We start from the raw sequence: 55,595 nt of genomic DNA, 5'->3' as shown, positions 1-55,595 counted from the left end.
TGAACGCCCAGCGTACGCGGCCACAACTTCATATTGCCTCTCGGCTCACTGCACTTCCGGGTCCATCGCGAAGATGTATCCGCCGCCCCACACTGTCTTAATGTAGCGCGGGTTCTTCGGGTCCGGCTCGATTTTCTTGCGCAGCCGGCTGACATGGTTGTCGATCGAGCGGTCGAACAGGTCGGCGTCGCGGCCCTTGGTGAGGTCCAGGAGCTGGTTGCGGGTGAGCGCGATCTTCGGCCGCTCCAGCAGCGCGGTCAGCAGGCGGAATTCGCCCGAGGACAACGGCAGGGCGACCCCATCGACGCCGATCAGCTCGCGCTGACCGGTGTCGAGCGTCCAGTCGCCGAAACGGATATGCTCCGCGGTCGGCGGCTTTTGCCGCGGGGGCAGCGCCTGCGTGCGCCGCAGCACCGCCGCGACCCGGGCGATCAGCTCGCGCGGCGAGAACGGCTTGGGGATATAGTCGTCGGCGCCCATCTCCAGCCCGATGATGCGGTCGACCTCCTCGCCGCGCGCCGTCAGCAGGATCACCGGAATCTGCGAGGTCTCGCGGATGGAGCGGCAGAGCGACAATCCGTCCTCGCCGGGCATCATGATGTCGAGCACGACGAGGTCGATGGCGGAGCCCTTCATCACCTTGCGCGCCGCGACCGCGTCGGCCGCGGTCGTCGCCCGATAGCCTTGGTCGCGCAGATAGCGGGCCAGCGGCTCGCGGATGTCGCGCGCGTCCTCGACCAGCAGGATGTGCGGCTTGGTTTCTTCTTTGATCATCGTGCGCACCATTAGGACCTCCGCGGGGGCGCCTGCAAATCGGCCTTTGCCAAAGTTTCAGGTGTCAGCATCGTAGTACACTTTGATACGATCACGTTTTGTTCCGGCACAGTTCCGCGATCCTCATCCTGTCTGATGTCGATATCCATTTGGAGAACGCCATATGACCAGAAACACCAAGGTCGCGCTGCTCTTGGGAGCGGCCATCGTGATCGGCTGCACCGGGCTCGCCGTGGCCCATATGGACGGGCCGCCGCCGCCCGACGGTCCGATGCAGGGTCTCGTCCACAAGGGTCGGCTCGCCGACCGTTTGCTAGGTGAGTTCGACGGGGACGGCAACGGCAAGATCACCAAGGCCGAGTTCAACAATGTGCTGGGAACGCGGTTCGCTGCGGCGACGCATGGCGCCAAGACGATGAGCGAGGCGCAATTCGAGGCGATCCATCGCGGCGACTTTGAAAAGCACATGGCGGAGATGTTCCACCGCATCGATTGGAACGGCGACGGCAAGCTCTCGCTGGACGAGTTCGAGGCGCCACAGCGCGCGCATTTCCAGATGATGGATCGGGACGGCAGCGGTACCGTATCCTGCAGTCCCGTGATGCATGCGGGCTTCCATCGCGGCCCGCCGCCGCCCGACGCGCCGCCAGCGGACGGCGCGCCGCCGCATGGCGATCACGGCGGCTGGGGCCATGGCCCGGGCGGCTTTGCCGGACGCCGCTTTGGCGGCCATGGCTTCGCCGGGCACGGTTTCGGCGGCCATGGCGGCTTCGGCCGCGCGAAATTCTGTGGCGACGGCGACATCAGCCGCGATGGCAAGGTCACGCGCGCGGAATTCGATACGATCATGGCCGGCCAGTTCCAGGCGGCGTCTGGCGGCGCCACCTTCATAACGCTGGCGCAGTTCACGGCCACACAAGCCGTGCGCTATCACGAGATGAACGAGAAGATGTTCAAACGCCTCGACAAGGACGGCGACGGCAGGCTGACGATGGCGGAATTCGCCGCGCCGCCGCTCAAGATGTTCGAGCACATGGACCGCAACAATGACGGCGTCATCGACGCCGACGAGATGCGGCCGCATGGCCATGGCGGTTGGGGTCACGGCGACCGGGGCCATGCGCACGGTCATGGCGGCGACGACGGCCGTCCGCCGCCGGACCACGACAATTGAGGTGAGGACCTTCCCCCTACGGGAAGGTCACTTCGCCTTGGCGCCCCGCAGGACGAGCGTCATCTCGGCGAGGATCGAGATGGCGATCTCCGCCGGGTTGCGGGCGCCGATGTCGAGGCCGACCGGACCGTGGATCCGCGCCAGCGCGGTGTCGTCGAAGCCGGCGATGCGCAACCGCGCCTGCCGCGCCGCCTGCGTCTTCTTCGAGCCCAGCGCGCCGATATAGAAACAGCTTGAATTCAGCGCCGCCATGAGGCCCGGATCGTCGATCTTGGGGTCGTGGCTGAGAAAGACGATGGCGCTGCGGGCGCCCAGCGGTGCTTTCGCGAGCGCCTCGTCCGGCCAGTCATGCGAGATCGCCACATCCGGGAAACGCGCCGGCGTCGCGAACGCGGTGCGCGGATCGACGACCCGCACGCCATAGCCGGCCTCGCGCGCCATGCGGACGAGCGGCTGGGCGATGTGCGCCGCGCCCACGATGACGAGATCCAGCGGCGGGTTGAACACGCCGAGGAACCAACTGCGGCCTTCGATCTGCGCCGGCCCGGACGTATCGGCGCGCGCCGCGCCCGCCGCGGCAAGGCCGAGCGCCGAACCGTCCGACGCCGGATCGATCAGGACCTCCTCGCCACTTGCGAGGTCGGTGGCGCGCACGATGGTACGGCCGGCCTTGCGGGCCTCGTTGATGCGGTGAAGGGTTTCGGCACGCATTCCAAGAATCCCATCGTCGTGTCCGCGGCGCAGGCGGCTACGCGCCGACCGGCTCGAGAAAGATTTCGATCCGGCCGCCGCAGGCGAGGCCGACCGACCAGGCGGTCTCGTCGCTCACGCCGAATTCGAGATTGCGCACCTTGCCGTCCCGCATCGCCGCGAGCGCCTCTTCGATTACCACACCCTCGATGCAGCCGCCCGAGACCGAGCCCGCGAAGGCGCCGTCGTCGCGCACCGCGATCTGGCTGCCGGCTTGGCGCGGCGCCGATCCCCAGGTCTTCACCACAGTGCCGAGCGCGACTTTGCGCCCGGATTCAAGCCATTGCTGCGCGGCGTCCAGGGGCTCGGACGGGAAGGCGGCGGGCGTTGTCATGTGCGAAGCCTGGGTTGCGCGCAAGCGCAGCATGGCGTCCCGCAGCTGCGAAAAGCAACGACGGCGAACGGTCGCTGTTCCAAGTAAAAGCAAGTGAAGTCCTCATCAGTATTCGGCGATTTCACGAACCGACAAAGTATCTGTGATATATCTTCGAGTCGTCGCAAATGAGGGGGACCGTCATGCAAGCATCCTGGAAGTCCTTTGTTCGCCCTGTTGCGTGGACGGGCGGGGCTTTGGCGCTGGTTCTTGCCGTTGGCATCGCCGTGACGCAGATGGCGGAGTCCGCCCAGCCGGTGAAGCGCAATATTCCGCCGGGCAAGGCCGTGCAGCGGGAGGCGTCGGCGCCGACGCCGGCTCCGGCGCCCTGCAATGGCAATTTCAGCGACGGCAGCAAGATCAACGTCGCCAATCCGGTCTATCTGCAGGATGTCCCGGGGGACCAATTGTTCTGCGATTTTCATACCTTCGCCTGGAACCAGTTCATCTACCTGGTCCAGCCGACGCCCGATCCCCAGACCCCGGGACAGAGCGCACCGCGCTTCCTGCAGATGGCGCCGTGGTACAATCTGCTCAAGCCGAACAACCCAAAGAACCCGCCCAGCGCCTATCCCGGCGGGAGCACCGCGCTCGAGGGCGCGCATCTGGATCAGGGCCAGGCGGGCGACGACGATCACCTGCTCGATGTGAAGGGCGCGCTCGTCCAGTACGACATCCGCTTCAATGCGCAGATGTACAACGCGATCCTGCAGGCCAACACCTACACGCAGGCGGGTTACAACGCGGCGTGCAAGCCGGGTCCCCAGCCGAACCAGACCTGCGCCAATCCGATCTGGCTGCCGCCGACGGCGGCCAATCCCGGCGGCCAGCCTCCGGCCCCGGGAGCGATGGAGATCAAGACCGCCTGGCGCGATTTCGGCTCGCCCGCGAATTGCCCGGCGGCGCAATTCTACTGCGACGGCCGCTTCGGTCTGGTCGGCATGCACATCGTGCAGAAGACGCAAACCCACGGCGAATGGATCTGGGCCTCGTTCGAGCATGTCGCGAACGATCCCGATTGCCTGCCGCAGGGCGATACGCCGATCGCGGCCCAATCGCCGCTCGGCACATCCTGGTCGTTCTTCAATCCGGCGACGGCCGGGCAGGGCGTGATGACGTCGCAGATCTGCGAGGTCTCGGGTACCAGTCCGCAATGCAACGCCAACCCGAAATACTATCTCACGCAGAAATTGTTCATCTACAAGCCGGTGAACATCTGCCGCACGGACTATCTGCCGCCCGGCGGCGCCAGCACCGTGAACTGCACGACCATCCCCGACGGCCCGCCGGAGAGCGCCTCGAACAGCGGCGGCAACGTCGCCTGCCTCAACGCGACCTTCATGCCGCAGATGACCGGGGTGTGGCAGAACTACAAGATGATCGGTTCCCTCTGGGTGCGCGGCACGCTGGCGCCGACCCAGGATTTCCGGGTGCAGATTTTCCAGACGCAGCAGCCGGGCCTGCCCTATGGCGAGCCGGTGGGCTTCCCGCACCTCGCCAACACGATGATGGAGACGTGGATGCAGTCGGGCTCGACGGGCTACGACCCGTTCGGCGACAACGCGACCCAGGCCGGCTGCTTCAACTGCCACAACCTGCCGTCATCGTCCTTCGGCGCCGATCTCAGCCATTTCCCCGACAAGCTGCCGCAAAGCGTGCTCGCGAAGCGGATCAAGGAATTGCTGCCGGCGGATTCGACGACGGTCGTGACCGAGCATCCCATGGCCGTCACGGCTCTGCAGCCGGCGAACCCGCATCGGCCGGCCAAGAAGAAGTAGGCGGACGCGGCGAGCGATGCGCCTATGCCGCTTCTTGTGTCGACCGCGGTCGCGATCATGCCGGGCGTGCAGAAGCCGCATCGCAGTCCGGGATATTTGCGGAACGCCTCCCGCACAGGAGGCAGCTTGCCGCCTTGGGCGAGGCCTTCGATGGTCGTGACCTGCGCACCATCCGTGGCCATGGCGATATCCTTTTGGGGCGAAATGGCGTAGCCGGAGTCACGGGCGGCGCGGCAGCGGCGTCGAGCGCTGCTATGCTCCTGCCCGACAGGGAGTGTCACATGCCTTTCGTAACCGTCCATATCGCCGTCGGCAGGCCGCTGGAGAAACGCCGCCGCTTGGCCGTCGCGATCACCGATGCGGTCACTGAAATCCTCGAACTCGAGCGCGGCGCGACGCAGGTGCTGATCCAGGAACATGATCGCGACAACTGGGCCACCGGCGGCGAGCTGCTCAGCGAGCGCAAGGCGCCGCAGAACGACGACTTGCTCGATCTCGACGCATTGTTCAGGAAGCCGGCGACGAAGCCCGAGAAAAAGACGCCCGTCGCTAATGTGTCGACAAAAAAACCAGCAGCAAAACCGCGATCGCCGCGATAAGGCCGCCGACCCATATCTTCGGCGAGAGGCCGCGGCGGACGGGCTCGGCGACCATCGGCGCCGGCGCCGTGGCGACCGCGAGGGCTGCCGCGGTTTCGACCTCGGGATCGGGCATGAGCGCAATCGGTGTTTCGAGCTGGGCGGCGAAGCGCTTGAAGAAATCGTCGGCGATCTGCTTCGCGGCGCCGTCGATCAGGCGCTGCCCGATCTGCGCCAGCTTGCCGCCGACCGACGCCTTGGCCGTGTAGGTGAGGAGAGTGCCGTCACCCTCCGGTGTCAGCGTCACCAGGGCGCCGCCGCGGGCAAAGCCGGCCACGCCGCCTTGGCCCTCGCCAGCCAGGACAAGCCGGCGCGGCGGATCCAGATCCGAAAGCATGACTTTTCCCTTGAAAGTTGCGCTGACCGGGCCGATCTTGACTTTGGCGGCGGCCGCGAATTCCGTCGGGCTGAGCTTGTCGAGCTGCTCACAGCCCGGGATGCAGGCTTTGAGCACGGCGGGGTCGTTAATCCCCTCCCAAACGCGCTCGGGCGGTGCGGTCATGACGTAGCGCCCGGTGAAATCCATGCAATCCGCTCCCGCCTGCCGGTTGCAACATGGGAGTTCCTACCCCCCTGTTTGAGGGATACCCCGATGCCGCCTCGCCGTGACAGATTCCGGACGGGCGCGAGACCTCTCTAGCCCAATTCATCGTTTCTGGCATGGGGCGCAGCATGACATTGGGAGCAGGCACTGGAGGCATTGAGGGCGGGGCCCTTGAGGTCATGGGACTGGTGAAGTGGTTCGACCTCAACAAGGGCTATGGTTTCATCCGGCCGAGCAGCGGGATCGAGGGCGACATCCTGCTGCATCAGACCTGCGTGCGGCAATCCGGCTTCAAGGCCGCCTATGAAGGGGCGCGCGTGGTGTGCGAGGCGGTGCAGGGTCCACGCGGGTTGCAGGCCCGGCGGCTGATCTCGCTCGACAATTCCACGGCCCAGGCGGTCCCGGCAGTCAATCCGCGGCCCAGCCGCTACACTGCCGAACCTTCCGGCGAGGCTTTCGAAGCGACGGTGAAGTGGTTCAACCGCGGCAAGGGCTATGGTTTCGTGTCGCGAGGCGCCGGCACCGCGGATGTCTTCGTCCACATGGAGACGCTCCGCCGCTCCGGCATCCGTGAGTTGCGCCAGGGCCAGCGGGTCCAGGTCCGGACCGGCGCGGGTCCGAAGGGCGAGCTTGCGGCCGAGGTCACTCTCATCGATCCTTGACCGGATCGAAGTTCCAACCCCGGTGGTCCCATGTCCGACGTCGCGGCGCGTTTCCGCGCGTTCCAGTCTGAAATTCCACATTGGATGACGCTGCTGGCGCAGGTGCCGGCGCGCAATGTCCAGCGCCACGATACCATCCACCCCGCTTTCCACGGCTGCATCGACTGGCATTCCGCCTGCCATGCGATCTGGGCCTTGCTGGCCTGCCGCGCGGCCACAGGCGACGGCCGATATGACGGCATCATCGACGGCGTCTTGATGCCGGCCAAGCTGGCGCTCGAGGCCGCAGACCTGGCGGCCCGGCCGCAATTCGAAATGCCCTATGGCCGTGCCTGGTTCCTGCGTCTGGCGCTGGAGGATCGGCGGGTGACCGGGTCGACACGGCTGACTTTCATGGCGCGCGACGTTGCGGCCTCGTTGGTGGCGCAATACCGGGGGAGGACGACCGATCCTTTCGCGCGCGAATATGCCAATCCGTGCTGGGCGCTGCTCAACCTGCTCGATTATGCCGAGGTCGAAGGACGCCCCGATTTGACGGCCGTCGTGCGCGAAGCGGCCGGCGCGCTCGCGCTCCATCTCGACCGGCTGCCGGCGGAGTCCGAGGAAGAGGACTGGCCGGACTTCATGGCGGTGACGCCGATGTTCTGTGAATTGCTGGTCCGGGCAGGCGGTGCGGACATCGCCGCCGTGATGGCGCGGGCTGGCGGCCGGCTGAGGGCGCTCGAGCCCATCACCGCACCGCGCAAAGCGCATCACTACGCGCTCAATTTCAGCCGTGGCTGGGCCCTGCTGGCGCTGGCGGAGGCGGCGCATGACGATGCCCTGCTGGGCAGCGCCCTGGACCATATCGAGACCAATCTGCACCGCCCGAGCTGGTGGCGCGGCGACTATCGCGCCGTCGCCCATTGGGTGCCGCAATTCGGAATCTTTGCGCTTCAGCGCGCGATGCGGCAGACTTTGGCAAAATAAAAGCTCGGGGGAGCTCAAAATGCGCTTGGCGGTCCTTGGACTGATCGCGTCTCTGTCTCTTGGCGGTTGCGCCTCCATCATGGGGCTGCGGCCCGGCCTGCCTGTCGAAACGATCCGGATCGAGACGGCCAGCGGCGCCAAAGCGCTTACGGTCGAGGTCGCGGCCGACGCAGCCTCGCAAGAGCGCGGCCTGATGTTCCGCAGGGATCTGCCGGCCAATGCGGGCATGTTGTTCGATTTCCACCAGGCGGCCCGGGTGTCGTTCTGGATGAAGAACACGCCGCTGCCGCTCGACATGGTGTTCATCCGCGCCGACGGCACGGTCTCGTCGGTCGAGCCGAATGCGGTGCCGTTCTCGACCGAGACGATTCCGTCCGCCGAGCCGGTTCGCGCCGTGCTGGAGATCAATGGCGGCCGTGCCCGGGATTTGGGCATCAAGCCCGGCGACCGTGTCCACGCCGACATATTCCACGATGTGGACTGAGCGCCGGGGCGTGCTTGCCGCGAGCGGGAGCATCCGGTATCTCACCAGCGTCCGGATCGGGGCGTAGCTCAGCCTGGTAGAGCATTAGCTTTGGGAGCTAAGGGTCGCGAGTTCGAATCCCGCCGCCCCGACCAGCCTCCGCTGCGGCTGGCATGCCTGCCAGGTCGCGGTGGAAATATGGAGTGGTGACGTCATGCGTGCGCGCATCTATCAGCCGGCAAGGAATGCCATGCAGTCGGGCAAGGCCCGCACCAAGCAGTGGCTGCTGGAATACGAGCCGGAGACCGCAAAGGCGCCCGATCCGCTGATGGGCTGGACCAGTTCGCGCGACATGCGCCAGCAGGTGCAGCTCGACTTCGACACGGTGGAAGAGGCCGTGGCTTACGCGGATAAGAACGCGATTCCCTATCAGGTGTTCGAGCCGCACAGACCCTTGGCCAAGGCGAAAGCCTATTCCGACAATTTCCGCGTCGACCGCAAGGAGCCTTGGACGCATTAGCGTCCGGTCCGCGCCGCCCCATCCTGAATCATGTTAGATTCGGTCGCCAGGGACCCGTAGCTCAACTGGATAGAGCAGCCGCCTTCTAAGCGGCAGGTTGCGTGTTCGAGCCACGCCGGGTTCACCAGCGCAGCGGATCCCGATCGATGATCGCCGGCATCATGGCGCCGCGGCTTTCATGGCGGACGAAGCGAAGCGCTGCCTCGCGCTCGCGGAACGTGCCGCCGACGAGCCCATCTGCGCGGCGCGCGCACCAATGGCCGAAGGCGTCGCGATAGATGGTGAAGCCGGGACGCTCAGTCATGGGAAGAGCCCTTGCGCCGCGCCACGAGCAGCAGATGGGTCGCGTGGTCGATGAATCCCGGATCGCGGCAATAGAGCGATTCCATCCGCTCCAGCTCCGAGCAGAAGCCCGGGGTCGCCTGCATCGTCTCGGGATTCCAGCGCGGATCGCTGGCGAAGCGGCCATGGAAAAGATCGAGCCCGCGCAGGTCTTCGACGTCGAAATGCGCCGACACCAACTCTTCCAGTTCGGCGGCGCCGAAGAGGTGGACATTGAAGACGGCATGCCGCCCGCCCTCGAGATCCGCTTCGAACCGGTCGGTCCGGTTGTCCTGCCGGAAGCGGCGTGCCGAGGCGACGGGGCCGATGAAGATGGTGGGCGTGCTGCCGGCGGCGCGCACCGTCGTGATGACGTCGCCCCGGGTCACGCGCGCGACCTCGGCGATCACCCCCGGAAGGTCGGCCCGCGGCACGTGATTGAGCACGGCGTAGAGGCAGAGGCAGAGATCGACGCCCGCATCGGCTTCCTCGAAGCGCCGGCGGATGTCGCACACCTGGAAGCGCAGCGCGACGCCGGGCTCGGCGCAAAGCGTGCGCGCCAGGCCGGCCGCGCGGCGCACCTGCGCATCGGCGACGTCGATCCCGCGCGCGCGAATCTCCGAAAAGCCGAGGCCCAGCGCATGGGTGACGACGCGGCGGAGCCAGGTTCCCGGCCCGCAGCCGAGGTCGAGCACGCTCAAGGCTGTCCGGCCCGCGGCACGCAAAGCTCGCAATTTGCCGTCCAGCAGCTTCCAGGTCTCGCGATCGCCATAGGCATATTGGCCGCCGAAGACGAAAAGCTTCTAGGGATTGCCGTCGGCATATTCGACGTATTTCCCGCCGGCTTGGTTGTAGGCGCCGGCGACGTCGCGCTCGCCGGCATCGGGCGCAGGCGGCATCCGGAAGGCGATGCTCATGGGATTCTCCTCTTGGGGGACGTTCGGCGCGGGGCCAGGCCCGGCATTCTCTCCAGGACGCGGAGACAGAAGCTGCGCCGCGGCTCGGGCGAATCGATATCCGCCGTCCGGACCGAAGAGAGCAACAGCACGGGTGCGATGAATATGCCCGGCAAACTCACTGCCACATACCGCAAGGAAAGGCCTCGCCTTGGTGTGTCTCCGAGGTAGAAGCTGCCGCATAGGAAATCGAGACGGCTTTGCACGGCGGGAAATAAAAACGCCGGGGGCGCGGCGGGCCGGAATGCAGGCTTTTATGGAAGTCCGCCGCGATCGCCATCGAATTGCTACGCCCCATCGTCCTATCCCAGCGGCAGCACTAAGGAGGCTGCGTGACATGGGCCGGGGTCTGCACAACGCCGATTGGCGTATCTTCACCGCGCTGGACATCCGAGATCGCAATGGGGCGTCCGAACTGCCGGAGCCGACCGACGCGATGGAAGAATCGGCGGATGTCGGGCATTTTGCGGAAGAGAATTCGCCGGGCCGTATCTTCGCCGAGGTTGGGCTTTTGCTGGCAGCTGCTCTTCTGTTCGATCTTTTGATCGCCTTGTTCGTACCCGCCCCTTGAAAACCGCAGAATATTTTCCGTCGCACGGAAACAAGCCGCCGCTCCCGCCGTTCTCATGGAACGAACGGCAATGGAGTTCATCGTGGCATACGGCATCTCGCGACTGGGAAGGGGACTGATGATTTCAGGCGCCGTTGCGATTCTGGCGCCGCTGGGCGCTGCAGGCCTTCTGGCGGGCGCCAATGCCGCCGGCCAGGATGACGTGGTCATCACCCAGGACGTGGCCCAGCCGGCGCCGCCTGCCGCCCACAAGACGCAAGCGCTGGCAACGCTGGGACGTGCCAACGCCGTTGCCTGGATCAGCGCCGGCCACATCTCCCCGACGCCCTAGCAGCCTCACCGGCCCTCGAATTTCGCGGCACGCTTGGCAAAGAAAGCCGCGATGCCTTCGCGCACATCCTGGCTCGGATTGGCGATCATCACCGACAGCGCCGCGTCGTCGAGCGAAGTCTCCAAGGACGAATCGAGACCCTTTCGCATCATGTTCTTCGCCAGCCGGACGGCCAGGGGCGCGCGGCCGGCGATGGCGCGCGCAAGCGTCAGGGTACGGTCCTTGAGTTCCGCAGCCGGCACCACATCGGTGACAAGGCCAAGTTTCAGCGCCTCCGCCGCGTCATAGACTTCGCTGAGCAGGGACATTTTGAGCGCGCGATCGAGGCCCATCATCCGGGGAAAGAACCACGCGCCACCCTCGTCGGGCAGAAGCGCAAACTTGCCGGAGGTATCGCCGAGCTTGGCGGTGTCGGCCGCGATGCGGACGTCACAGGCACAGGCCAGCGTCAGGCCGCCGGCAACGGCCGCGCCGTTGATCATCGCGACCACGGGCTTGTCCATGCGATGCAACGCAGCAATCACACGGTGCATCCCTGCGCGCATCTCCTGTGCCGGGCCCATCTGCTTGCTGCGATACGATGTGCGCTTCTCTTCGCCTTCGGCCGGCGCGCCGGCGACATCGCCGCCCGAGCAGAAACCGCGCCCCGCGCCCGTCAGGACCAGGCAACGCAGGCCGTCATCCTCCATATAGGCGTGCAGCGCCTCGGCGATCTCCGCGCACATCGCATTGGTGTAGGCGTTCATCCGCTCCGGTCGGTTCAGGGTGAGCAGGGCGATGGCGGGTTCGACGGTCTCGAACAGGATGGTGCGGTACGTCATGGCGGCGTTTCCCTGAGGCGTTTTCGCCATCCGACCATGGCGCTTGTGGGCGCTCAAGGGACCGGCGAAACTTGCGGCAGAAGGAGCGGCACATGATCTCCAAGACGGCAATGCTGGTATCGGTCAAAGCGTTTGACGCCACAGCCGTCGACAACGGCCTTAAGGAAAATCCCGCACTTCTGGCGTTTCGCGACCGGCGCGGACGCAATTGGCTGCACCTCTGCTGCGGCCGAAGACCGGCGAAGGGCCGGGAGAAGGATAGTCTCAGGACAGCCGAGGGGCTGCTGCGGCATGGCTTCGACATCGATGCGGCGGCCTTCACCGAAGGCGACTGGCAGGCAACGCCGGTGTGGTACGCGATCGCCCACGGCCGGAACCTTGCGCTGGCGGAATTCCTCCTGGAGCGCGGCGCATCGCCGAACCATTCCTTATGGGCCGCCTCGTTCAACAAGGATCTTCCGGCGATCCGCCTTCTGGTGAAATACGGTGCCGATCTCGAGCAGATAGCCGAGGAAACGACCCCCTTCCTCGGGGCCGTGAAATGGAGCCAGTTCGGACCCGCGGAGGAACTGCTCAAGGCCGGCGCCGATCCGAACTGGCGCGACAAACACGGCATGACGGCGCTGCACTACATGCTCAAGAAGAACAGCGACGCGGGGCATATCGCGATGGTCGTACGCTACGGGGCGCGGGGCGATATCCCGGACGGGACCGGCAAGACGGCGATAGACATCCTGCGCCGCAAGAAGGCCGCCGCGCTGCGCGAACTGGCCGAGCAACTGGCCGCCCGCGCTTGACGGTCGATGCAGAGAACAGTTTCACGTGGCGGATTTTCCGCATCGTGCTTTGATGCGGGCCAGAACAAGAATGGGAGGAACATATGGCCAGCTACCCGGACATTCTCTACGCCGTGCAGGATCGCGTCGCGACCGTCACGCTCAACCGTCCAGACCGGCTCAATGCCTATAACGACCAGCTCGCGACGAGCCTCAAACATGCCTTTGCTGACGCAGCGGAAGATTCCGAGATCCGCGTGATTGTGCTGACCGGGGCAGGGCGGGGCTTCTGTGCCGGCGCCGACATGGTCCTGCTCCAGGATATCCAATCTTCCGGCGCGCAGGAGGCGCTGCCGCCGGCCGACGCGCAGCTCGCGCCACGCTTCAAGTCGCCCTACGGCCCGAGCCTCGACGAGGACTTCGCCGACATGAAGCGCTTTGCCTATTTCCTGCGGACGAAGAAGCCCGTCATCGCCGCGATCAATGGGCCTTGCGCGGGCATCGGGCTGATCATGACGCTTTATGCCGATCTACGCTTCGTGAGCGACAAAGCGGTGCTGACGACCTCCTTCGCACAACGCGGCCTGATCGCCGAGCATGGGATCTCCTGGCTGCTGCCGCGCCTGATCGGCCCGGCCAACGCGCTCGACATCCTGCTCTCCGCGCGCAAATTCTCGCCGCAGGAAGCCAAGGAGATGGGCCTCGTCAACAAGGTCTTCGCCGCCGAGACCTTCATGGACAATGTGATGGCCTATGCCCGCCTGCTGGCGGACACCGTCTCGCCGCGCTCCATGGCAGTGATGAAGGCGCAGGTTTGGAAATCCTATTTCCAGAAATTCGGCGAGGCCCTGGAGACCGCCGATGCCGAGATGCCGCCCAGCTTCGAATGGCCGGATTTCAAGGAGGGTGTCGACCACTTCCTGCAGAAGCGAGCCCCGAAGTTCGCGGATATCTGAGGCCGTCCGGCTTTCCTGGAGGGACGGGGCGAAGAGGCGCAAAGCGCCTTCGGCGGCAAAAGCAAGATTGACGGCGGCGTCATGTGGCGTAAAACGCCCGCCGGCAAACGCGGTGCGTCTTCATGAAAATCGTCGGCGGTAAGTGGTCCAATTGGTCGGGCGGCGTGGTCTGCAAGCCGCAGGCCGTCGTCGCGCCCAAGAACGAGCTCGAACTGGCGGCCGCCATACGCACCGGCGCCGCGCCGGTGCGTGTCCCCGGCGCCGGGCATTCCTTTACCCCCCTGAACGAGACCTCCGGCACCATCATCGACCTTGCCGCTTTCACGGGGCTGCAGGGTTTCGATCCGGACAGGCAGATCGCCACGCTCGGCGCCGCGACACATCTGTGGGAGATCGGGCCGCTCATCCATCCGCTGGGCTGTGCCCTCAAGAACATGGGCGACATCGACCGCCAGACCATCGGCGGCGTCGTGGGCACCGGCACGCACGGCACCGGCCCGACCATGGGCAGCTTTTCTTCGGAGGTCGCGGGCTTCCGCCTGCTGCTGGCGAGCGGCGAGATCATCCATTGCGCCCCGGACGAGAATCCCGAGATCTTCGCCGCGGGCCGTTGCTCGCTGGGCGCGCTGGGCGTGATGGTCGAGATCGCGATGAATGTCCGCCCCGTCTACAAGCTGGCGGAGAAGAACTTCCTGCTGCCGATCGACGAATTGTGGGACAAGCTCGAAAGCCTCATCGCCGGCAACCGCCATTTCGAATTCTTCTGGTTTCCCTATTCGGATGTCGCCGTGTGCAAAGCCCTCAACGAGAGCGACGCCGCCGCACCGGAGCCGCGGCCGGCCGAATACATGCGCGCCCGCGGCGAGAAGCGGGCCGCCGATGCGAACATGTTCGAATGGATCAACGAGGTCCTGCCCTACGCGCCGTTCCTGCTGCGTCCGGCACATCGGCTGTTCTCCAGCGGAATGAGCGCCGGGGACCGGGTGCGCTGGAGCCACGAGATCCTGCCCAGCCCGCGCACGACGCGCTTCAACGAGATGGAATATGCCGTGCCGTACGAGAAGGGGCCGGAGACGATCCGCAAGATCGTCGCGGAGATCCGCAAACGCCGCATCAACACGGGCTTCCCCATCGAATTCCGCACCGTGGCGGCGGACGATGTCTGGATCAGCCCGTTCTACCAGCGCAAAAGCGCCACAATCGCCGTCCACCAATATCACCGGGTGAACACGTCGCGGCTGTTCGACATGTGCGAAAGCGTCTTCCGGACTGTCGAAGGCCGCCCGCACTGGGGCAAGCGCCATACAAGGACACGCGACGAGTTCGCGGAACTCTATCCGAAATTCGAGGATTTCCGTGCTTTGCGGCAAAAACTCGATCCGCAGAACCGCTTCTTGAATGCGCATTTGCGGAGCATATTTGAGGGCTAGGCTTCGAGGAGCCGGACATGCGCAAGCGGACGATTTTCACGATCAGCGGCTTGTTGGGAGGCGGCCTCGTCCTGTCCGCCGCCGAGTCGGATTGGCTGCTCGCCGCGGTGATCGGCGTCGCGCTTGGCTTGTCGACCGCCCTGTTCGTCCATGTCTATCCGCACGACATCGCGCCGCCGGCCGATCGCCGCCACGAGGCGAGCCAGCGCCGCAAGGCTTCGCTCAAGGCTTGAGCCGTCAATCCAGGTATTGTTCTGTCACGGCGCCATCGAGATGCCGGATGCGCGCCTTGGCCAGAATTTGCGGCGGCATGAGCCGCACGTTGACGCCCATGCGGCCCAACGCGGGATCGGCCGCGCTCCAATGCGAAACGCAGCCGCAGACCGGGCAGCGATGGAACATGAGGGACTTGTCGCCCCACATGTAGGTCTCGGTGTCCGCGCCGCCCGACCGGACGCGGACCTGCTTCGGTGCATAATAGGCCCAGAGCGCGCCATAGCGGCGGCAGATCGAGCAGTTGCAGTCCGTGACGACCGACGGCGCCGCCTCGATCTCCAGCGTAATCAGGCCGCAATGGCAAGATGCCTGGATCATCTCAGGGCTTCGGCTCGAATTTTGCCTGGCGATAGAAACAGCTCGGCGCGCCGGTGTGGCAGGCGGGACCGATCTGGTCGACCTTCATCAGCAGCACGTCGCCGTCGCAATCGATCCAGGCCTCGACCAGGCGCTGCGTATGACCGGACTCTTCGCCCTTGATCCAGACCTTGCGGCGCGAGCGCGACCAATAGGTGACCTCGCCGGTCCGCAGCGTCCGCTCCAGCGTCTCGCGGTTCATCCAGGCGAACATCAAGACCTCTCCGGTCAGCGCGCGCTGTGCGATGACGGGCACGAGCCCGTCGTCGTTGAACGCCACCTGGGAGACGAAGTCGGTCGGGGAGAGAAGGTCTATCATGTTGCCGCCTTCAGCCGGCCGAAGCCAGCCGTCAAATCCGCGATCAGGTCCGCCGGATCCTCCAATCCCGCGTGGATGCGGATCAAGGGCCCGGGGGCGGCGAATTTGGTCGCGCTGCGGTGGATTTCGGACGGCACCAGCAGGCTTTCATACCCACCCCAGGAGAAGCCGAGCCCGAAATGCTGGAGGCCGTCGATCATGGCATCCACAGCTTTCTTCGGCGCGGGTTTCAGCACGACGCCGAACAGGCCGCTGGCGCCGCGAAAATCGCGCCGCCAGATCGCGTTTCCCGGGTCGTCCGCCAATGCGGGATAGAGCACGCGGCTGACCTCCGGCCGCTCCGCGAGCCAATGCGCGAGGGCGGTTGCGGTCTCCTGATGGCGTTTGAGGCGCACCGCCAGCGTGCGCAATCCGCGCAGGGCGAGGAAGGCGTCGTCGCCGCTGACGTAGAATCCCATCGTGTTGTGGAAGTCGACAAGGCGAGATGCGTAGCGCTCGCTTGTCGCGACGTAGCCCATCATCACATCGGCATGGCCGCCGATATATTTCGTCACCGCCTGGATCGACAGATCGGCGCCGCGCGCCAGTGCCGGATAGAGCAGCGGCGTGGCCCAGGTGTTGTCCAGCAGCACCGCCGCGCCGCGCGCATGCGCCGCGTCGGCGATCGCCGGCACATCCTGGACTTCGAAGGTCAGCGAACCCGGGCTTTCGCAGAACACGGCCCGGGTGTTCGGCCGAAACAAGGACGCGATCCCGTCGCCGATCAGCGGATCGTAATAGGTGGTCTCGATTCCATAGCGCTTCAGCATCTTGTCGCAGAAGGCGCGCGTCGGACCATAGCAGCTGTCCACCATCAGCAGGTGGTCGCCCGCGCTGCACACCGTCATGATCGCGGTTGCCGCGGCCTGCAGGCCGGAGCCGACGAACACCGTCTTTGCCGCGCCCTCGAGCATGCTCACGGCCTCTTCGAGGCTGCGCAGAGTCGGATTGCCTTTCCGGCCGTAGGAAAACGGCAGGGCGTGCGCGTCCAATGCCGCCATATCGGGATACAGAATGGTCGAGGCGCGGTAGACCGGCGTGTTCACCACGCCGAAATGCGCGGCGCTCTCGCGCCCGGCGCTGGTAAGCCGGGTCTCTTTGCTGTCGGTATGCTCGGCCACGTGAAGAACGCTCCCAAATCCGCGAATTGCCTGTTAGGCTTCGATTCAAGTAGCGCGCTCCGGTCTGCGCCGCAATGTGGCGAACCGGCTTGTCATTGGGGGACATCGTTGAAATTGCGTCTGTTTTTCCTCGGCCTCGTGGCGGCCCTGGCGCTCGCCTCGACCGCCCAGGCCGGCACGCTCGACAACGTTCGCAAGAACGGCTTTCTGCGCTGCGGCGTGAGCGAAGGACAGCCCGGTTTCTCCAACCCCGACCAGCGCGGCAACTGGACCGGCATCGACGTGGATTATTGCCGCGCCGTGGCGGTGGCGATCTTCAACGATCCGAACAAGGTCCGCTTCGTGCCGGTGTCCTTCGCCGAACGCTTCACGGCGTTGCAGGCGGGGCAGTTCGACATCCTGTCCCACAACACGACATGGACGATGGACCGCGACGTCGCCCAAGGTCTCGAATTCATCGGCGTCGATTTCTATGACGGCCAGGGCTTCATGGTGCGCAAGTCGCTGGGGGTGAACAGCGCACTGAAGCTCGACGGCGCCACGCTGTGCACCCAGACCGGCACGACCAGCGAGCTGAACGCGGCGGACTTCTTCCGCGCCCACAAGCTCAAATACAAGATCCTCGTCTACCAGAAGGCCTCGGAATATATCGCGGCTTACGACGCGGGCCGCTGCGACGCGGCCACCACCGATCGCTCGGGGCTCGCCGGCGACCGGCTGAAGCTGAAGAACCCCGCCGATCACATCCTGCTGCCCGAGACGATCTCCAAGGAGCCGCTCGGACCTGCGGTGCGCCATGGCGACCAGCAATGGGGCGATTTGTGCCGCTGGACGCTGTTCGCACTGGTCAATGCCGAAGAGCTCGGCGTGAATTCGAGGAATGTCGACGCCCAGTTGAACTCCACCTCGCCGGAGATTCGCCGCCTGCTCGGCAAGGAAGGCGCCTTCGGCCAGGAGCTTGGCCTGGCCAATGACTGGGCCTATCGCATCGTCAAGCGGCTGGGCAATTACGGCGAGATCTACGAGCGCGGCGTCGGGCTGAACACGCCGCTCAAGCTGCCGCGCGGGCTCAACAATCTGTGGAACAAGGGCGGGATCATGTACGCGCCGCCGATCCGCTAAGCATGGCTCGTCCACGTGCACGCCACGCCTGGTGGCGCGACACCAGATGGCAGGGCATCGCGCTCCAGGCGCTCGCGCTGGTCGCGATCGCCGCGGTCGGCCTCTGGCTGGCGCACAACGCGATCGGTGCGCTGAGCCGCCGGCACGTCGCCTCGGGCTTCGCATTCCTCGGGCATACGGCCGGCTTCGGCATCTCGCAGGTATTAATTCCGTATACGGAGGAATCGAGCTACGGCCAGGCGATGTGGGTCGGGCTGGTCAACACGCTGGTCGTCTCGGCGGTCTCGATCGTCCTGTCGACGCTGATCGGCTTCGTTGTCGGCATCGGGCGGCTCTCGGGCAACTGGCTCGTCGCCAAGCTGTGCACCGTCTATGTCGAGACCCTGCGGAATATTCCGCTGCTGCTGCAGGTGGTATTCTGGTATTTCGGCGTCCTGCAGACCCTGCCTGGACCGCGCGACAGCCTCGCGCTGGGGTCGTGGATCGTCCTCAACAACCGCGGCGTCTATGTCCCCGAAGTGATCTTCGCGCCCGGCTCGTGGCTGGTCGTCCTGGCGCTGGCTGTGGGCCTTGCGGTGTTCTTCGCGCTGTACGGCTGGGCACAGCGTCTCCAACGCAAGACGGGGCGGCGTCCCACGATATGGTGGGCGGCGCCCCTGCTGGTGATCGGACTGCCGGCGCTGGCGCTGTTCGTCGAGCGCGTGCCTTTCGCGCTGAGCTGGCCGCAGCTTGCCGGTTTCTCCTATGAGGGCGGCCTGCAGATCAACTCGGAACTTGCAGGCCTCACCATCGCCCTGTCGATCTATACGGCCGCCTATATCGCCGAGATCGTGCGCGCCGGGCTGGTGTCGGTGGCGCGCGGCCAGCGGGAGGCCGCGGAAGCCTTGGGCCTGCGCCGCGGGCTGGCGCTGCGCCTGGTGCTGATCCCACAGGCGATGCGGGTCATCATCCCGCCGCTGGCGAGCGAATATCTGAGCCTGACCAAGAACTCCTCGCTCGCCATCGCCATCGGCTATCCCGACCTCGTCGCGGTGTTCGCGGGCACGGTGCTGAACCAGACGGGGCAGGCGATCGAGATCCTCAGCCTCACCATGGCGATCTATCTGGCGCTCAGCCTCGTCACCTCGGCGCTGATGAATCTCTACAACCGCGCCCATGCGCTGGAGGGGCTGGGATGATCGCCTTCCGCGCCCCGCCCATTCTCCATGTCGGGCCCGTCGGCTGGCTGCGCGCCAACCTGTTCTCTAGCGTGTTCAATTCGGTCCTGACGCTGCTCATTCTCGCGCTGCTGGCCTGGACGATTCCGCCGCTGCTGAACTGGGCGTTCTTTTCCGCGACCTGGGCGGGCACCACGCGCGAGGCCTGCGCCAACGCGACCGGTGCGTGCTGGCCCTACATCACCCAGCGTATGGGCCAGATCCTTTACGGCTTCTACGACTTCGACCAGCGCTGGCGCCCCGACGTCGTCTACACGCTAGGGGCGGCCGGACTTGCCTGGCTGATGATCCCGCGAATCCCCCATAAGGGATGGGCGGGCGCGGCGATGCTCACGGTCTATCCGCTGGCGTCCTATGTGCTGCTCACCGGCGGCTGGTTCGGTCTTCCCGTGGTCTCGACGGAGCGCTGGGGCGGGCTGCTGCTCACGCTGGTCGTCGCCGCGGTCGGCATCGTCGCGTCGCTGCCGCTGGGCGTGATCCTCGCGCTGGGGCGGCGCTCGACCCTGCCGGTGGTGCGCATCTTCTGCGTCGTGTTCATCGAGGTCTGGCGCGGCGTGCCGATGATCACCGTGCTGTTCATCGCCAGCTCCATGCTGCCGCTCTTCCTGCCCGAGGGCCTGGAGTTCGACAAGCTCGCCCGCGCCCTGATCGCCATCGCGCTGTTCAACGCCGCCTATATGGCGGAGGTCGTGCGCGCCGGCCTGCAGGCGCTGCCGCGCGGGCAATATGAAGGCGCCGGTGCGCTGGGCCTCGGCTATTGGCGCGCCACGACCTTCGTGATCCTGCCCCAGGCGTTCAAGATCGTGCTGCCGGGCATCGTCAACAACATGATCTCGATGTTCAAGGACACATCGCTGGTGTCGATCATCGGCTTCTTCGACCTGCTGGGCGTGATCCAGACCGGCTCGAGCGATCTGGACTGGGCCGGGCCGAACACCGCGGTGACGGGCTATCTTTTCGCGGCGGCGATCTACTGGGCATTCTGTTTCTCGATGTCGCGCTATTCGGCGCATCTGGAGACGCAACTCGCGGAAGGGGACCGGCGATGAGTGACGGCGACATCATCACGCTCGACGGCGTGAGCAAATGGTTCGGCCAGTTCGCCGTCCTCAAGGACATCACGCTGCGCGTGAAGCCCGGCGAGCGGATCGTGGTGTGCGGCCCATCGGGCTCGGGCAAGTCGACGCTGGTGCGATGCATCAATCGGCTGGAGACCCACGACGAGGGCCGCATCGTCGTTGCCGGCACGGAGCTGACGCGCGACGTCCGCAACATCGACACCGTCCGGCGCGAGGTCGGCATGGTGTTCCAGCAGTTCAACCTCTTCCCGCATCTGTCGATCCTGAACAACTGCACCCTGGCGCCGATCTGGGTGCGCAAGATGCCGAAGAAGCGGGCGGAGGAGGTCGCGATGCACCATCTGGAGCGGATGCGCATCGCCGACCAGGCGCACAAGCATCCGCTGCAGCTCTCGGGCGGTCAGCAGCAGCGTGCCGCAATCGCGCGCGCGCTCTGCATGAGCCCGAAGATCATGCTGTTCGACGAGCCGACCTCGGCGCTCGATCCCGAGATGATCGGCGAGGTGCTCGAAGTGATGGTCGACCTTGCGAAGGAGGGCATGACGATGGTGTGCGTGACCCACGAGATGGGCTTCGCGCGCGAAGTCGCCGACCGCGTCGTCTTCATGGACGCCGGCGAGATCATCGAGGAGGCCGATCCCGAGACCTTCTTCACCGCTCCCAGGCACGAACGCTGCAAGCTCTTCCTGAGCCAGATCCTCGGGCATTGAACCCGAGTTCTGCTGCTGGTTCCGCCGCCCTTGCCGCAGTGCGCTAAGCTGGCGGTGCCTGATACGGCGCCTCGGGTGTCACCAAATCGTTCTCATGCTGGCTCGTGACGATCCGGCGAATCGGAATGTTGAACAGCCAGATGATGGGCACCGTAGCGCCGATGATCGCGGCGATCATCAAGAAGAAGCGCACCTTGTCCATGCCGTCCCAATAGCTGCCGAGATAGCCGGCCAGCAGATTTCCGGGGAAGCTCGTCGCCAGAAATACTGCCATCATCAAGGACCCAAGCTGCTTGGGGGCTGCCTTGGCGTATAGCGACAGACCGACGGGCGAGAAATAGAGTTCGCCCACCGTGAGCACACCGAAATAGACGATGGCCCAGATCCAATTGACCTTGCCGGTCGGTCCCGCGAGATACTGCACCCCTGCGAGCAGCAGGTAGGACAGGGCGATCAGTGCGCAGCCGATCGCCATCTTGCTGATGATCGACGGCTCCTTGCCGCGCCGCTCCTGCCACGACCACAGCGCCACCACGCCTGCGGTGAAGGTGAAGATCATCACGGGGTTCACCGACTGCAGCGTGGTGACGCTGATCGTGAAGAGACCGCCGACGGAACGATCGACCAGGTCGCGCGTCCACAACTCGATGGTATTGCCCGATTGCTCGTAGGTCGCCCAGAACATCGTGCAGGGAATGAAGAACAGGCACAAAAGTACAACGGCCCACCAATCCTTGCGGCTGAGCGGCGTGCGCGGCGCGGCGGCGGCCACCACATGTTTACGGCTCGGCCGGTCGTTCGGTAGCTGGCGCATGGCGAACAGATAGGTGATCGTGCCGATCAGCATGGCCACACCCGCGGAGCCGAAGCCGTAGCGCCAGGCAAGCCCCTCGCCGATGTTGCCAGCGAATTCCTGGCCCAGGAAGGCTCCCAGGTTGATGCCGACATAAAAGATCGAATAGGCGCGGTCGATGCGCTGATCGCCGGGCTTGTAGAGACCGCCGACCTGACTGGAGATATTCGGCTTGAAGCCGCCATTGCCCAGGATCAGGAACAGGAGCGCGAAGAAGAAGTAGTTCTCGAACGCCATCATGAAGTGGCCGATGGCCATCAGAATGCCGCCTATCACCACCGTATAGCGGCGGCCGAAGAAACGGTCCGCTAGAAAGCCGCCGATCAGCGGTGTGAAATAGACGAAGCCCGTGTAGAGCGAATAGATCATCGACTCGAGAGGCTGCACCCCCAATGGCCCGCGAATGCTTTCCAGGAAGTGCTTCATCGTGAAGTAGCCGATGACGTGTTCGGCATGGCCGGGCAGCAGCAGGTAGCCGGTGAGGTAGATCGGCAGCAGCACACGCATGCCGTAGTAGGAAAAGCGCTCCCACATCTCCGTGGTGAACAGCCAGGTCAGGCCGATCGGATGCCCGAACAAGGTCTTCTCCACGCCGGCATCCGGCGCGGTGTCGATGATCGCCATCTGGCGCTTCCCCCATTTTGCGCGAGGGAGACTGCCCAACCCGGGGCTTTATGGCAATTCGATGTAGCGGTCCTCGCGCGAATAGGCCGTGAAGCCCAGCCGCTGGTAGAGGGGCAGGGCACGCGGATGGTCGAGCGTGCAGGTATTGACCAGCAGTTTGGAGATCGGCCGCGCCCAGGCGTTCACCACCGCATGGTAGAGGAAGAAATATCCGAGTCGTTTCCCCACCGCTTCCGGCATCAATCCGAAATAGGCCAACTGGCCGGTCGCCGCGTCGCGCATGTCCAGCTCCGCCATGCCGGCCGGATTGCCGTCGAGATAGAGCACATACAACTCGACGTCCGGGTCCTGCACGATCTTGGCCAGCGCCGCGTCGTTCAGCTTGCGGCGGTCCACCCAGAAATAGGCGTCGCCGATCGTATCGTAGAGATAGCGGTAGAAATGCACTGGCGGATGTGCGGCGCGCATCATTGCCACCTTGCCACGCGGCGCGGGCGGGGGCAGGGCTGCGGGCTTGGCCGTCATCTCCAGAAAGGTGACGACCATCGGGATGCGCCGGCCGGTTTCGCGTCCCGGGCTCATCCGGTCTCCACCGGCGCGTCGCTGGCGCCCCATTCCGCCCAGGAGCCGTCATACAGCGCCACGTCGCCGGCACCCGCGACCGCCATGGCGAGCATGACGATTGCGGCCGTGATGCCCGAGCCGCAGGTCGTGATGCTGGGCTTGGCCAGATCGACGCGATGCGCCGCGAACACGGCGCGCAGCTCCTCCGGCGTCTTCAAGGTGCCGTCCTCGGCGGTCAACTCCGTATACGGAACATTCAAGCTGCCCGGGATGTGGCCGCCGCGCACGCCGGGCCTGGGCTCGGGCTCGATGGCCTTGAAGCGGGGAATGCCGCGCGCATCGATCACCTGCGCCGCTTTGGCCTGCAGATTGGCGTTCATCTGGCGGAAGTCGCGCACCAGCGCGTTGTTCGGCCGCGCCGTGAAGTGCCGGGCGAAGGGCTGCGCGCTCATGTCTTCCAGCGGCCGTCCCTCGCGCCGCCATTTCGGCAGCCCGCCGTCCAGCACCACGACGTCGTTGTGTCCCATGGCGCGCAGCATCCACCAGGCGCGCGGGCTCGAATAGACGCCGGCGGAATCGTAGACCACGATCATGTTGCCGTCGCCCAGCCCGAGCTTGCGCATGCGGCTGGCGAATTTCGGCGCCGGCGCCAGCATATGCGGCAGTTCGCTCTTGTCGTCCGACAGGTCGTCGATGTCGAAAAACAACGCGCGCGGGATGTGCGCCGCGGCGTATTCGGCGCGCGGATCGCGGTCCAGGTGCGGCAGGTACCAGGAGGCGTCGATGACGCGCACGTCCGGCGCGTTGATCCGGCTGGCGAGCCAGTCCGTCGAGACGAGAGGCGAAGCGGGCGTCGTCATGCGTAAGGCACCTTGATCGCTTCGCGCGGCCGCGCGAGCCAAGCCGGCACCGGCAGGCCCTTGCTGCGCAGGAATTGCGGATTGAACAGCTTGCTCTGATAGCGCGTGCCATAGTCGCACAAGACGGTCACGATGGTGTGGCCCTTGCCCATCTCCTTTGCCATCCGCACGGCCCCCGCGACATTGATGCCGGTCGAGCCGCCCATGCACAGCCCCTCATGCTCCAGCAGGTCGAAGATGATCGGCAGCGCCTCTTCGTCGGAGATCTCATAGGCGTCGTCGATCGGCGCACCCTCCAGGTTCGCGGTGACGCGGCCCTGGCCGATGCCCTCGGTGATCGACGTCCCATGCGCGGTGAGCTCGCCGGTCTTGATCCAGGAATAGATCGACGCACCGAGCGGATCGGCGGCGGCGATCTTGAGCTTGGGGTTCTTCTCCTTCAGCGCGATGGCGACGCCGGCAAGCGTGCCGCCGGTGCCCACCGCACAGGTGAAACCGTCGAGCCGGCCATTCGTCTGGTGCCAGATCTCGGGACCGGTACCTTCGATATGCGCCTGCCGGTTGGCGATGTTGTCGAACTGGTTGGCCCACACCGCCCCATCCGTTGTGTGCGCAAGCTGCTCCGCGATGCGGCCCGACACTTTCACGTAATTGTTGGGATTGGCGTAGGGCACGGCCGGGACTTCGATCAATTCGGCACCGAGAAGACGCAACGCGTCCTTCTTCTCCTGGGATTGTGTATCGGGAATGACGATCACCGTGCGGAAGCCGAGCGCATTGCCCACCACCGCGAGTCCGATGCCGGTGTTCCCCGCCGTGCCTTCCACGATCACGCCGCCGGGCTTGAGTGTACCGCGGCGCACCGCGTCCTCGACGATGAACAGCGCCGCGCGATCCTTGACCGACTGGCCCGGATTCATGAATTCGGCCTTGCCGAGGATCTCGCATCCGGTGAGTTCGCTGACGCGATTGAGGCGGATCAGCGGTGTGCGGCCGATGGCGTCTACTACGTCTTTTCTTATGTCCATCCGAGCGCGGTCGAGGGAATCGCAGCGAACCTAATGGGACGGGCAGGGGCCTTCAAGGCGAAGAAAGCGAACGGAACGCCGCGAGCGCCCGGAGCCGCCCGGTCGCGAGGTCAAGTATCGGTTGAGGATAGTCTTTCGCCGCGCGGCGGATATCGGAAGGCGCCGCCCAAGGCTTGTGGATATATTTATCCGGCATCCTATTCAGTTCCGGGATCCAGCGCCGGACATAGGCGCCATCGGGATCGAACTTTTCGCCCTGCAGCACCGGATTGAAGATGCGGAAAAACGGCGCGGCATCCGCGCCGCAGCCCGCGACCCACTGCCAGTTCGCGGCGTTGTTCGCGAGATCGGCGTCGACCAGCGTGTCCCAGAACCAGGCCGCCCCGCGCCGCCAGTCGATACCGAGATGTTTGACCAGGAAGGACGCCGCGATCATCCGCACCCGGTTGTGCATCCAACCTGTCGTCCAGAGCTGCCGCATCCCCGCATCGACGATGGGAAAACCGGTGCGCCCCTTCGTCCAGGCCGCGAAACCCACGGCGTCGCTGCGCCAGGGAAAGGCCGAGAATTTGCGGTCGAGCGGTGCCTCCGGGAGTTGTGGGTGGTGGAACAGCAGGTGGTGATTGAACTCCCGCCAGCCGAGCTCGGAGCGGAATTTGTCGCTGTCGGGTTCCCGGCCGCGAAGCGCGTGCCAGATTTGCCGGGGCGAAATCTCGCCGAAATGCAGATGCGGAGAGAGGCGCGACGTGGCTTCGGCGGCCGGCACGTCGCGGGCGGCGCCATAGCCCGACAGGGTCCGAAGAAAGCCATCGAGGCGCCGCCGGGCGCCAATCTCGCCCGGCGTCCACGCCCGCCGCAGGCCGCCGGCCCAATCCGGTTTGGTCGGCAGCAAAGCCCAATCTTCCAACCGGTCGCCTGGGGCGTCATGTGTGTGCAGCGCTTTGGGTGCCGGCAAGGGGCGGCCGGGCTCCGGCAGCGCCCGTGTCGCGCGCCAAAACGGGGTGAAAACCCGGAACGGCGTGTCCGCCGCGGTCTTCACATCCCGAGGTTCGAACAAGAGCGAGCTATTGAAACATTCTGTCGTTATGCCGGCGGCCGTCAGTCGCGCTCGGACGCTCGCGTCCTGACCTCGTCCCAGGGGATCATAGCGATGGCTCCAGAACACCCTGGCGACACCGAATTCTTGCGCCAGCGTCGGCACGATGCGCTCGGGGCTGCCCCGGCGCAGCACCAGAGCTCCACCGATACGTGAAAGCGATTGGTCAAGTGCTTGTAAACTTTGGTGAAGCCACCAACGCGATGCTGCACCCTCCCGCCGGTCGTCCGGTGCCTCAGTGTCCAGAACATAGACGCAGATCGTTGCATCGCTCTTCGCCAAAGCGGCGTGCAATGCTGGGTTGTCTGCCAGCCGCAAATCATGTCGAAACCAAAAAAGGACCGGCGCCATGTTAACGAATACGAGGGATTCTCGCCCATGGTTCAATGGCTTATTGCGGAACCGATCATCCGTCTTTGCGTTTTGCTTACCGAGATGGGGTATAGTGCGCGCCGAGTAGGGGATCTTGAATGTCCAGTTCTGCGGATAAAAGCCCAACCCGGGTTGCACCGGTCGCGTCGCTGGCGCTGGAGCGCATCGTCCGCTCGCCCGCCTCGCTTGTCGAAAACCTGCCTATCGGCGTCTACACCTGCGACCGGGACGGCCTCATCGTTCAATTCAACCGCCGTGCCGTCGATCTGTGGGGGCGGACCCCCGTTCTCGCCGACGAGCGGTTTCGGTTCGACGCCGCCTTCGCGCTGCAGGAGCCCAGCCGCACGCCGATTGCCTTCGATCGGTCCCCCATGGCGCAAGTTCTCGCCGATGGCCAGTCTGTTCGCGACCGGGAAATGATCCTGCTGCGGGAAAGCGGCGAGGCGCTGACCGTTCTCGTCAATGTCGATCCGCTGCTCGACGAGCAGGGCTCGCTGGTCGGTGCGGTGAGTTGTTTCCAGGACATCGGCGAACTCACGCAGATGAAGAGCCAGATGCGCGAGGGACGGCGCATCGGCCGTCGCGTCATGGAAGCATTGCCCGTCGCCGTCTACACGACCGATGCCGACGGCAAGCTCACTTATTTCAACCAGGCAGCGGCGGCGCTGTGGGGCTTTGCGCCGCCGCTCGGCGAACAGCAGTGGTGCGGCTCGTGGCAGATCGCCCTGCCGGATGGCACGCCCCTGCCGCACGACCAATGCCCGATGGCCGTGGCCATCCAGGAGCGTCGCGCTGTTGTCGGGCCGGAGGCGGTCGCGGTACGGCCGGACGGTACGCGCGTACCTTTCATGCCGTATCCGACTCCGATCTTCGGCAGCGATGGCGAGTTCATCGGCGCCGTGAACATGCTGGTCGACCTCACCGAACAGAAGCGCGCCGGGGCGCAACAGCGCGGCCTGATCGACGAGCTCAACCATCGGGTCAAGAACACGCTTGCGACCATCCAGTCGCTGGCGGCGCAGACCATGCGCGGCTCGACGAATCCCGGCGACAAGACGTTCGAAGGCCGGCTGATGGCGCTGAGCCGGGTCCATGACCAGCTCACCCGCAACGCCTGGGAATGGGCCGACTTCGCGACCATCGTCCACGACACCTTCGCGCCGCTTCGCGGTTCCGCGAACAGTGCCGTCCAAGTCTCTGGTCCGTCGCAGCGGCTCAAGCCGCAAAGCGCGCTTGCGATCGCAATGGTGCTGCACGAACTGACGTCGAACGCACAAAAGTACGGCGCGCTCTCGACGCCCGCCGGCTCGGTCGCGCTCGATTGGCGGGTGGACGGCACCAGGCTGATCGTCGAATGGCGGGAGCAGGGCGGTCCGGCGGTGACCATGCCGCACAAACGCGGCTTCGGTACGCGCCTGATCGAGCGCAGCATCGCGCACGAGCTCGGTGGACGTCCGTTGCTCGAATTCACGCCGTCCGGCGTGCACTGCATGATGGAAATTCCCCTGCCGGGATAGTAGGCAGGCGCCATGACCGAAGCCGATGCCGGCAAACATCTCCTCGACGGCTTGAGCGTTCTTGTCGTCGAGGACGAAGCCATCATCTCCTTTCTGCTCGAGGACATGCTGGGCGAGCTCGGCGCCGCGGACATCCGACATGCCGGAACGGTGGCGGCAGCGCTGATCTGCATCGACGAGCGGCAGCCGGACCTTGCCATGCTCGACGTCAATCTCGGCGGTGAACGGGTCTATCCGGTGGCCGAGCGGCTCGAAGCGGCCGGGGCGCGCTTCGTCTTCACGACCGGCTATGGCAAGAGCGGCATGGACGCGCGCTGGGCCGGAAAGGTCGTGGTCCAGAAGCCGTTCGCTGCGGATGCGATGGTCGCGGCGTTGCGCGCAGCCTTGGCACAATAGTCCGGCAAAGCCGTGCCAAACTCTCGGCGCGATTCGAGGCGACCGCGATGTATACGCTGCACTACTTCCCCGGCAATGCCAGTCTGATGCCGCACATGCTGCTGCGCGAGATCGGCGCCCCGTTCACCCTCAAGCTGGTCGATCGGGCCAACGACGAACAGAAGAGCGCCGCTTATCTGAAGCTCAATCCCACCGGACGGATCCCGGTGCTGATCGATGACGGGATGCCTATCTACGAGACCGCTGCGATCGCGCTCTATCTCGCCGACCGGCACCTCGAACGCGGACTGGCACCGCCGCCGGGCTCGTCTGCGCGCGGCGCGTATTACAAATGGATGGTGCTGATCAGCAATGCGCTGCAGACCCAGTTCCGGGCGTGGTTCTACGCCGGCGAATTCGTCGACGATCCTGGCAGCGTCGATTCGGTCAAGGCCGCCACAGCCCGGCGGATCGGCGAGACCTTCGCGCAGATCGATACGCATCTCGAAACACATGCATGGCTGCTGGGCGAGGATTTTTCCGCTGCCGACTTCTACCTGTTCATGTTCGTGCGCTGGGGTCGCGCTCTGCCGTCGCCGCCGCGTCTGCTCCCGGCTCTGGCGCGTCATGCTGGGCACGTCGCCGATCGGCCGGCCGTTCGCGAATCGCTCGCGGCCGAGGGCATCGAACCTCCTTACATTTGATCGTGTCGTGCTAGGCTATCCGCGGCGCAGAGGAGCACGGCAGCATGTTCAGTATGATTTCAGTGGTCATCAACGTCATTGTGCTGCTTCTGCTGTTCGGCGTGCTCTCGAAGCTGGAGGAGGTCTCCAAGACTGTGAAACGGCTCGCCGGCGAGCCGGTCGGCTCGACCGAGCCTGAGACGCAGCAGAAGACCGACGCCGCCTGACAGGCGCCGCCGCTTCCGACCAATCTTGTTAAGAAAAATGGCTCCCCGGGCCGGATTCGAACCAGCGACCAACCGGTTAACAGCCGGTTGCTCTACCGCTGAGCTACCGAGGAACACACTTGAGGACGGGGTGTCTAACGCGTCCGTCCGCCAATGAAAAGCCCAAAAACCGCGCCTCGCAAATGCCCCCCATGGGGACAGCAAAAAAAAGAGGCCGGGGGTTAGCCCGGCCCCAAGGCGTTGGGTAATGGTGGGGTGTCTTCAAGGGAAGACGCGGGAACTCTGCGGCCTTGAGGTTAATAAAAGCTTAACATGCCCGATTTGGCGGCATGGGCTTGCATGCAGGCGCCGGCCGCGCGAATCGCGCCGCCGAACCTGGCCCCGAATGATCCGAGGAAACATCGCTTGCCGGTCTGCGTACGCGGCCGTGCCAGCGGCAAAGACGAAGCGCAGAGAGGTTTGCGCCATTGCGTCCGCGAACGAGCAAGCGGCCGCATCCGCAGCGACACGTAGGTCTTGCCGGGACAACGAACAGTTGAATAAAGTATGCCGGGGCCGCGGTATTCGCCAAATGATCAAGCAGTTCTTTGAACAACTTTCCGAGATAAACTGGCTTCTGCCTTGGCTAGTGAAGATCATAATATTGGCGCTTGTCGCTATCATTGCTGGGGTGGTCTTATCGATCCCAGCCTATTTTACCGAGCGGATCATCGGACCGGCGCTGGAACGGGCGATCGCCGCCCTGCGGCAGACTTGTCGATGGCTCTTCGACCTGGCGCGGGCGACCTTCGGCAGTCGATCGGATCTCGTCGATCGTTTTGTGGCGGACCACGCACAGCAATATTCGTTCTCGCGCGAGAACGCCGCCATCGCGCGCCGAATCGCCCGTGTGCAGAAGCGGCTCGCGGCGATACCGGGCAAGATCGCGTCGCTGGACGCTACCGTTTCCCAAGCCGGCACGCGGATTACGCAGAGCTCGTATGCCTTGAGCCAAATGGTCTATCCCGAGACGGTGCCCCCGCCGTCGCCGGCAGAATTCCAGCAAATCCAGCTCGGAAAGAATCGCGCCGTCGTCAAGGTGATCCTCGGAACCGCTTTGTGCGCCGCTTTCGTTGCGATCAATACCGGGATGCTGGACCAATTCTTCGACAGCTATTTCGCCGGCCAGCGATATTTTGGCATCGAGATCGCGCTCGTCTTGGCGGCATTGTTCTCAATTGCCGAACTCGCTTTCGGCGGGCTGTTCGTCTTCTTCAAGGGGATGACACCCGGCAATATCGCCGTGAAAATACTTCTCATCGCGCTCACGCTCGGCTTGGCCGGGCTCGAAGGCGCGTTTTACAGCAAGCTCGGCAGCGACTGGACGCTGTTCGACGCCCTGTTTGCGCCCAATCCGGCGCCTGCGATCTTCAAGCTCTGGTTGGGGATTTTCGGACCCATCCTGGTTGGCGGCCTCGCCCTCACCAGTCACTTGCTGGTTCAGGGCATCGTCGAGCTTTCCGAGAGCCACATCGTGCGGCAGTGGCGCCGGTCTTTGAGGCTCAAGGCGCGCAGCGCGGGATTGATCTCCGAGCGCCTGTCGACGGCCCAGAAGGCTTCTGCGGTGCTGAACACCACGATGGCCGATCTCAAATCGACGTTCGATTCGGCGGAGGCGTCGACCAATTCCCACGCCGCGGTCATCGAGGAAGGCCGCGCGCAGTTCACGGCGGCTATCGCGGACGCCGAGGCGATAAGGATGTCCGCGGCCAGACCGCTGGATCGCGGCGCGATGCTGCGACTGTTGTCCGCGAACGTCATCATCGCCGTGGTTGCCGCGATCCTCGTCGTCGGGGTCGCGCTGCTCTACACCGAACTCGGCATCGCCAGCCACTCCATGCATCTGAACAGCGTATGGCTCGGCTGGGTCATCGCGATCGTCGAGGCCTGCGGCGCGCTGGTTGCCGGTTATGCGGCGATGCGCGAAAACGCCATTGTATCCTCGGCCGATGCGGTGCCGACACGCAATCCCGCTGCCGACTGGGCGGGCATCGCCGTTGCGGCGGTCATCATGGTGATGATTGCGGTCGCGAACGGCTATTATGCGATGCAGTCGGCCACCACGACACGAATGTTGTGGTTCGCCATCGCGATGCTCGCGAGCTTCTGTTTCTTCTTCTGTGGCGGCCGGCTCGGTCTGATCGGTGCAAGCCTCGGAGTCATTGCCAGAGTGGCTGCCAGGGCGCTTTCCGGCGTCCTGGTGTCGCTCGCCGGCTTTTTCACCGGCGCCGTCATGCTTGTCCTTTGGGCGATGCGGGAGGTGCTCGCCTGGCTCGCCTATCCGTTCCGCTATCTGTTTCTGAAGGACAGGGCGGTCATGCAGTTCAATCCCACGTGAGCCATCGCCCGGTCTGGTTCGTGAGCCTTTGCATCGCGGCGACGCTCGCCCTTGGCAGCGCGCAAGCTCAGAACCGTTTGCCGCGCGAACCGCGCAGCACGATCACCGTGCTGGTGGATCTTTCGGGCACCTGGTTCAATCCGGCATCCGAGGCCGACAATCGCAAGGTCCTTTCCGTCATCGCCGATGCCGTAAGTGCCGCTGCTACGGAGATCGAGCCGCCGATTGCCGTCCGCTATCTCGCGATCGGCGACCGCAGTCTCGCCCGCACTCCGCTATGCGAGGCTGTCTATGCGCCGAACATCCTCTCGGTGAAGAGTACGGCAGACAGCCTCGTCAACCTAAAACAGCTAAGGGATTTCGCGGCCAAGGACTGTCCCCTTGCCATTTTCCTGCACGCGCCGGAGAAGTTCACGGATATCTCGGGCGCGCTCGACACGGTTGCGCGGATGTCGGCCTACGATACGGCGGGATTCCACGCACTAGTCGTTCTTTCCGATTTTCAGGAGGATCGCCGCCGCCAGCAATCCGGCGGTTTCGGCGCGCTGACCGGAATGCATGCCGTGATGCTTTATCGCGTGCTGGATTCCGATCGGCTGGATCCCAGGTCTCTCGACCAGCGCATACACAAATGGGAAGGCGCCCTGCGGCATTCCGGCGCCACGGTCTCTTCCATCGACGATGTCGGTCTGAACGCCGGACTGCTCAAACGGCTGCTGTTGCGATGACCGCGGATACGGCACCGGCGCCCCAACCCATCATCATCGGTGAGAGCGTCGCGGCACCCGCAGGAGCGAAGCCGGCGGGCGCCTCCGACACTCTGGGGACCGCGCTCAACTATGCCTTCCTGCTGAGCACGGTGGCGGGCTGCATCGGCTGCTTCATGGGCGGCGTTTGGGGGACGATCGGCGCCTGCGCTGCGATGTTCGGTTATTTCTTTTTCGGTCTCCTCAATCCAAAGAGCACGCGCAACAGCGAACGCTTCGCCGACAGCCTTTATTATCAAGGATTTATCCTCACCCTGCTGGCGCTTCTCGTTTCGATGACGCTGGGGCGCGGCGGGCTGACCAGCGCGGGTTTCATCGAGAAGTTCGGCTTCGCGTTGTGGACGACATTTTTCGGCATGTCGTTTCGTATCCTGACCATCCAATTCCGTCCGACCGTGGCGGACCAAGAGGACGAGACCCGCGAGTCCATCGCCAAATATGTCGCGCAGCTAAATGCGGAAATTACCTCGACGATGGAAGACTTGAAGAGGTTCAAGACCGGCATCATGACGTCGGCATCCGATCTCGCATCGGCTTTCTACGATGAGACGAAAAGGTCGCGGGAGGAGACCGCGGACGCCATCCGCGCGATCAACAAAGAGCTTCCGACCATCGCCGGCCGCGCCACCGCGCGCATCGACGCCGCCGTCAAGCAGGTGGCGGAACGCATCGAAAAGCTCGATATCCCGATGGACTCGCTGACGGGCCGGCTGAATCCGATTTTCGACTCCTTCGCCGAGCAGGCTCTACGGTTGCAAAAAAGCCTGAGCGAGAGTTCCACCGAGTATTCGCGCGTGCTGCAGGAAAGCGCGGCGATTCTCGGGCGCACACGAGACGATCTCGCCCGTCTGGAAGACGTACTGAAATCTGCCAATACGTCTATCGCGCAGGCGCAGCATCTGGCGTCGGTTTCGCTCGAAGGTTCAAGAGGGCAGCTGGCCGAGGCGGCAAGCGCCGGCAAGGGCATCGAAGAACTCGGTCGTCGCGCCAATCTTCTCGCAGAACAGCTCGGAGTATTGTGGTCGTCGCTCGATGCCAAAGCGCGCGTCTATGGCGGACAGATCGACGGCGCCACCGCCGAGATGCGGGCCACGGCGGAGAAGATGCGCCTCGAAGCCGCTGCCGCGACGGCGAAGATGCAATCAGAATCGACGTCCGTTGCGGAGGCCCTCACGCAGGGCGCGGCGCGGATCACGGCCGCCATTCGCGACGCCCAAAAAGCCGATGACGACGCGTAGCGAGATCGCAGCGGTTCGCCGCGCCCAGGTCGTCAGCCTCAGCTTGACCGAGCTCATGCTGCTGCTGGTCTTCATGGCGATCACATATTCCTTTCTCGCGAAAGAGGAGGGACTCAAAGACATTCCGCTGGTCCAAAAGCAGCTGCGCGAAGCGCAAAGCCGTATCGCGGAGCTCGAGGGCGAGAACAGCACGTTGAAGGCGCAGTTGCAGGCCTCGCGGGAGCGGATCGCCGAACTCGAGCGCTTCATCCGCGGCATGGGCATCAATCCGAAGACCTTCCAGCCGGACAGTGGGGTGATATCGAGCGGACGGATCAGCAGCATCGCTGAGGGCCAACAACGGCTCGACAATGCCAATCGGATCATCGCCTCGCTGCAGCAGGAGAATGGCCTGTTGCGCAAGACGCTGGGTGGCAAGGCGCCCGGCTTGCCGCGCTGCCTTGCGACCAGCGGTTATCTGATCGACTTCACGCTGCTCGCCGACGGCCGGATACGTGGCGCGCCCGCCTGGGAGGCTGGCGCGGAGGTCTCCGCCCTGCCGGGCGTTGCGACGCTGGCCTCCGGTCAGCCCCTGAGCCTCGATGCGTTCCGGGCCGCGGCGGCGCAGCTCAATGCCTGGGCCGATGTTCAGGCCGAACCTTGCCGCTTCTCGATTCGCGAGACGCACGAAACGCAGAATTTGGGGACTTTCGAGGGACAACTGACCGTGCTGGAACGGTTTTTCTATGTGAAGCGGACTTAGATGGATGCCAAGCTGCGAACCGCTCTGGATGATCTGGAGCGCGAGGTCGAGCGCTTCGCTAAGCGGGCGGTTGGGCGAAGGCAACGGCTGGCGGTCCTCGGCGTAGCCGTCCCCGCGCCGGACCTTCCGGCGGCCTTCGTGCCGAACGAGCGAGCGCACAAGACGTCGCTTCTGCGCCGGGTGACGACGTTCTGCTGGGTCGAATTTCCCCGGCTTTGCCGGACACATCTGTTTTGAGGCTTGTGCCCCGGCCCGTCCGGTTGGGCGAGGAAGTCTCGGGCTTTGCAGGAGAAGGCTGGAGGCCACGCCCGGAATTGAACCGGGGTTCGCGGATTTGCAGTCCGCTGCGTCACCACTCCGCCACGTGGCCTCACGAGGAATTCCCAAGTCCCGGCTGGGTTTGGATGCGGACGCGCCCTATAACAGATGCATGCACCGCCGGACAACCTCCCGCGTCCGATCCCCACGTTGTCAGGTCCGAACCGGGCCCCTATAAGCCAACGTCCTCAATCCAGCGGCGAATCTCCCATGGCCGACTACGCTACCCAACGCTTCAACATGGTCGAGGCCCAGGTCCGGACCAACGACGTCACCGACATCCGCATCCAGGAGGCGATGAACAGCGTGCCGCGCGAACGGTTCGTGCCCACGGCCAAGCGCGCTTTCGCCTATGCGGATGTGCCCGTGGAGGTTTCGCATGGCCGGTTCCTTCCCGATCCCCGCACTTTTGCCAAGCTGCTGCAGCTTGCGAGCCTGCGCGCCACGGATCGGGTCCTCGATGTGGCCTGCGGCACGGGCTATTCGTCGGTCGTGCTGGGCCGGATCGTCAAATCGGTCGTCGCTTTGGAGCAGGACGCCGATCTCGTCCGCATCGCCTCCGACATGGTGCCCACGAACGGCGCCACCAACGTCACGGTGGTGCAGGGCGGCCTGACCGAAGGCGTGAAGGCGCAGGCGCCGTTCGACGTCATCGTGATCGAAGGTATGGTCGAGGACGTGCCCGACACGCTCACCGGCCAGCTCGCGGAGGGCGGCCGGCTCGTCGCGATCGTGAACCAGGGCGAGCAGGGGCGCGCCCACCTCTTTGTACGCGACAAGGGCGGCATCGGCCGCCGGATGGATTTCGACGCCACGATCCCGCTGCTGAGCGGCTTCCGCAAGGTGGTTGGATTCGTCTTCTGAAATCCCCATCTGGGGGATGGAGAAGGGGATTTGAAATGAAACTGACCATCCGTATGGCGGCCCTCGCGCTGCTGCCTGTGCTGCTGGCCGCGCCGGTGCTGGCCGCCAAGGGGCACAAGCCCAAGCCGGCCGCCGCGCGGGTGGCGGCTGCCGATCCGGCTCCGGATCCCGTGCCGGCACCGCCGGACGTCAAGCCGAGCCTGACTCTCGCCGAGGCGCTGGCCGTTGCCTATGAAACCAACCCTCAGCTTGCCGCCCAGGAAGCCTCGCTGCGCGCGACCGACGAGAATGTCGCGATCGCGAATGGCGGTTGGCGCCCGACCATTTCGGCGGGCGGCACCTACGCTTACCAGCAATATTACTTCAATCCCCAGACCGTGACGGATCCCTCGACCGGCATGGTGTTCGGCCCGTTCTCGACCGTGTCCGCGCATCCTGCACAGGCGGCGATCACGATCACCCAGCCGCTCCTGCGCGGCGGCCGGACCATCGCGGAGATCGGCCGCGCCAAGGCCCAGGTCCGCGCCGCCCGCGCGCAGCTCCTCGCCGCCGAACAGACCGTGCTGCTGAGCGCCGCGACCGCCTATATGGACGTCGTGCGCGACGGCGCGATCCTGCGTCTGCGCCGGCACAATGTCGAAGTCCTGCAGAAACAGGCCGACGCGACGCAGGCGCAGTTCAACGCGGGGTCGCTCACCCGCACCGATGTGGCGCAGTCCCAGGCGCGGCTTGCGGCGGCGCAGTCCGATCTCACCGCGGCCCAGAGCCAGCTTGCGGTCAGCAACGCCAATTTCGCGCAGGCGATCGGCCGCATGCCCGAGACCCTCGAAGCCGAGCCGTCGCTGCCGCCCGCCCTGCCGCCCGGGGTCGACGATTCCATCGTCATCGCGGTCAAGCAGAATCCAGCCATCGTGCAGGCGCGCGAGAATGAGGTCGCGGCGGATTATTCGGTCGACGACGCTGTCGGCGCGATGCTTCCGACGCTGTCGGTGCAGGGCCAGTACGGCGTGAGCCAGGGCGGGCTGATCTCGCCCTTCGGCACGGTGCAGGTCGGCGCGGCCGGTACCACCAGCCATGCCCTGACCATTACCGGCCAGCTCAATGTTCCGATCTACCAGGCCGGTGTGGAGGAGGCGACGTTGCGCCAGGCGAAAGAGCTGCATGCCCAGGCCAGGCTCAATGTCGACGTGTCCGACCGCCAGGTGCGCGATGCCGTGGCGACGGCCTGGGCACAGTTCGAGTCGGCGGAAGCGTCCATCGCTTCCAACGAGTCCGCCCTGCGCGCCAACCGGATCGCCTTCGAGGGCGTCTCCAAGGAACAGCAGGTCGGCGGCCGCACGATCCTCGACGTGCTGAACGCCGAGCAGGAACTGCTGAACGCGGAGGTCGCGCTGGTGAGCGCCAAGCGCAATGCCGAGGTCGCCGCCTTCCAGGTCCTGGCGGCGAACGGCACGCTCACAGCCAAAAATCTCGGCCTGAAGGTGAAGCTCTACGATCCGCTGCTGCATTACGACAATGACGCCGCGGCCTGGATCGGGTTTGGCGATTGATGCGGCATTCGGCCGATCCAGAGGTCGATTGTCACCGATAAATCTCAGACCATTAACGAAAATTTTGCCTTCTGACCGTCATTGTCCTAGGGTCTCGATCGCCCCACGATCGCGCGCATTCCGGAGAGTTGCACCATGGCGTCAAACCCGCAGCATGAGCCCACAATGGAGGAAATCCTGGCCTCCATTCGCAAGATCATCTCGGAAGATTCGACCGAGGCCGCTCCGCCCGCCGCTGTCGCGCCGGCTGCCGCCGCGCCGGCGGAGGCCGACGTGCTGGAACTGACTCAGGAGGTCGAGGAATCGCCGCCGCCGCCCAAGCCGGAACCCGTCCGCGCGGCCGCCCCGGCACCCAAGCCGGAGCCGGATGTCGTATTTGAGAGCATCGAAGAGACGCCGCCGGCGGCCCCGGCCGCAGCGCATGACGACATCTTCTCGGACAGCACCCGCAAGGCCATGGAAGAGACCTTTGCCAAGATCCCCGCGGCCGTCGAGCCGCCGGCCGCCGCGCCGAAGCCGGCCCGTCCCGCCGCGGTGCCCGACGGCTCGTCGGTCGAAGCGGTGTTCGAGCGTGCGATCGCCGGCGCCTTCGATCCCGTCCTCCACCAGTGGATGGACAGCAACAAGAAGGATCTGCTGGACGCCGTGAAGCCGCTCATCCGCGAATGGATGGACGAGCATTTCCCGGCGCTGCTGGAAGGCGCGGTCCGCAACGAAGTCGAACGCGTGGTAAAAGCGCGGGGCGGCAAATAGCCGGGCTATCTTGACCTTCCCCTTGAGGGAGGGTTGAAAAATTCGTAGCAAAGCGAAGAATTTTTCGGGGAGGGGTCCGGCACCAGCCATGACCCCTCCCCGAAATCGTTTTCGCTTGCTCGAACGATTTCGCCCCTCCCCGTAGAGGAGGGGCGGTGCTAGTAGGTTCCCATGCTCGACAAGACATTCAATCCGAAAGACGTGGAAGGGCGCATCTACGCCCAATGGGAGGCGTCCGGTGCCTTCAAGGCCGGCCGCCGCCCCGACGCCGAGCCCTTCTGCATCATGATCCCGCCGCCGAACATCACCGGCCGGCTCCATATCGGGCACGCGCTCAACAACACGCTGCAGGACATCCTGGTCCGCTTCGAGCGGATGCGCGGCAAGGACGTGCTCTGGCAGGTCGGCACCGACCATGCCGGCATCGCCACCCAGCTCATCGTCGAGCGCCAGCTTGCCGAGCGCCAGATCAAGCGCGTCGATCTCGGCCGCGAGAAATTCCTCGAAGCCGTCTGGAAGTGGAAGGACGAGAGCGGGGGCGCGATCATCCAGCAGTTGCGCCGTCTCGGCGCCTCCGCCGATTGGGGCCGCGAGCGCTTCACGATGGACGAGGGCCTCTCGAAGGCCGTGCTCAAAGTGTTCGTCGAGCTCTACGGCCAGGGCCTGATCTACAAGGACAAGCGGCTGGTGAACTGGGACCCGCGGCTGCAGACCGCGGTCAGCGACCTCGAAGTCGAGAACATCGAGGTGAGGGGCAATCTCTGGTACCTGCGATATCCCATCGAGAACCAGCCCGGCCGCTTCATCACCGTCGCGACGACGCGCCCCGAGACCATGCTGGGCGACACCGCCGTCGCGGTGCATCCCGATGACGAACGGTACAAGGATCTGATCGGCAAGAACGTGATGCTGCCGCTGGCACATCGCACGATCCCGATCATCGCCGACGAACATTCCGATCCCGAGAAGGGCACCGGCGCGGTGAAGATCACGCCCGGCCACGACTTCAACGACTTCGAGGTCGGCAAGCGCCACAACTTGGCCCTGCTCAACATCCTCAACAAGGACGGCACCCTGAACGATACGGTGCCGCAGGCCTATCGCGGGCTCTCCGTCGCCGAGGCGCGCAAGGTCATCGTAGCCGATCTCGACGCCGTCGAACTGCTCGACCGCATCGAGCCGATCACCCATTCGGTGCCGCACGACGAGAAGACCAAGACCGTCGTGCTCGAGCCGCTGATGACCGAGCAATGGTACCTCAACGTCGCGCCGCTCGCCGAGAAGGCGATCAAGGCGGTCGAGGACGGCCGCACCAAATTCGTGCCCGAGAGCTGGACCAACGTCTATTTCAACTGGATGCGCAACATCCATCCTTGGTGCATCTCGCGCCAGCTCTGGTGGGGCCACCAGATACCGGCGTGGTACGACGAAGAGGGCAACATCATCGTCGCGATGAGCGAAGCCGAAGCCCGGGCGCAAGCGCCGGGCAAGACGCTCGTGCGGGACACCGACGTGCTCGACACCTGGTTCTCCTCCGCGCTCTGGCCGTTCTCCACGCTCGGCTGGCCGGACGAGACGCCGGAGCTCAAGCGCTACTACCCCACCTCGGTGCTCTCGACCGCCTTCGACATCATCTTCTTCTGGGTCGCCCGCATGATGATGATGGGGCTGCACTTCATGGGCGAGGTGCCGTTCCACACGGTTTTCATTCACACCCGCGTGCTCGACGAGCAGGGCACCAAGATGTCCAAGACCAAGGGCAATGTGGTCGACCCGCTCGATCTCATCGACCAGTTCGGCGCCGATGCGTTGCGTTTCACGCTGGCGCTCTCGGCCGGCCTGACGCGCGACATGCGCATCGGCCCCAGCCGCGTCGAGCCCAATCGCAATTTCGCAACCAAGCTGTGGAACGCCGCACGCTTCTGCGAGATGAACGGCTGTGTGACCGTGCCCGGCTTCGATCCGGCGAATGTCCGGCTCACCGCGAACAAATGGATCGTCGCGGAACTGGCGCAGGCGACCGCCGACGTCACCGCAAGCATCGAAGCCCTCAGGTTCAACGAAGCCTCGGGCGCGGTCTACCACTTCGTCTACGACGTGTTCTGCGACTGGTATCTGGAGATCGCCAAGCCGATCTTCGGCGGCGCAGACGAAGGTGCCAAGGCCGAGACCCGGGCCACCGCCGCCTGGGCGCGCGACCAGCTGCTCAAGCTGCTGCATCCCTTCATGCCCTACATCACCGAAGAGCTCTGGGCGAAGACGGCCGAAGGCGGCGCGCCGCGCGCGACGTTGCTGATCGAAGCGGAATGGCCGGGCGCGGTGGCCGCGCACGATGACGCGGCGCGCGCCGAGATGAACTGGGTGATCGACCTGGTCAAAGGCGTGCGCTCGGTCCGCGCCGAGATGAACGTGCCGCCTTCGGCCAAGATCGCGCTGGTGCTCAAGGACGCAAGCGATGCGACCCAGGCCAGGCTCGGGCGCCAGAAGGAGGTGATCCTCCAGCTCGCGCGTCTCGTCACCGCCGGGATCGCCGACACGCTGCCGAGGGGTTCCGCGCAGTTCGTGCTCGGCGAAGCGACGGCCGGCCTGCCGCTTGGCGACGTCATCGACTTCGCCAAGGAGCGCGCCAGGCTCGAGAAGGAGCTCAAGAAAGCCCAGGACGAGATCGCCCGTTTCGACGCCAAGCTGTCGAACGTGCAATTCGTCGCCCGCGCTCCCGAAGACGTCCTGACCGAGCAGCGCGAAAAGCGCGCCGAAGCGGCAGCGACGGCTGCAAGATTGCACGACGCCGTTGCCCGTCTGGCGGAGTGAGAAAGGCGAAACCGCGGGACGTGCTCGAGAGCCGACCGGTGCCTTACCCGACGCGCGGAGTCGGGAACTTTCGGTCGGCACCTGACCCTCGCGGCACGTTAGCCATAACCGGCCGCTGTGCCTTGTTGGCACGGCAGGCAACGCCTACACTCAGGTCCGGGACGGGTGTTGTCGGTTAAGGGGCTGGGCGCAATGCGTTTTTGGAAGTTCGTATTGGGCGCGGCGCTTGCCGCCGCCGCAATCGGCAGCGCGAGCGCCGATCCATCAGACGACCGCATCGCGCTTTTCCAGCCTAAGAACATCTTCCATTCCGGCCTCCGGCAGGCCCATGTCGTGGCGCTGACCTTCGACGACGGCCCGAACGCCAACACGCCGGCCGTGCTCGACGCGCTCAAGGCGCTCAATGTGAAGGCGACGTTCTTCATCGTCGGCAACATGGCGCAGCGCTATCCCGACATCCTCGCGCGCATCGCCGCCGAGGGGCACCTGCTCGCCAATCACAGCGCGACCCATCCGCTGCTGGGCCGTCGCTTCGATAGCGATCCCGGGAAGCTGATCGACCAGATCCGCGCGGTTCACGACCTCATCGCGCCGCTGATGAAGCCGGGCGACAAGTTCTACTTCCGCGCGCCTTACGGTGCCTGGCGCAGCGCCCATGCCGACATCCTCAACGCCGACCCCGTCCTGCGCAATTATGTCGGTCCGATCTATTGGGACAATGGCGGCGAGAATTCGATGACCCGCGACGGCTATGTCATGAGCGCCGCCGATTGGAGCTGCTGGCACCATCACTGGACCGCGGAGACCTGCGCCAAGGGCTATCTACGAGAGATCCGCCGCCATGACGGGGGCGTGGTGCTGATGCATTGCGTGCATCGCCAGTCCGGCGCGCTGGTCGAGGCCGTGGTGCCGGCGCTGATCGAGGAGGGCTACCGCTTCGCCCGCATCGACCAAGTCCCCGAATACCGCCAATACGAGACGCCGGCGCCGAACACCGATGCCGTGGTCGCGTCCGCCCGCCAGCCTGCCGGCATCCTGCGCTATGCGGCGTTCACGGCGCCCGCGAAGGTGAAGTGATTTCGATCCTTCGCGACGGCGATTTTCTGCGCCGGCGTTCCTGAACGTCGCGTTGCGCGGCCTTCACTCGCCGCCTCCGGCCGGCTGAGGCGTCGCCGCCGGCTTGGCGCGCCCTGCTTCCGCCGCGCGCAATACCCGCAGCGCGTTGCCGCTCCAGATCTTCTGCAAATCCTCTGCGCCATAGCCTTCCTGCAGCAGGCGCGCCGTGATCTTCCAGTTGCTCGCGCAATCCTCCAGGCCGCTGACGCCGCCGCCGCCGTCCCAGTCCGCCCCGACGCCGACATGATCCGGTCCCACCAGCTTCAGGGCGTGCAGCATATGCGCCATGTAGTCCTCGAAGCGCGCGCGCGGCACGGGATATTGCGCGTTCACCGCCTGCATCGCCTTCGCCGCGTCGGCGACCGCCTTTTTCGCTTCTGCGGGCGACAGCGCGGCCAGCCCGCGCAGCTTGGCATAAACCGCACCCAGCGCCGCTTCGCGCACGGGATCGGCGGGCGTCGCAATGAGATAGGCGCTCAGCGAATTGATCTGGATCACGCCGCCGGTGTCGGCCAGTTTTTTCATCCGCGCATCGTCGATATTGCGCGGATGGTCGTGCACCGCGCGGCAGCCCGAATGCGACAGGATGATCGGGGTCTTCGATTCCGCGGCCATCTGATCGAACACCTCGTCCGAGGAATGCGAGGCGTCGGGAACGATTCCAAGCTCGTTGCACAACGCGACGAAATCATGCCCCATCGGCGACAGGCCCTTCCAGGTCCGGCTCGCATCCGTCGCGGAATCGCCGAGCTGGTTGTCCTTGAAGTGCACCGGCCCGGCCATCCGCACGCCGAGCGCGTAAAAGCTGCGCAGCAGGGTCACGTCGTTCGCCAGCGGATAGGAATTCTCGATGCTCTGATAGACGATACGCTTGCCCGTGGCGGCGATGCGCGCCGCATCGTCCGCCTTGAAGGCGAGTTCGAAATGGGCGCCGTTCTTCGCGACCATCTCGCGGATCGCAGCGGCGCGTAGCAGCGCGGCATCGCGTGCCGCCAGCATGCCTTCGGGCGTCAGCGGCCCCTGGCCGGTATAGATCGCAAAGAACCCGCCATCGAGTCCGCCTTCGACCATGCGCGGATAGTCCACCTGCGACAGATCGGTCGCGTAGGCGTGACGCTGCATGATGTCCCAGCCGGGCCGTGCGAAATTCGCAGGGGTGTCCAGATGCGTGTCGAGGCAGATGAGCTTTGCGTGCAGGGCGCGCGCTTCGGCATCCGCGGACTTCAGCTTGGCGAAGGCGGGCGCGGCGGCGAGTGCGGCGCCGGTGGCAAGCATGGTCCTGCGCGTCAGCATCCTGGGTCTCTCCGTTCGTCGCTCTACTGTGCCGGAACCGCGGCAGGCCGGCCAGTTTTCAGGGCTTTGCTCTCTCGAAGAGCCGCAATGTTGATGCGGGAAAATTCCGCGAGTTGGGTGCGGTGTACGCAGAGAAGATCGGTCTGCAGCCCGCAGACGAACAACCTCGTGAACGCGAACCACGCACAGTAGAGCGCAAAGGAGCGGAACGGCACCTGCGGCCAGACGCGTGCCGCCGCCGCGCCGGTCGAGAGGGCGATGCTGTCCACCCGATGCCAGCGCCCCGGCACCCCGCCGCCGAACAGGCCGCGCAGCGCGCGCCGGCTTGGCCAGGCAAGGTAGACGCCGTCGAACACGACATAGCCGTGGGCCTCCAGAAAGCGCAGCACGCGCAAATCGCCATTGAACTCGACGAAGATGAAGTCGACGCCCTTGCTCTCGATCAGCCGCCGCGCGCCGTTCAGTGCTGCGCGCTCGCCGCCCTGGATGTCCAGCTTGAGGAAGCGCACCGGCTCGGCGATCTCGTCGTCGAGCCGCACGACCGGCGTCTCATGGCCCATGCCGGCGGGCGCGCCGTGCGGCACAAGGCGCCCGAGCACGGAGGCGCCGCGGCGATGACCCGGCGGCTGGTTGTCGGCTGCGACCACCGACGGCACGTCGAGCGTGCCGGTGCCGGCACGATCCGAAACGGCGACCGGCCGCACCGTCAGGCGGGGCTCGCGCGCCGCGATCGCATCGAGATAGACGAGATTGCCGGCGAAGGGCTCATAGGCGATCACGCGCGATGCGGGATTGGCGTCGAGCATCGCCCGCATCTTCTCGCCGGACGCCGCGCCGACATCGACGAGCAGTCCGGGCGCCAATTTGCTGATCAGTGGGATCGGAAAGCGATCCAGCAGGCGGGTGGCCCTGCCGGGGTGGATGCGCCGGGGCTTCATGTCTCCATGAGACATGGGCGGCGCGGCGTTGTCGAGGCATGTCTTGCGAGGACGGCGCCGCTTCAGTATCTGGGGCGGGCAAGCGGATGGGTGGCCGAGCGGTTTAAGGCACCGGTCTTGAAAACCGGCGTGGCGGCGACGTCACCGTGAGTTCGAATCTCACCCCATCCGCCAGCTCTGCCTTCTCTACGCCATGATGCGATACTCTACGAAATTTCTACGCAAAAGCCGCCGATAGCTGCACCGCCACAATTGCGGATATTGACACGACGTACGGGAAAGCAAGCGCCCAACTCTCGACCGTTAGAACGATTGTTGCGTCATCCTGAAACCCCTCGTTCGGGCATACCCTCGACAGTCCCGTTTCTCCATCTCCAGAAGCTCATTTCGGGAAAAGGGACTCGGGAACAGTTTCGGGAAAGACGCCTCGCTGTGGGCGTCGGTGCAGCCGGACCCGCCTCGGGTGTCCCGCTGAACGTTCGTTTTTGGGAAGCGCCCGAGGGTCACTGCTGGGGCCGAGCAATCAGCTCCCTTGCCGGCGCTTTGGTCTGCCGTGTCAGCCGCAATCAGCGGACTGGGTGATCTCCTGCCGCAATTGGTCGACCTTCGCGCCGGCCCACTGGCGGGCGTCGTCGCCGAACACGAGCCGCGATGGTGCCTCGCCCTGCGAAGCAAGCGCCACGATCCGCGCGGCGAGCAGCTTCGGATCGCCCGGCTGGTTGCCGTTGGCCCCGTCCACGAACGCGCGATACTGCGCGATCGCCTCGGCATAGTCCGGAATGTCGATGCTGCCAAAGCTCGCCGACTTGCGGTCCATGAAATCGGTGCGCAGCATCCCCGGCTCGACCAGGAGCGAGCGGACGCCCAACGGTGCCAGCTCCTGTGCAAAGCCCTCCATCCATCCCTCGACCGCGAACTTCGACGCCGAGTAGACCGCCCCGCCCGCGTTGGAGACCAGCCCGCTGACCGACGAGATGGTGACGATGAGGCCTGAGCGACGCTCACGCATGTGGGGGGCGACCGCGCGCGCGACGTTCATTGTGCCGAACAGGTTGACCTCGAATTGACGCCGCACCGCGGCATCGGTGAAGGTCTCGAAGAAACCCAGTTCGGCATAACCGGCATTGTTGACCAGCACGTCGATCGCACCGAACCGCTTGGTGGTCTCGGCGGCGACCGAGTTCGCGGCTTCGGCGTCGGTGATATCGAGGGCGAGGGCGCGCAGGCGATCGTGCTCGCCCCCGCAGGCGTCGCGCACCGCGTCGGCGGACCGCGCCGTTGCCACGACCGTTTCACCCGTATCGAGCGCCGCGCGCGTGATCTCGCGTCCAAGTCCTCGGCTTGCGCCCGTCACCAGCCAAACCTTGCCCATAGCCTGCTCCTCGTTCCTTCCACTGTTACTGCTATGTAGTCATGCTAATGGATCGAGATAACGGCCTAATCAGTAATAGACCCCAGTAGCCAGGATCATCAATGCGTCCGGATCAGCTCGGCGACCTCGCCATCTTCGCCGCAATCGCCTCCGACCGCAGCTTCACGCGCGCCGCGAGGCGACTCGGAGTCACGCAGTCGGCGTTGAGCCAGACCATGAAGCGCCTGGAGGGCCAACTCGGTTTTCGCCTCCTCTCCCGCACGACGCGCAGCGTCGCCCCGACCGCTGCCGGCGAGCGCCTGCTCGCCACCCTGTCGCCGGCACTGGCAGGGTTGGACGAAGAGATTGAGGCGCTGTCCCAGGCAAGCGGGGCAGCGATCGGCACCGTCCGGATCACGACGGGCAAACACGCCGCGGACACAGTGCTATGGCCGATGCTCCCGTCCTTCATGCGCCGTCACCCCGGCATCGAGGTGGAGGTGTGCGTGGAGGGCGGGATGACCGACGTCGTGGCGGGCCGCTACGATGCGGGCATCCGGCTCGGCGAGCGATTGGAGAAGGACATGGTCGCGCTGGTCGTCGGGCCTCCGCTTCGCGTCGCGGTGGTGGCCGCTCCCGGCTATCTGAGCGACCATCCAGCGCCGATGGAGCCCGCCGACCTCATGACGCATCGCTGTGTCGCCTATGGCGACGCGCATGGCGACCTGTCTCCCTGGTCGTTCGAGAGCGACGGCCATGCGGTGACGGTCACGCCAGGCCGTGGGCCGGTGTTCAACGACGGCGACCTGCTGGTGGCCGCCGCCCTTGAGGGTTTTGGCATCCTCTACGTCCTGGAGGATCTGGTGGCCGCGCCGATTGCCGATGGCCGTCTCATCCGCCTGCTGGAGCCGTGGTGCGAGCCGTTCGCCGGCTACCACCTCTATTACCCCGATCGGCAGGGCACGACGGCCTTCGAACTGTTCAAGGAGACGCTTCGAGCAAGCAGGGTCGTATGAAGGCTTGGCCAAGCGTCGGCATCAATTCTCGAAACTCGATCCCAATCAGGAAAGCTGATGGTGTCTGCCACGGCAGTTATTGCAAACCGCTTTCCCGATACCGGTCCGTCCGTTCACTACCTGCCCTTGCCATCCAGAAAATGACCAAACCCGCTGATGAACCGCGCAATTAGCCTCGGAAGTCGCAACGTGCGGCGTTAGAGGGCTATAGCGTAGACATAGTGCTCATCTTCATCGTTCGTGGCCCGCCAACCTATGCTGTGCAGCAGTGGAGGTTGCCCGCCGAAGCTCCGCGGGAGCGTAGGAGGGCCGACGCTTGGTTCGCGCGGCTTCGGTTGGCAGGCCGCGCCTACACGATCGGCTCGTCGAACATCAGCGCGCGGACATAGCGCGCCGGCGCCGAACCGTAGGACAGCACCTTGTCGTGATAGGCCTTGAGGTCGAAGCCGCCGCGGCGTTCGGCTTCGGCACGGATCGCATTGTGCTCCGAGACGCCCACGAAATAGGTCGAGAGCTGCGTCGAGCTCAGCGAAGCCCGCGTCCATTTGCCCGATGCCTCGCGCTCCTGCTGGAAAGCGGTGACCGTCATCAGATGCATCGCTTCTTCTTTGCTGATGTTGTCGACATGCAGCGCCTGGTCGAGGATCGCATTGGTGATCGTGCGCAGCAGGACCTTGAGCTGGGCCAGCTTGTAGAGTGGCTCGTCGCCGCGGAAGCCCTGTTCCACCATCATGCCTTCGGCATAGACCGCCCAGCCCTCGACGAATGACCCCGAACCCAGCACGGCGCGGATGATCGACGGACAGCCATTGGCATGCCACAGCTGCACGTAGTGCCCGGGCATCGCCTCGTGCACGGCGACGTCCTGGATGCCGTAGGAATTGTATTCGCGCAAGAACGATGCCGCCTGTGCGTCGGTCCAGTCGGCGGGGATCGGCGAGACGTCGAAGAAGGTCTTCATCCCCTTGTCGAGCGGCCCCGGCGAGTCGCAATAGGCTACCGCGACGCCTTGGCTGAACACCGGCATCAGGACCACCTCGACCGGCGCGTCGGGCAAGGTGATGAGATCCTTGGCCTTCACGAAATCGGTGGCCCGTGCCAACGCCTCCTTCGAAGCTTCCACCACCTTGTCGCGCGCCGGGCGCTGGGCGTAACCGAGCGCAAGCGCGGCTTCGATCACCGTCTGTTGTTCCGCAGCGCTGGGTGCATCGGGCATCGGCGGCGCACCGGGCGTGCCGGCCAGAGCCCGGCGCGCGACCTCGTACATCGCTGCCCGTGTCCGGACGACGGCGGCTTCCGCGCGTTCGCGAATCTCCTTGCGGCTGAGCGGCGAGTTCAGCGTGAAGGCGAGCTTCTCGTCGAACAGCTTGGCGCCGATGCGGAAATCGCCCTTGGCATTCGGCAGCAGCGTCTTGTCGAGCCAGGTCTGATGCTCGGCAACGGCCGCTTTCAGCGCGTCCGCAGCCTTGGCGAGGCGCACTTTCTCCGCCGCGTCCAACACGCCCGCGTTGACGAGCACCATGCCGTCGACGATCTCGGTCACGCCGCCATTCTGCCGGGCCACCGTCTCGGCATGGATCGCCGGCACTCGCGCCGGTACGAGGTTGTCGCGCATCTGCGCGAACAGCGCCGGCAGCTTCTCCATCCGGGAAATCGCCGAGCGCATGCGGTCGGGCAAGGGCGCGAATTCGCGCGCCATGAGCGCGTAGAGCGAATTGCCGGCCAGCGAGGAATAGGCCTGCGGATCCCAGGCCCAGCTCTGGAACACGTCCTCGTCCCAGATCGCGTAGCCGAGCGCCCCGGCGAGCAATGCGGCATCGACCTGGTTGTCGCGTGAGAGCGCCGTGCGGTCGATGCCATTCAACTCGGCGATGAAGCCTTTCCAGACGGCGAGGCGCGCCGCGCGGCCGGCCGCGCTCATGTCATCGATCTCGCCGTCGAAACGATGGTCGCCGGTCTGCGTCGCGCCGACCGGATCCGCCCGCATTGCCGCGTCGAGCCAGCGAGCCGAAAGTTTCGCGAAGGCGTTGTCCGCCGACGAGCCCGCGCTTTTTGCGAGGGCGGGCGCGGTCAGAGCGCTTACGCCCAGCAATAGTGTGACGGTCCGGCGGGTCAGGGAAAGGGTCACGGGGACTGTCCGTCTTGAGATGACGGGCGAGCCTGTTACGGGCGGGGCGGCAGATCAAGGCGTCCTGCGACCCGCGGCGGTCTTCCGAGCGTTGAGTGGCGGATAGGCATCGCCTAAGTTGGACCGCCTCTCCAGGGCTGATTCGACGCGATGATCCGCACTGCGCAACGGCTGCTTGCCGTAGCCTCGCTCGCCGCGATCGTCGCGGCCTGCGCCTCCACGCCGCCCGATAACAACAACGTGACCGTGCCGCCCAATGCCGGCGTCTACAAGATCGGCCAGCCCTACCAGATCGGCGACACCTGGTATTATCCGCGCGAGCAGCCCGACTATGACGAGACGGGGGTGGCGTCGTGGTACGGCCCGACCTTCTATGGGCACCGCACCGCGAATGGCGAGATGTACACCGCGCAGGATCTGACTGCGGCGCACCGCACGCTGCCCATGCCGGTCAATGTGCGTGTCACCAACCTGGACAACGGCAAATCGATCGTGGTGCGGGTCAATGATCGTGGTCCCTTCGCCAAGGGCCGAATCATCGACCTGTCGGAGCGCGCCGCCGATCTGCTCGGCTATAAGCAGAAAGGCACGGCGCGGGTCCGCGTCACCTTCGTGAGCCGTGCCGATCTCGATGGCGGCCGCCCGCCGCCCGATGTGACCCCGCCCGAGGTCGCTACGGCCATTCCCGCCGTGCCGGTCAAGCCGGTGGTGACCGACGCGCTCGGGGTGGTTCCCGGCGCCGCCGTCGCGCCGCCGACGGTGACCACGACGCTTCCCAAGCCGGTGATCCGGACGGCGGATGTCGCGGTGGCGACCGAGCCGACCGGCGTGGTGAGCAAAGTTCCGGTGCCGGCCGTCACCCATCTCTATGTCCAGGCCGGTGCCTTCGGGACCTACCAGAACGCCGCCCGCCTGCAGAAGCATCTGGGCGATGGATTGCAGATATCGCAGGTGACGCAGAACGGACGGACGCTCTACCGGGTCCGCCTGGGGCCATTTGACGATGTCGGCGAGGCGGATCAGGCGTTGGCCCGCGTCATGAGCCTTGGTAGTAACGACGCACAGATTGTCGTCGACCGCTGAGGTCTTCGCACCGGGAGCCGCGTTCATGAACAACCGCCTGTGGGGCGTTCTCATCTTCCTCTTGGCCGCTTTCGCCACGCCGGCGGCGGCCGAGATCACGACCACCGCCAATCATGCGATCCTGATGGACGCGGATTCGGGGGAGGTGCTGTGGGAGAAGGACGCCCATACGCCGATGCCGCCCGCCTCGATGAGCAAGCTGATGACCATCGAGCTCCTGTTCCAGCGGCTGAAGGACGGCCGCGTCAAGCTCAGCGACACCTTCCCGGTCTCCGAGCGGGCCTGGCGCGAGCGCTCGGGGTCCGAATGCTTCGTCAATATCGGCGACCGGATGAGCGTCGAGGCGCTGATCCAGTGCATCATCATCGTCTCGGGCAACGACTCCACCATCGTGGTCGCCGAGGCGCTGGGCGGCACGGTCGAGGGCTTCGTCGGCATGATGAACCAGCGGGCCGCGCAGCTCGGCCTCAAGCAGTCGCATTTCGTCAACCCCGACGGGCTGGATGTCCCGCCGGGCCAGATGATGTCGGCCTATGATCTCGCCACGCTCGCCCGCCACATCATCCGCGACTATCCGCAATATTACCGCTTCTTCGGGGAGAAGGATTTCGTCTGGAGCAATATCCACCAGCCGAACCGCAACCCGCTGCTTTTCAACACGCCCGGCGCGGATGGCCTCAAGACCGGCCATATCGAGGCCTCGGGCTATGGCCTCGTCGGCTCCGCCCTGCGCGGCGGCCAGCGCCTCATCGTCGTGGCCAACGGATTCCATTCGGAGAAGGAACGCGCCGACGAGGGCGCGCGCCTGATGGAGACGGGCTTCCGCGAATTCCGCCGCTACATCCTCTTCAAGCCCGGCGACGCGGTCGCCACGGCCGAGGTGTTCGGCGGCGCCGCGCCGAACGTTCCGCTCACCGTGAAGGTGCCCGTCGCGCTGACGCTGCAGGTCGACTCCCGCGCCGGGATGAAAGTCGCGGTTCGTTACACCGCGCCCTTGCGCGCCCCGCTCGCCGAAGGACGGCAGGTCGGCACGCTGAACATCACTGCGCCGGACTTTCCCGGCCTGAGCGTGCCGCTCTATACCGCCCGTCCGGTCGATGGCGTCGGGATCTTCGGCCGCATGGTGCTCGGCCTGAAGGCGCTGTTCTGAGCGTGGCAAAAGGACCTGCGCGTTTCATCTCGCTCGAGGGCGGCGACGGATCCGGCAAGTCGACCCAAATCCGGCGGCTGGTCGCGGGCTTGAGGAAAAAGGGCCTGGACGTCCTGGCGACCCGCGAGCCCGGCGGCTCCAAGGGCGCCGAGGAGATCCGCAAGCTCGTGCTGACCGGCGAGCCGGGACGCTGGGAGCCGCTGACGGAAACGCTGCTCATGTTCGCCGCGCGGTCGGACAATGTCGCCAAGGCGATCAAACCGGCGCTGGCCGCCAAGCGCTGGGTGGTGTGCGACCGCTTTACCGACTCGACCTATGCCTATCAGGGCGCCGGCGGCGGCCTGGCGCGTGAGACCATCCGCCGGATGGAGACCCTGGTGCTGCACGATTTCCGGCCCGACCTGACCTTGATCTTGGATCTGCCGGTCGAGGTCGGCCTCGCGCGGACCGAGGGCAGGGCGAACAAGGAAACCCGTTTCGAACGGAAAGGCACGGAATTCCACGAGCGCCTGCGCCAAGCCTATCTGAACATCGCGAGACGCGATCCGGCACGGTGCCTGGTGATCGATGCGAGTGCCCCCGTCGACGTGGTGGCCGAAGCGATCTGGAACGCCGTCGCCAAGCGGTACAAGCTGTAGCCATGGCGCCGCGCGCAAAAATCGAAGAGATTCCCGAGACCGACCGCATCGAGGGATTCCCCCATCCGCGCGAGACGCTGGCGCTCGCCGGCCAGGGCCATGCACTTGCCCGCGCCGCGCGCGCCATCCGCAAGGGCCAGCCGCCGCAGGGCTGGCTGATCGCCGGTCCACCCGGGATCGGCAAGGCGACGCTGGCCTACCGCATCGCGCGCTATGTGCTGGCCTATGGCGCGACCGCGCAAGGCGCGGAGGACCTCTCGGTGCCGGCGCGCGAGCCCAATGCCATGCAGATCGCGGCGGGTTCGCACCCCGGCCTTCTGGTGCTCAAGCGCGGCCTCAACGATTCCGGCAAGCTCATGAACGACCTGTCGGTAAATGTCGTGCGCAAGCTCGGCAGCTTCTTCGGCATGACCTCCGGCGCGGGCGGCTGGCGGGTCGCGATCGTCGATACCGCCGACGACATGAACGATGCGGCCGCCAATGCGCTGCTGAAGATGCTGGAAGAGCCGCCGCCCCGCGCCCTGCTCATCCTGCTGAGCAATGTGCCGGGCCGGTTGCTGCCGACGATCCGCTCGCGCTGCCAGCGTCTCGACTTGCGTCCGCTCGATGCCGCGACTGTCGAGGCCGAGCTTGCGCGGCTGTTGCCCGATGCGAGCGCCGGCGAGCGCGCCGCGCTGGCGCGCCTGTCCGGGGGCTCGATCGGGATGGCGCTGCAACTGGCACAAGGCGACAGCGTGGCATTGGCGCGCGAAGCCGATCGCCTGCTCGAACATGCCGCCCAGCCCGATATGGCCGCCATCCTCGCTCTGGCGGACAAGATTGGCCGCGGCGCCGACAATTTTCAGGCCTTCGGAAATTTCCTCGGCGAGGCGCTGATGGCCCGCATCCGCGCCCGCGCCATCAGCGGCGGGACGCATCTCGACCGCTGGGTCGAGTGCCTGAATCGGCTCAATGCCAGCTTTGCGCGCACCGCCGCGCTCAACCTTGAACCCCGCCAGACGCTGCTCAGCGCCGCCGGCCAGCTGGCGCAAGTCAGCCGCCGGACGGGACGGAGCGCCGATCGCGGCTGATCCGCCCCGTGCGAATCGGCATCCAGATCGCTGGAGACGATCCCGGAACCTTTGTCTTGGCGGGCAGCCATGAGGGGCTTGAAGAGTACGGACCGGGAACCCAAATACACCCTACGGGACGGCGCCCTTGCGGGGCCGTATTCTGAACCCGTGAGGACTTGCCTGGGTTGCCCGCGAGGGGGCCACGGGCAAGGGCTAGAGAGGCAAAAATGGACGTCGAGAAATTCACCGAGCGTGCGCGCGGATTCATGCAATCCGCCCAGGGGCTGGCGACCCGTTCCAACCACCAATACTTCACCCCCGAACATCTGCTGAAGGTCCTGATCGACGACGAGGAAGGCCTGGCGGCCCGTTTGATCGCCGCGGCCAGCGGCAAGCCGGAGCAGGTCCGCGATGCCGTCGAGCGGGCGCTGGCCAAGCTCCCGCAGGTCAAGGGCCAGTCCGGTCAGGTCTATCTGAGCCAGGACAGCGCCAAGCTGTTCGACGCCGCGCAGGACATCGCCAAGAAGGCCGGCGACAGCTTCGTCACCGCCGAATACCTGCTGCTCGCGCTCGCCATGGCGTCGGGCAGCGACAGCGCGCGCATCCTCAAGGATGCCGGCATCACCGCGCAGAGCCTCAACAAGGCGATCTCCGACCTGCGCCAGGGGCGCACCGCCGACAGCGCGACGGCCGAGAACGCCTATGACGCGCTCAAGAAATACGCCCGCGACCTCACCGACGCGGCGCGCAGCGGCAAGCTCGATCCGGTCATCGGCCGCGACGAGGAGATCCGCCGCACCATCCAGGTGCTCGCCCGCCGCACCAAGAACAACCCGATCCTCATCGGCGAACCCGGCGTCGGCAAGACCGCCATCGCCGAAGGCCTCGCGCTTCGCATCGTCAACGGCGACGTGCCCGAGAGCCTGCGCAACAAGAAGCTGATGGCCCTCGACATGGGCTCGCTGATCGCGGGCGCCAAGTTCCGCGGCGAGTTCGAGGAGCGGCTGAAGGCTGTCCTGGGCGAGGTCACGTCGGCCGAAGGCAATATCATCCTCTTCATCGACGAGTTGCACACTTTGGTCGGGGCTGGCGCGTCCGAGGGATCGATGGACGCCTCCAACCTGCTCAAGCCCGCGCTGGCGCGCGGCGAGCTGCATTGCGTCGGCGCCACCACGCTCAACGAATACCGCAAATATGTCGAGAAGGACGCCGCGCTCGCCCGCCGCTTCCAGCCCGTCTTCGTCAGCGAGCCGACGGTGGAGGACACGATCTCCATCCTGCGCGGCCTCAAGGAGAAGTACGAGGTCCATCACGGCGTGCGCATCACGGATTCCGCCATCGTGGCTGCGGCGCAATTGTCGAACCGCTACATCACCGACCGCTTCCTGCCCGACAAGGCCATCGACCTGATGGACGAGGCGGCGTCGCGCCTGCGCATGCAGGTCGACTCCAAGCCCGAAGAGCTCGACGAGCTCGACCGCCGCATCATCCAGCTCAAGATCGAGCAGGCCGCGCTCAAGCGGGAGACCGACCGCGCCTCGCAGGACCGCCTGAAGACGCTGGAGCACGATCTCGCCGAGCTCGAGGACAAGGCGAACGTCCTCTCGGCCAAATGGCAGGAAGAGAAGAAATCCGTCCAGGACGTCCAGGGCCTGAAGGAACAGCTCGACAAGGCGCGCATGGAAGTCGACATCGCGCAGCGCAAGGGCGACTTCGCCCGCGCCGGCGAGCTCTCCTACGGCGTGATCCCCGACCTCGAGCGCAAGCTCAAGGCCATCGAGGACAAGGAGTCCAACTCCCTGGCCAAGGAATCCGTCACGCCCGAGCAGATCGCCGGCGTCGTGTCGCGCTGGACCGGCATCCCGGTCGACAAGATGCTCGAAGGCGAGAAGGACAAGCTCCTCAAGATGGAGGACGCGCTGGAAAGCCGCGTCGTCGGCCAGCACGAAGCCGTGCGCGCCATCGCCAACGCGGTGCGCCGCGCCCGCGCCGGCCTGCAGGATCCCAACCGCCCCATCGGCTCATTCCTCTTCCTCGGCCCCACCGGCGTCGGCAAGACCGAGCTCACCAAGGCGCTCGCGTCGTTCCTGTTCGACGACGACACCGCCATGGTGCGCATCGACATGTCCGAGTTCATGGAGAAGCATTCCGTCGCCCGCCTGATCGGCGCCCCGCCGGGCTATGTCGGCTATGAGGAGGGCGGCGTGCTCACCGAGGCGGTGCGCCGGCGTCCCTATCAGGTGATCCTGTTCGATGAGGTCGAGAAGGCGCACAGCGACGTGTTCAACGTGCTGCTGCAGGTCCTCGACGACGGGCGCCTGACGGACGGGCAGGGCCGTACCGTCGACTTCAAGAACACGGTGATCATCCTGACGTCGAACCTGGGCACCGAACTGCTCTCGACCGGCGAGGAGACCCGCGAGGCCCGCGCCGCCGTGCTGCAGGCCGTGAAGGCGCATTTCCGCCCCGAGTTCCTGAACCGGCTCGACGAGATCATCCTGTTCCACCGCCTGTCGCGCGCGAACATGGACAAGATCGTCGAGATCCAGTTGGGCCGCCTGCAGAAGCTGCTCGCCGACCGCAAGATCGAGATCAGCCTCGACGACAAGGCGACGCAGTGGCTCGCCAATGCCGGCTACGATCCGGTCTATGGCGCGCGCCCCTTGAAGCGCGTGATCCAGCGCCGCCTCCAGGATCCGCTCGCCCAGCTTCTGCTGGAAGGCAAGATCCTCGACGGCAGCAAGATCGCGGTGAGCACCGGCAAGAACGGGTTGACCATCGACGGCGTGGAGTTCGCGACCAGCGAAGACGACGTCGACATCGATCACACCCCGCAGGTGAGCCGGGCGGTGCATTGAGCTTCACCTCCCCGCCGTGGGGAGGTGAATTCTCAACACGCCACGGCGGCGTCACCCGATCCGCCAGGTGCTCGTGCCGCCGTCGTAATACACCGGCACGTGGTTCGCGCCCGATCCCGCGGCGGCTGCGGCGAAGGTCGTCGAATTCGCATCGGTCACGAAAGCGCGCATGCCGTCGACCGGCGCCGCGGGCAGGGCGGCGACCGTCACCGGCTTGGAGCGGATCGCGCCCGTCACGTCGAGCGTCGCCTGCGGCACCGAAAGCGAACCGACCGACAGGGTTCCCGCCAGCGCGCTCGGATCGGA

Annotated in this window: 58 protein-coding genes and 5 tRNA genes (2 of these 63 running past the window's edge); 40 read left to right on the top strand and 23 right to left on the bottom strand. The window is 65.5% G+C overall.

Annotation, left to right across the window (positions count from 1 at the left end; genetic code table 11):
- A protein-coding gene (locus WDM91_04305) for an ATP-binding protein (GenBank protein MEI9993794.1) crosses the window boundary here: on the bottom strand, positions 1–32 show its 5' end (the start). The gene continues 1,321 nt to the left of window position 1, outside the view; the window shows 32 of its 1,353 coding nt (coding positions 1–32); it begins with the start codon at positions 30–32; the stop codon falls past the left edge of the window.
- Positions 33–45: 13 nt separating this feature from the next.
- Entirely contained in the window at positions 46–774 is a 729-nt protein-coding gene (locus WDM91_04300; protein MEI9993793.1) for a response regulator, read from the bottom strand.
- 163 nt (positions 775–937) lie between these two features.
- On the opposite strand from WDM91_04300, the gene WDM91_04295 reads away from it, so the two are divergent.
- The gene (locus WDM91_04295) at positions 938–1,948 is read left to right on the top strand and encodes an EF-hand domain-containing protein (GenBank protein MEI9993792.1); all 1,011 of its coding nucleotides are present in this window, start codon (positions 938–940) and stop codon (positions 1,946–1,948) included.
- A gap of 27 nt (positions 1,949–1,975) precedes the next feature.
- Here WDM91_04295 and WDM91_04290 read toward each other — a convergent pair whose 3' ends face one another.
- Entirely contained in the window at positions 1,976–2,659 is a 684-nt protein-coding gene (locus WDM91_04290; GenBank protein MEI9993791.1) for an XdhC family protein, read from the bottom strand.
- Positions 2,660–2,696: 37 nt separating this feature from the next.
- The gene (locus WDM91_04285) at positions 2,697–3,032 is read right to left on the bottom strand and encodes an XdhC family protein (protein ID MEI9993790.1); all 336 of its coding nucleotides are present in this window, start codon (positions 3,030–3,032) and stop codon (positions 2,697–2,699) included.
- A 182-nt stretch (positions 3,033–3,214) separates the two neighbouring features.
- Here WDM91_04285 and WDM91_04280 point away from each other — a divergent pair, with 182 nt between their 5' ends.
- Positions 3,215–4,849, top strand: coding sequence for a hypothetical protein (locus tag WDM91_04280; protein MEI9993789.1), 1,635 nt, complete (start codon positions 3,215–3,217; stop codon positions 4,847–4,849).
- A 134-nt stretch (positions 4,850–4,983) separates the two neighbouring features.
- A complete protein-coding gene (locus WDM91_04275) occupies positions 4,984–5,448 on the top strand; it encodes a 4-oxalocrotonate tautomerase family protein (GenBank protein ID MEI9993788.1) in 465 nt (154 codons plus the stop codon).
- On the opposite strand, the gene WDM91_04270 is transcribed toward WDM91_04275, so the two are convergent.
- Complete coding sequence (locus WDM91_04270; protein ID MEI9993787.1) at positions 5,399–6,013, bottom strand: carbon monoxide dehydrogenase subunit G; 615 nt, start codon at positions 6,011–6,013, stop codon at positions 5,399–5,401. The genes WDM91_04275 and WDM91_04270 overlap by 50 nt on opposite strands.
- 197 nt (positions 6,014–6,210) lie before the next feature.
- On the opposite strand from WDM91_04270, the gene WDM91_04265 reads away from it, so the two are divergent.
- From WDM91_04265 to WDM91_04240, 6 genes are all read left to right on the top strand, one after another.
- Positions 6,211–6,693, top strand: a complete 483-nt coding sequence (locus WDM91_04265; GenBank protein MEI9993786.1) for a cold-shock protein — start codon at positions 6,211–6,213, stop codon at positions 6,691–6,693.
- A gap of 30 nt (positions 6,694–6,723) precedes the next feature.
- Positions 6,724–7,662 (top strand): DUF2891 family protein, encoded by a 939-nt coding sequence (locus tag WDM91_04260; GenBank protein MEI9993785.1) that lies wholly within the window; start codon positions 6,724–6,726, stop codon positions 7,660–7,662.
- 19 nt (positions 7,663–7,681) lie between these two features.
- Positions 7,682–8,146 (top strand): DUF192 domain-containing protein, encoded by a 465-nt coding sequence (locus WDM91_04255; GenBank protein MEI9993784.1) that lies wholly within the window; start codon positions 7,682–7,684, stop codon positions 8,144–8,146.
- Between the two features lie 57 nt (positions 8,147–8,203).
- Positions 8,204–8,280, top strand: a tRNA-Pro gene (locus tag WDM91_04250).
- A gap of 59 nt (positions 8,281–8,339) precedes the next feature.
- Complete coding sequence (locus tag WDM91_04245) at positions 8,340–8,645, top strand: ETC complex I subunit (GenBank protein MEI9993783.1); 306 nt, start codon at positions 8,340–8,342, stop codon at positions 8,643–8,645.
- Positions 8,646–8,695: 50 nt separating this feature from the next.
- Positions 8,696–8,772 (top strand) — tRNA-Arg (locus tag WDM91_04240).
- Here the strand turns inward: WDM91_04240 and WDM91_04235 are convergent.
- Entirely contained in the window at positions 8,767–8,949 is a 183-nt protein-coding gene (locus WDM91_04235) for a hypothetical protein (GenBank protein ID MEI9993782.1), read from the bottom strand. The genes WDM91_04240 and WDM91_04235 overlap by 6 nt on opposite strands.
- The gene (locus WDM91_04230) at positions 8,942–9,661 is read right to left on the bottom strand and encodes a class I SAM-dependent methyltransferase (protein ID MEI9993781.1); all 720 of its coding nucleotides are present in this window, start codon (positions 9,659–9,661) and stop codon (positions 8,942–8,944) included. Before WDM91_04230 ends, WDM91_04235 begins: the two co-directional genes overlap by 8 nt.
- A gap of 598 nt (positions 9,662–10,259) precedes the next feature.
- Between WDM91_04230 and WDM91_04225 the strand changes: the two genes are divergently transcribed.
- Together WDM91_04225 and WDM91_04220 are read left to right on the top strand one after the other, a co-directional pair.
- Positions 10,260–10,493, top strand: a complete 234-nt coding sequence (locus WDM91_04225) for a hypothetical protein (protein MEI9993780.1) — start codon at positions 10,260–10,262, stop codon at positions 10,491–10,493.
- A 70-nt stretch (positions 10,494–10,563) separates the two neighbouring features.
- A complete protein-coding gene (locus WDM91_04220; GenBank protein MEI9993779.1) occupies positions 10,564–10,824 on the top strand; it encodes a hypothetical protein in 261 nt (86 codons plus the stop codon).
- Positions 10,825–10,829: 5 nt separating this feature from the next.
- On the opposite strand, the gene WDM91_04215 is transcribed toward WDM91_04220, so the two are convergent.
- A complete protein-coding gene (locus WDM91_04215) occupies positions 10,830–11,645 on the bottom strand; it encodes an enoyl-CoA hydratase/isomerase family protein (GenBank protein MEI9993778.1) in 816 nt (271 codons plus the stop codon).
- 92 nt (positions 11,646–11,737) lie between these two features.
- On the opposite strand from WDM91_04215, the gene WDM91_04210 reads away from it, so the two are divergent.
- The 4 genes from WDM91_04210 (at position 11,738) to WDM91_04195 (ending at position 15,040) form a co-directional block, all read left to right on the top strand.
- Positions 11,738–12,442, top strand: coding sequence for a hypothetical protein (locus WDM91_04210; GenBank protein MEI9993777.1), 705 nt, complete (start codon positions 11,738–11,740; stop codon positions 12,440–12,442).
- Positions 12,443–12,525: 83 nt separating this feature from the next.
- A complete protein-coding gene (locus tag WDM91_04205) occupies positions 12,526–13,377 on the top strand; it encodes an enoyl-CoA hydratase (protein ID MEI9993776.1) in 852 nt (283 codons plus the stop codon).
- A gap of 122 nt (positions 13,378–13,499) precedes the next feature.
- Complete coding sequence (locus WDM91_04200; GenBank protein ID MEI9993775.1) at positions 13,500–14,807, top strand: D-arabinono-1,4-lactone oxidase; 1,308 nt, start codon at positions 13,500–13,502, stop codon at positions 14,805–14,807.
- A gap of 17 nt (positions 14,808–14,824) precedes the next feature.
- On the top strand, positions 14,825–15,040 hold the full coding sequence (locus tag WDM91_04195; GenBank protein ID MEI9993774.1) for a hypothetical protein: 216 nt from the start codon (positions 14,825–14,827) through the stop codon (positions 15,038–15,040).
- A gap of 4 nt (positions 15,041–15,044) precedes the next feature.
- Here the strand turns inward: WDM91_04195 and WDM91_04190 are convergent, their stop codons facing one another.
- The 3 genes from WDM91_04190 to metC are packed head-to-tail and all read right to left on the bottom strand — an operon-like array spanning position 15,045 to position 16,919.
- Positions 15,045–15,401, bottom strand: a complete 357-nt coding sequence (locus WDM91_04190; protein MEI9993773.1) for a GFA family protein — start codon at positions 15,399–15,401, stop codon at positions 15,045–15,047.
- Between the two features lies 1 nt (position 15,402).
- The gene (gene hisI, locus WDM91_04185; GenBank protein ID MEI9993772.1) at positions 15,403–15,759 is read right to left on the bottom strand and encodes a phosphoribosyl-AMP cyclohydrolase; all 357 of its coding nucleotides are present in this window, start codon (positions 15,757–15,759) and stop codon (positions 15,403–15,405) included.
- Positions 15,756–16,919: a cystathionine beta-lyase gene (gene metC / locus WDM91_04180; GenBank protein ID MEI9993771.1), complete on the bottom strand. Its 1,164-nt coding sequence runs from the start codon at positions 16,917–16,919 to the stop codon at positions 15,756–15,758. The genes hisI and metC overlap by 4 nt, the downstream gene beginning before the upstream one ends.
- A 108-nt stretch (positions 16,920–17,027) precedes the next feature.
- On the opposite strand from metC, the gene WDM91_04175 reads away from it, so the two are divergent.
- From WDM91_04175 to WDM91_04160, 4 genes are read left to right on the top strand one after another with little or no spacing between them, the layout of a single operon-like run.
- Complete coding sequence (locus WDM91_04175; protein MEI9993770.1) at positions 17,028–18,041, top strand: amino acid ABC transporter substrate-binding protein; 1,014 nt, start codon at positions 17,028–17,030, stop codon at positions 18,039–18,041.
- A gap of 2 nt (positions 18,042–18,043) precedes the next feature.
- Positions 18,044–19,219, top strand: coding sequence for an amino acid ABC transporter permease (locus WDM91_04170; protein ID MEI9993769.1), 1,176 nt, complete (start codon positions 18,044–18,046; stop codon positions 19,217–19,219).
- Positions 19,216–20,307: an amino acid ABC transporter permease gene (locus WDM91_04165; protein ID MEI9993768.1), complete on the top strand. Its 1,092-nt coding sequence runs from the start codon at positions 19,216–19,218 to the stop codon at positions 20,305–20,307. Before WDM91_04170 ends, WDM91_04165 begins: the two co-directional genes overlap by 4 nt.
- Positions 20,304–21,047 (top strand): amino acid ABC transporter ATP-binding protein, encoded by a 744-nt coding sequence (locus WDM91_04160; GenBank protein MEI9993767.1) that lies wholly within the window; start codon positions 20,304–20,306, stop codon positions 21,045–21,047. The genes WDM91_04165 and WDM91_04160 overlap by 4 nt, the downstream gene beginning before the upstream one ends.
- A gap of 43 nt (positions 21,048–21,090) precedes the next feature.
- Here the strand turns inward: WDM91_04160 and WDM91_04155 are convergent, their stop codons facing one another.
- The 5 genes from WDM91_04155 to WDM91_04135 are packed head-to-tail and all read right to left on the bottom strand — an operon-like array spanning position 21,091 to position 26,570.
- A complete protein-coding gene (locus WDM91_04155) occupies positions 21,091–22,524 on the bottom strand; it encodes a peptide MFS transporter (protein ID MEI9993766.1) in 1,434 nt (477 codons plus the stop codon).
- 48 nt (positions 22,525–22,572) lie between these two features.
- The gene (locus WDM91_04150; GenBank protein MEI9993765.1) at positions 22,573–23,106 is read right to left on the bottom strand and encodes a GNAT family N-acetyltransferase; all 534 of its coding nucleotides are present in this window, start codon (positions 23,104–23,106) and stop codon (positions 22,573–22,575) included.
- Positions 23,103–23,948, bottom strand: coding sequence for a 3-mercaptopyruvate sulfurtransferase (gene sseA / locus WDM91_04145; protein ID MEI9993764.1), 846 nt, complete (start codon positions 23,946–23,948; stop codon positions 23,103–23,105). The genes WDM91_04150 and sseA overlap by 4 nt, the downstream gene beginning before the upstream one ends.
- Complete coding sequence (locus tag WDM91_04140; GenBank protein MEI9993763.1) at positions 23,945–24,976, bottom strand: cysteine synthase A; 1,032 nt, start codon at positions 24,974–24,976, stop codon at positions 23,945–23,947. The genes sseA and WDM91_04140 overlap by 4 nt, the downstream gene beginning before the upstream one ends.
- A 52-nt stretch (positions 24,977–25,028) precedes the next feature.
- Entirely contained in the window at positions 25,029–26,570 is a 1,542-nt protein-coding gene (locus WDM91_04135; GenBank protein ID MEI9993762.1) for a deoxyribodipyrimidine photo-lyase, read from the bottom strand.
- Here WDM91_04135 and WDM91_04130 point away from each other — a divergent pair.
- Genes WDM91_04130 through WDM91_04115 form a run of 4 tightly spaced genes read left to right on the top strand, consistent with a single transcriptional unit; the run spans position 26,543 to position 29,246 of the window.
- Positions 26,543–27,961 (top strand): HWE histidine kinase domain-containing protein, encoded by a 1,419-nt coding sequence (locus tag WDM91_04130; GenBank protein ID MEI9993761.1) that lies wholly within the window; start codon positions 26,543–26,545, stop codon positions 27,959–27,961. The two genes, WDM91_04135 and WDM91_04130, sit on opposite strands and share 28 nt — an antisense overlap.
- A gap of 12 nt (positions 27,962–27,973) precedes the next feature.
- Complete coding sequence (locus WDM91_04125; protein MEI9993760.1) at positions 27,974–28,357, top strand: response regulator; 384 nt, start codon at positions 27,974–27,976, stop codon at positions 28,355–28,357.
- A gap of 47 nt (positions 28,358–28,404) precedes the next feature.
- Positions 28,405–29,040, top strand: a complete 636-nt coding sequence (locus WDM91_04120) for a glutathione S-transferase N-terminal domain-containing protein (protein ID MEI9993759.1) — start codon at positions 28,405–28,407, stop codon at positions 29,038–29,040.
- A 44-nt stretch (positions 29,041–29,084) separates the two neighbouring features.
- Entirely contained in the window at positions 29,085–29,246 is a 162-nt protein-coding gene (locus tag WDM91_04115) for a hypothetical protein (GenBank protein MEI9993758.1), read from the top strand.
- A gap of 38 nt (positions 29,247–29,284) precedes the next feature.
- Here WDM91_04115 and WDM91_04110 read toward each other — a convergent pair.
- Positions 29,285–29,359: transfer RNA gene (locus tag WDM91_04110), tRNA-Asn, on the bottom strand.
- 458 nt (positions 29,360–29,817) lie between these two features.
- On the opposite strand from WDM91_04110, the gene WDM91_04105 reads away from it, so the two are divergent.
- From WDM91_04105 to WDM91_04085, 5 genes are read left to right on the top strand one after another with little or no spacing between them, the layout of a single operon-like run.
- Positions 29,818–31,623, top strand: coding sequence for a hypothetical protein (locus WDM91_04105; protein MEI9993757.1), 1,806 nt, complete (start codon positions 29,818–29,820; stop codon positions 31,621–31,623).
- Positions 31,620–32,351, top strand: coding sequence for a hypothetical protein (locus WDM91_04100; GenBank protein ID MEI9993756.1), 732 nt, complete (start codon positions 31,620–31,622; stop codon positions 32,349–32,351). The genes WDM91_04105 and WDM91_04100 overlap by 4 nt, the downstream gene beginning before the upstream one ends.
- Positions 32,348–33,628, top strand: coding sequence for a hypothetical protein (locus tag WDM91_04095; protein ID MEI9993755.1), 1,281 nt, complete (start codon positions 32,348–32,350; stop codon positions 33,626–33,628). The genes WDM91_04100 and WDM91_04095 overlap by 4 nt, the downstream gene beginning before the upstream one ends.
- Positions 33,629–33,683: 55 nt before the next feature.
- Positions 33,684–34,370 (top strand): hypothetical protein, encoded by a 687-nt coding sequence (locus WDM91_04090; protein MEI9993754.1) that lies wholly within the window; start codon positions 33,684–33,686, stop codon positions 34,368–34,370.
- A complete protein-coding gene (locus tag WDM91_04085; GenBank protein ID MEI9993753.1) occupies positions 34,371–34,607 on the top strand; it encodes a hypothetical protein in 237 nt (78 codons plus the stop codon).
- Positions 34,608–34,666: 59 nt separating this feature from the next.
- Here the strand turns inward: WDM91_04085 and WDM91_04080 are convergent.
- A tRNA-Cys gene (locus WDM91_04080) sits at positions 34,667–34,740 on the bottom strand.
- A 158-nt stretch (positions 34,741–34,898) separates the two neighbouring features.
- On the opposite strand from WDM91_04080, the gene WDM91_04075 reads away from it, so the two are divergent.
- The 5 genes from WDM91_04075 (at position 34,899) to WDM91_04055 (ending at position 41,743) form a co-directional block, all read left to right on the top strand.
- Positions 34,899–35,552 carry a protein-L-isoaspartate O-methyltransferase gene (locus WDM91_04075; GenBank protein MEI9993752.1) on the top strand — a complete coding sequence of 218 codons (654 nt, stop codon included), beginning with the start codon at positions 34,899–34,901 and terminating at the stop codon, positions 35,550–35,552.
- Positions 35,553–35,587: 35 nt separating this feature from the next.
- Positions 35,588–37,102: a TolC family outer membrane protein gene (locus tag WDM91_04070; protein ID MEI9993751.1), complete on the top strand. Its 1,515-nt coding sequence runs from the start codon at positions 35,588–35,590 to the stop codon at positions 37,100–37,102.
- Between the two features lie 135 nt (positions 37,103–37,237).
- Positions 37,238–37,855: a DUF2497 domain-containing protein gene (locus WDM91_04065; protein ID MEI9993750.1), complete on the top strand. Its 618-nt coding sequence runs from the start codon at positions 37,238–37,240 to the stop codon at positions 37,853–37,855.
- 171 nt (positions 37,856–38,026) lie between these two features.
- Positions 38,027–40,666, top strand: a complete 2,640-nt coding sequence (locus WDM91_04060; protein MEI9993749.1) for a valine--tRNA ligase — start codon at positions 38,027–38,029, stop codon at positions 40,664–40,666.
- A 192-nt stretch (positions 40,667–40,858) separates the two neighbouring features.
- Positions 40,859–41,743 carry a polysaccharide deacetylase family protein gene (locus WDM91_04055; GenBank protein ID MEI9993748.1) on the top strand — a complete coding sequence of 295 codons (885 nt, stop codon included), beginning with the start codon at positions 40,859–40,861 and terminating at the stop codon, positions 41,741–41,743.
- A 63-nt stretch (positions 41,744–41,806) separates the two neighbouring features.
- On the opposite strand, the gene WDM91_04050 is transcribed toward WDM91_04055, so the two are convergent.
- A complete protein-coding gene (locus tag WDM91_04050) occupies positions 41,807–43,075 on the bottom strand; it encodes a dipeptidase (GenBank protein MEI9993747.1) in 1,269 nt (422 codons plus the stop codon).
- Positions 43,076–43,098: 23 nt separating this feature from the next.
- Entirely contained in the window at positions 43,099–44,013 is a 915-nt protein-coding gene (locus WDM91_04045) for an FkbM family methyltransferase (GenBank protein MEI9993746.1), read from the bottom strand.
- A gap of 84 nt (positions 44,014–44,097) precedes the next feature.
- Between WDM91_04045 and WDM91_04040 the strand changes: the two genes are divergently transcribed.
- Positions 44,098–44,187, top strand: a tRNA-Ser gene (locus WDM91_04040).
- Between the two features lie 382 nt (positions 44,188–44,569).
- On the opposite strand, the gene WDM91_04035 is transcribed toward WDM91_04040, so the two are convergent.
- Complete coding sequence (locus WDM91_04035; protein ID MEI9993745.1) at positions 44,570–45,385, bottom strand: SDR family NAD(P)-dependent oxidoreductase; 816 nt, start codon at positions 45,383–45,385, stop codon at positions 44,570–44,572.
- A gap of 101 nt (positions 45,386–45,486) precedes the next feature.
- Here WDM91_04035 and WDM91_04030 point away from each other — a divergent pair, with 101 nt between their 5' ends.
- Positions 45,487–46,380 (top strand): LysR family transcriptional regulator, encoded by an 894-nt coding sequence (locus WDM91_04030; protein ID MEI9993744.1) that lies wholly within the window; start codon positions 45,487–45,489, stop codon positions 46,378–46,380.
- Positions 46,381–46,729: 349 nt separating this feature from the next.
- Here WDM91_04030 and WDM91_04025 read toward each other — a convergent pair whose 3' ends face one another.
- A complete protein-coding gene (locus WDM91_04025) occupies positions 46,730–48,508 on the bottom strand; it encodes a DUF885 domain-containing protein (protein ID MEI9993743.1) in 1,779 nt (592 codons plus the stop codon).
- Between the two features lie 150 nt (positions 48,509–48,658).
- Here WDM91_04025 and WDM91_04020 point away from each other — a divergent pair, with 150 nt between their 5' ends.
- The 5 genes from WDM91_04020 (at position 48,659) to clpB (ending at position 55,289) form a co-directional block, all read left to right on the top strand.
- Entirely contained in the window at positions 48,659–49,591 is a 933-nt protein-coding gene (locus tag WDM91_04020) for a septal ring lytic transglycosylase RlpA family protein (GenBank protein ID MEI9993742.1), read from the top strand.
- A 25-nt stretch (positions 49,592–49,616) separates the two neighbouring features.
- Complete coding sequence (locus tag WDM91_04015) at positions 49,617–50,741, top strand: D-alanyl-D-alanine carboxypeptidase family protein (protein MEI9993741.1); 1,125 nt, start codon at positions 49,617–49,619, stop codon at positions 50,739–50,741.
- Positions 50,742–50,743: 2 nt separating this feature from the next.
- The gene (gene tmk / locus WDM91_04010; GenBank protein MEI9993740.1) at positions 50,744–51,379 is read left to right on the top strand and encodes a dTMP kinase; all 636 of its coding nucleotides are present in this window, start codon (positions 50,744–50,746) and stop codon (positions 51,377–51,379) included.
- 2 nt (positions 51,380–51,381) lie between these two features.
- Positions 51,382–52,449, top strand: a complete 1,068-nt coding sequence (locus WDM91_04005; GenBank protein MEI9993739.1) for a DNA polymerase III subunit delta' — start codon at positions 51,382–51,384, stop codon at positions 52,447–52,449.
- Positions 52,450–52,658: 209 nt separating this feature from the next.
- A complete protein-coding gene (gene clpB, locus WDM91_04000) occupies positions 52,659–55,289 on the top strand; it encodes an ATP-dependent chaperone ClpB (GenBank protein MEI9993738.1) in 2,631 nt (876 codons plus the stop codon).
- Positions 55,290–55,340: 51 nt separating this feature from the next.
- On the opposite strand, the gene WDM91_03995 is transcribed toward clpB, so the two are convergent.
- Positions 55,341–55,595 carry the end of a hypothetical protein gene (locus tag WDM91_03995; protein ID MEI9993737.1) on the bottom strand. It continues 459 nt past the right edge of the window, so the window shows 255 of its 714 coding nt (coding positions 460–714); its start codon lies beyond the right edge, outside the window; its stop codon occupies positions 55,341–55,343.

This window comes from Rhizomicrobium sp. (assembly GCA_037200385.1).
Taxonomy (GTDB): domain Bacteria; phylum Pseudomonadota; class Alphaproteobacteria; order Micropepsales; family Micropepsaceae; genus Rhizomicrobium.
Note: the sequence above shows the minus strand (reverse complement) of the source record. Positions and strands in the feature narration are given on the sequence as shown.

Bases quoted from the DNA above. Each gene is read 5' to 3' on its own strand.
- WDM91_04265 (MEI9993786.1), top strand. From the start codon at position 6,211: ATGGGACTGGTGAAGTGGTTCGACCTCAACAAGGGCTATGGTTTCATC.
- WDM91_04220 (MEI9993779.1), top strand. From the start codon at position 10,564: ATGGAGTTCATCGTGGCATACGGCATCTCGCGACTGGGAAGGGGACTG.
- WDM91_04020 (MEI9993742.1), top strand. From the start codon at position 48,659: ATGATCCGCACTGCGCAACGGCTGCTTGCCGTAGCCTCGCTCGCCGCG.
- WDM91_04015 (MEI9993741.1), top strand. From the start codon at position 49,617: ATGAACAACCGCCTGTGGGGCGTTCTCATCTTCCTCTTGGCCGCTTTC.
- clpB (MEI9993738.1), top strand. From the start codon at position 52,659: ATGGACGTCGAGAAATTCACCGAGCGTGCGCGCGGATTCATGCAATCC.
- WDM91_04215 (MEI9993778.1), bottom strand. From the start codon at position 11,645: ATGACGTACCGCACCATCCTGTTCGAGACCGTCGAACCCGCCATCGCC.
- WDM91_04140 (MEI9993763.1), bottom strand. From the start codon at position 24,976: ATGGACATAAGAAAAGACGTAGTAGACGCCATCGGCCGCACACCGCTG.
- WDM91_04060 (MEI9993749.1), top strand. From the start codon at position 38,027: ATGCTCGACAAGACATTCAATCCGAAAGACGTGGAAGGGCGCATCTAC.
- WDM91_04130 (MEI9993761.1), top strand. From the start codon at position 26,543: ATGTCCAGTTCTGCGGATAAAAGCCCAACCCGGGTTGCACCGGTCGCG.
- WDM91_04210 (MEI9993777.1), top strand. From the start codon at position 11,738: ATGATCTCCAAGACGGCAATGCTGGTATCGGTCAAAGCGTTTGACGCC.
- WDM91_04160 (MEI9993767.1), top strand. From the start codon at position 20,304: ATGAGTGACGGCGACATCATCACGCTCGACGGCGTGAGCAAATGGTTC.
- WDM91_04280 (MEI9993789.1), top strand. From the start codon at position 3,215: ATGCAAGCATCCTGGAAGTCCTTTGTTCGCCCTGTTGCGTGGACGGGC.
- WDM91_04120 (MEI9993759.1), top strand. From the start codon at position 28,405: ATGTATACGCTGCACTACTTCCCCGGCAATGCCAGTCTGATGCCGCAC.
- WDM91_04190 (MEI9993773.1), bottom strand. From the start codon at position 15,401: ATGATCCAGGCATCTTGCCATTGCGGCCTGATTACGCTGGAGATCGAG.
- WDM91_04285 (MEI9993790.1), bottom strand. From the start codon at position 3,032: ATGACAACGCCCGCCGCCTTCCCGTCCGAGCCCCTGGACGCCGCGCAG.
- sseA (MEI9993764.1), bottom strand. From the start codon at position 23,948: ATGACGACGCCCGCTTCGCCTCTCGTCTCGACGGACTGGCTCGCCAGC.
- WDM91_04105 (MEI9993757.1), top strand. From the start codon at position 29,818: ATGATCAAGCAGTTCTTTGAACAACTTTCCGAGATAAACTGGCTTCTG.
- WDM91_04095 (MEI9993755.1), top strand. From the start codon at position 32,348: ATGACCGCGGATACGGCACCGGCGCCCCAACCCATCATCATCGGTGAG.
- WDM91_04125 (MEI9993760.1), top strand. From the start codon at position 27,974: ATGACCGAAGCCGATGCCGGCAAACATCTCCTCGACGGCTTGAGCGTT.
- WDM91_04070 (MEI9993751.1), top strand. From the start codon at position 35,588: ATGAAACTGACCATCCGTATGGCGGCCCTCGCGCTGCTGCCTGTGCTG.
- WDM91_04245 (MEI9993783.1), top strand. From the start codon at position 8,340: ATGCGTGCGCGCATCTATCAGCCGGCAAGGAATGCCATGCAGTCGGGC.
- hisI (MEI9993772.1), bottom strand. From the start codon at position 15,759: ATGATAGACCTTCTCTCCCCGACCGACTTCGTCTCCCAGGTGGCGTTC.
- WDM91_04255 (MEI9993784.1), top strand. From the start codon at position 7,682: ATGCGCTTGGCGGTCCTTGGACTGATCGCGTCTCTGTCTCTTGGCGGT.
- WDM91_04205 (MEI9993776.1), top strand. From the start codon at position 12,526: ATGGCCAGCTACCCGGACATTCTCTACGCCGTGCAGGATCGCGTCGCG.
- WDM91_04085 (MEI9993753.1), top strand. From the start codon at position 34,371: ATGGATGCCAAGCTGCGAACCGCTCTGGATGATCTGGAGCGCGAGGTC.
- WDM91_04165 (MEI9993768.1), top strand. From the start codon at position 19,216: ATGATCGCCTTCCGCGCCCCGCCCATTCTCCATGTCGGGCCCGTCGGC.
- WDM91_04225 (MEI9993780.1), top strand. From the start codon at position 10,260: ATGGGCCGGGGTCTGCACAACGCCGATTGGCGTATCTTCACCGCGCTG.
- WDM91_04065 (MEI9993750.1), top strand. From the start codon at position 37,238: ATGGCGTCAAACCCGCAGCATGAGCCCACAATGGAGGAAATCCTGGCC.
- WDM91_04235 (MEI9993782.1), bottom strand. From the start codon at position 8,949: ATGACTGAGCGTCCCGGCTTCACCATCTATCGCGACGCCTTCGGCCAT.
- WDM91_04030 (MEI9993744.1), top strand. From the start codon at position 45,487: ATGCGTCCGGATCAGCTCGGCGACCTCGCCATCTTCGCCGCAATCGCC.
- WDM91_04090 (MEI9993754.1), top strand. From the start codon at position 33,684: ATGCTGCTGCTGGTCTTCATGGCGATCACATATTCCTTTCTCGCGAAA.
- WDM91_04155 (MEI9993766.1), bottom strand. From the start codon at position 22,524: ATGGCGATCATCGACACCGCGCCGGATGCCGGCGTGGAGAAGACCTTG.
- WDM91_04270 (MEI9993787.1), bottom strand. From the start codon at position 6,013: ATGGATTTCACCGGGCGCTACGTCATGACCGCACCGCCCGAGCGCGTT.
- WDM91_04045 (MEI9993746.1), bottom strand. From the start codon at position 44,013: ATGAAGCCCCGGCGCATCCACCCCGGCAGGGCCACCCGCCTGCTGGAT.
- WDM91_04260 (MEI9993785.1), top strand. From the start codon at position 6,724: ATGTCCGACGTCGCGGCGCGTTTCCGCGCGTTCCAGTCTGAAATTCCA.
- WDM91_04295 (MEI9993792.1), top strand. From the start codon at position 938: ATGACCAGAAACACCAAGGTCGCGCTGCTCTTGGGAGCGGCCATCGTG.
- WDM91_04195 (MEI9993774.1), top strand. From the start codon at position 14,825: ATGCGCAAGCGGACGATTTTCACGATCAGCGGCTTGTTGGGAGGCGGC.
- WDM91_04170 (MEI9993769.1), top strand. From the start codon at position 18,044: ATGGCTCGTCCACGTGCACGCCACGCCTGGTGGCGCGACACCAGATGG.
- WDM91_04300 (MEI9993793.1), bottom strand. From the start codon at position 774: ATGATCAAAGAAGAAACCAAGCCGCACATCCTGCTGGTCGAGGACGCG.
- WDM91_04150 (MEI9993765.1), bottom strand. From the start codon at position 23,106: ATGAGCCCGGGACGCGAAACCGGCCGGCGCATCCCGATGGTCGTCACC.
- WDM91_04290 (MEI9993791.1), bottom strand. From the start codon at position 2,659: ATGCGTGCCGAAACCCTTCACCGCATCAACGAGGCCCGCAAGGCCGGC.
- WDM91_04115 (MEI9993758.1), top strand. From the start codon at position 29,085: ATGTTCAGTATGATTTCAGTGGTCATCAACGTCATTGTGCTGCTTCTG.
- WDM91_04035 (MEI9993745.1), bottom strand. From the start codon at position 45,385: ATGGGCAAGGTTTGGCTGGTGACGGGCGCAAGCCGAGGACTTGGACGC.
- WDM91_04005 (MEI9993739.1), top strand. From the start codon at position 51,382: ATGGCGCCGCGCGCAAAAATCGAAGAGATTCCCGAGACCGACCGCATC.
- WDM91_04075 (MEI9993752.1), top strand. From the start codon at position 34,899: ATGGCCGACTACGCTACCCAACGCTTCAACATGGTCGAGGCCCAGGTC.
- WDM91_04055 (MEI9993748.1), top strand. From the start codon at position 40,859: ATGCGTTTTTGGAAGTTCGTATTGGGCGCGGCGCTTGCCGCCGCCGCA.
- WDM91_04200 (MEI9993775.1), top strand. From the start codon at position 13,500: ATGAAAATCGTCGGCGGTAAGTGGTCCAATTGGTCGGGCGGCGTGGTC.
- WDM91_04050 (MEI9993747.1), bottom strand. From the start codon at position 43,075: ATGCTGACGCGCAGGACCATGCTTGCCACCGGCGCCGCACTCGCCGCC.